The following is a 51,107-nucleotide window of genomic DNA, read 5'->3' as shown; positions in this document are numbered from 1 at the left end:
TTGTGGGTTTTTTTGGTCTTTGGGGGGGGACACACACCCCCCCCCCCCCCCCCCCCCCCCCCCCCCCCCCCCCCCCCCCCCCCCCACTGCTGTGACTGGCGTCAGCGGTCACGCATGTCGTCGTCCGGTGTGTCGGCTTCGATCTTCTCCTTGCGGACCTTGCCGGTTACGGTTTCCTCTGGCCTCGGTCTCGACCACGGGCCTCTCCTCGTGGAGGGTCACCTCGTGTTCGGCCTCGCCGGGCCCGGACATCGCGGCGTCGCGGTTCTCGTCGGTGATCGGTTCGCGTTCGACGCGGACCTCTTCACGGCGCACCGGGACGGTCTTTTGCACCTCGTCGGTCACGACGTACTTGCGCAGCCTGGCCCGGCCGACCTCCTGGCGTTCGGTCCCGACGTGCGTCTGCTCCTCGGAGCGGGTCATGGCATCGCCGGATCCCTCCATGCCTGCCGACCGCATGTCGGCTGAGGTGTCGGTGTCGCCGGTGTGGGCCCAGCCTCCGGTTCCGGGCTGGTTGGCCTGGCTCCAGGCGGCGTCCCAGTCGATGCCGTAGTGCTCGTAGAGGCGGTGTTCTTCTTCGGAGAGGTGGCCGCGCGTCTACGTCGGCGTTGGGCGCGTCCGTGATCTTGTCCTTGGCGAAGGGGACCTCGAGGTGGTCTTCGACCATGGTGGCGTCCTTGATGGGGACGAAGGGCTCGTTCATGCCGAACATGCCGGTCTTGATGCTGACCTATTCCGGCTGGCCAGTGGCGTCGTCGGGGAAGACGTGCTTGGCCTCGCCAAGCTTGTTCCCGTCCGTGTCGTAGACCGGGTGGTGGAGGACCAAGGAGATCTGATCCTGGGTGATTATGCTCGCTCCTTTTATAGGGGTATCTGCCTTTTGGTCGTGTTGGCGGCGCCTACCCCTCCGATTCCCCCGCAACCACTCAGAGCCCCGCGGTCGATGCATAAGGCGGGCGTCAGTGGACAGCCGCCGGGCATGACACGCACACCGAAACCCGAGCACGGTCACGACCGCGAGCCCACTGCCGGCGTCGGCGGGCGCGGCAGCGTGGGCCCCGATGAGGAGGTCGAGGAGCGGGCGCCGGGTCAGCTCTCCGACATGCCGAAACGGTCGTGGATGGCGGTGCTGCGCGGCACGCTGAAGGAGTTCAAGGACGACGAGCTCACCGACCGGGCCGCGGGGCTGACCCTATTACGGGGTGCTGGCTCTCTTCCCGGCCCTGCTGGTCCTGGTGTCGCTGCTCGGCATCGCAGGCGAGTCGGCCACCAAACAGGTCCTGGACAACCTGCAGAAGCTGACGCCCGGCTCCGCGCGCGACGTGATCAGCAACGCAATCCAGCAGTTGCAGGGCAATGCCGGCATCGGATCGCTCCTGGCGATCGTGGGCCTCGCCGTGGCGATCTGGTCGGCCTCCGGCTATGTCGCCGCGTTCATCCGCACCTCCAACGCCGTCTACGACATGCCCGAGGGCCGCCCGGTGTGGAAGGTCCTGCCGCTTCGCTTGGCGTTGACGATCACGCTGTTGATCCTGGCTGTTGCCAGTGCACTGATCGTGGTCTTCACCGGCGCCCTCGCCCGGCAGGCTGGCTCCGCCCTCGGCATCGGTGACACGGCGATGACAGTGTGGTCGATCGCGAAGTGGCCGGTCCTGGTCCTGCTCGTCACGACCATGATCGCGATCTTGTACTGGGCGGCGCCGAACGCCAAGGGCCGCGGCTTCAAGCGGATCACCCCCGACAGCTTCCTGGCGCTGGTGATCTGGATGATCGCCTCGGCCGGCTTCGCGTTCTACGTCGCGAACTTCGGCTCCTAAAACAAGACGTACGGCACCCTAGCCGGCGTCATCATCTTCCTCGTGTGGCTGTGGATCACCAATCTGGCCATCCTGCTGGGCCTGGAGTTCGACGCCGAGATGGCCCGCCAGCGTGCGCGCGCCGGCGGCTACCCGAAGATGAGGAGCCCTACGTCGAGCCCCGCGACACGCGTAAGTGGAGTGATGAAGACCGCCGCCGCCTGGAGTGACCACTGTGTGGAGGTGCTGCGGGCGGGCAAGGGGCGCGGCATGGGAATTGTGACGGCGCTGCGCGACGGCGATCACCGGCTGACCCGGCGGATGGCCTCTTGGGACTCCGACTGGGCCCGGAAGGTGCTGCCGCCGGTCGAGGAAGCTGCCGAGCACACGAAGCTGTGGTGGGCCGCCGCCGTTGCCATGGCGGCCGGCGGGGCGGTAAGGCCGCAGCCGCCGGCATCACGGCGATGGCGGTGGCGGAGCTGCTGTCCAATGGGGTCGCGAAACAGCTCGTGAAGCGGCGTCGGCCGCCGAAGGAGTGGATCCCGCACGACGACGTCGAGGACCGGCCCGACAGCTCCTCCTTCCCCTCCGGGGACAGCGCCGCCGCAGTCGCGCCTTCCTGGCCCTGGGTGGGTGCAGCCTGAGCGGTACCGACTTGGTGGCGATCGAGCGGGTCCACAGCGGCGCGCACTACCCCTCCGACGTCGCAGCCGGCGCCGCCATCGGCCTGACCGCAGATGCTCTCGTCCGGGCAACGCCCCGCCTGCTCATCCGCGCCTGGAGATGACCCGACTCGCAGGCGGGTGACCGGCTGCTCGCGGGGTAGGCGCGCCGTGACACCAGCGTGCACATTTCAAAAGAGGAGGGGTCTGCCATGGCGGCTCGTTTCGAGGTCCGGCACCAGACCGGTAAGGGCTATCACTTCGTTCTGATCGCAACCAACGGGCAGGTCATCGCGACCAGCGAGCACTCCGAGAGCCACCGGTCCTGCCTGGACGGCATCGACTCCGTCAAACGCAACGCCGACGCCCCATCCAGGACACCACCGGTAGCAATTCGGGCCGCTGACCGGCGCGGCACCGCACCGGCGACACGAATGGCGGCCATCGTGCAGCCATCGCGCCATAACGCACCGAGCATGCGGAGAAGGTGAACAGTAGATGAGCGCCGTTGAGCGGCACCCGAACCACGGCAGTCCCGAGGAATCGGTGGGCGACCTCGTATCGCGGGCGTCGCAGCAGATTTCGGAGCTGGTCCGTGAAGAGATGCAGCTGGCTCGGGCGGAGATGACGCAGAAGGGCAAACGCTTCGGTGTGGGCGGCGGCCTGTTCGGCGGGGCCGGCCTGGTCGGCAGCCTCGCCGCGCAGGCCTTGGTCGGCGCGGTGATCGCAGCCCTCGCCCTGCTCCTGCCGATCTGGGCCTCGGCTCTGATCATCGCCGCCCTGCTGGCGGCCGTCGCAGCCGTGATTGCCGCGGCCGGGAAGAAGCAGGTCACCAAGGCCGGCACCCCCGCACCCGAGAAGGCCATCGACAGCGTCAAGGCCGACGTGGCCGAGATCAAGGAGGCAGCACACCGATGAGCACCCCTTCCCAGGGCGACAAGGAATCCGCGCCCACTCCCGAGGAACTGCGCGAGCAGGTCGAACACACCCGCGATGAACTCGGCCAGACCGTGGAGGCGCTGGCGGCCAAGGCCGACGTCAAGGCGCAGGCCAAGGAGAAGGCGGCCGAGATCAAGGAACAGGCCGCCGAGAAGGCCACCCTGGTGACCGATCAGCTCCGGGAGAAGGCGGCGCACGCCGCTCAGTTGGTCAAGGACAAGACTCCCGCTCCGGTCCTGGACAAGGCCACCCACGCCGCGGCGCAGGTACGCGACACCGCGACCCGCGCCGGACAGCTCGCCGCCGAAAAGACCCCGGAGCCGGTCCGCGAAAGGGCCGAGTCGGCCGCGACCATGGCGAAGGCCAACCGCACCCCGCTGATCGCCGCGGCCGTCGCGTTCGCCGTCTTCCTGATCCTGCGCCGCAGCCGGCGCCGATGAAGGCATCCAAGATCGCCTACTAGCCGGTCGGCTTGGCGCTCGGTGCCGCGAGCGGCATGATCGCCGGCGCGGCGTTCAAGCAGGCGTGGAAGATGATCGGCCACGACGACGATGCCCCCGACGCCACCGACGAGCACCGCACCTGGCAGGAAGTCCTCATCGCCGCAGCCCTGCAAGGCACGATCTTCGCGGTCGTCAAGGCCGCCGTCGACCGGGCCGGTGCCGTCACCACCCGCCGTCTGACCGGCACTTGGCCCGGCTGAACCGAGTAAAGGCGGCGTCGGCCTCGCCCTGAGGGCCGGCGCCGCTAGAGCAGAAATCATGGAGGAAGTCGTGGCCGCGCACCCCGGGCTGCACACCCTCGCAGCCGCCGCCCTCACCGCCGCTGTGCTCCTGGCCCGCTGGTGGGCAACCCGCGCGGTTCGCGACGCACACGGTGCCAGCGCAGCAAAAGCCCCCTGGCGACGCGCAGCGCCCCCACCGGTCGGCCAGGAGTCTGCCCCCGACCGCGCGGCCGGGCTACATGCCTCGTTCCTGGACCCGGCCCTGAGGGAAACCGACGCCCACCTTGAGCAGTACTGGAACAAGCTCACGTCCCTGTACCCGCAGCGCGACGGCGAGCGCCAGCACAAGTAGAAACCGGGCCTCACCGTGCAGTCCGTTATCGAGTCCCGCTGGCTGGCAGTGCGTCACCCTGTCAACGGTGCGTTGAACCTCAGCTTGCGGTCATTCGCGGGGCGGGTATCTGTCGCTCCTCGGGGCACACGAAACTCATTCACGGACAACACGCGCGTCCCACGAGCACTCTGTTCGGCCCGACCCCCACGGCCCAGGACCCGCCGTCCGCACCAGCCGGTGCCAAGCACTCCCGCCGCGGCCGGATCACCGGCCACCTGCGCCGCCGGACCCTCGCATACCGGGCAATCGAGTTTCTGTCCACACATGTCCCGGACCACTCCGAGCGCCTGAGCCTGCAGGTGAAGGAGAACGAGGGGGCGCTGCTGGGATGGCGCTCGAAGGGGATCTTGCGTGCCGTCGCCCACGTTCACGGTCACCAGGACGAACTGCGTACGGCACTGCCCGGCCTGCACCAGGCCCTGGGCAGTGCCCTGTCGGCGATCCTGGAAGCGGCCGGCTTCCGGACCAGGGTCGTCGAACCCGGCTGGCTGCTGGTGGCCCGAGCCGACCAGAGCGCAGCGGAGCCCCGAGACCGGCGAGGCCAACTCCCCACCGCGCCTAAAGGTGAGACAGGGCGAACGCTGACAAGAATCCGACCACGGTGACCAGTCCCGTCAGCAGGTGCACCTTGCTGTATGCCTCGGGGATCATCGTGTCGGCGATCATCGCCAGGATCGCCCCGCCCGCCACGGCCGTGATCGTCGCCATCACCGCCTCTGACGCCCCGTCCAGCAGGGCGTATCCGGCCAATGCGGCCAGACCGGTGATCACAGCGATGCTTCCCCACAGGGCGAACACGTACCTGCGGCTGCGCCCGGCACTGCGCATCCCGGCGGCGCTGGCGAGGCCCTCGGGGAGGTTGCTGATGAACACCGCCCCCACCGTCGCCACCCCCAGCTGCCCACCTCCCAGCAGGCTGGTGCCGATGACGACGGATTCCGGAATCCCGTCCAGCAACGCCCCCAGGGCGATGGCGTTGCCCGAGCCGGGAGCCTCGGCCTCGGAGGGCTGCTGCTCCCCAGAGCGCTTACGGTGCTGAGCCCCGCGGCGCGCCAGCAGGGCGTTGGCTCCCGAGTACACGGCGGCACCCCCAACTGCCCCGGCCACCACCGGCGCCATGCCGGAGCGCTCGTACGCCTCAGCGATCAGCTCGAACGACACCGCGGCCATCAGCACGCCGCTGCCGAAGGCCATGACCAGTGCGATCAGCCGGGGCGGGACCCGCACGAGCGAGCCGACAGCCGCCCCCACCAAGAGGGCCGCGCCCGCAAACAGGCCCCACGCGCCCGCAATCAACGCTCCACCCACGACCGCCTCTTCCCACGCTGCTGACTGATGCACTCCCTCCTACCCGCCACGCAGAAGAACACAAGGGCTCGGCCGGCCGCGGCCCCGGCCACGCCGGCGAGTGATCGCCAGGCTTTACACGCCGTTGCCCAGCCGGCGTCGGATGCGCGCGAGGAGCAGTAGTCGGGGGGACGTGCGGCACCTCGCAAAGCCAGTGCTGCTCAGCGCCATCGAGGTCACGGGTCCGCATCCGGGAGGCATGGGCGAGGCGGGGCAGGGCATCCGGGGAAGAGGGCGGGATGGGCGTGCTTCGATGCCGCCCGTCGACGTCGGAGAACTGAGGAGTGAGAAGGTGAAGGGCTTTCGCAGCTTCATCCTGCGCGGCAACGTTGTCGACTTGGCCGTCGGCATCGTCATCGGAGCCGCGTTCACCGCCGTGGTGAACGGCTTCGTCGGCGCCTTCCTGACACCGCTGGTCGGACTGGCCACCGGCGTTACCGGCGACATGAGCCGCAAGGCCTTCACCGTAGGCGCCACCCCGTTCCCCTACGGCGCCTTCATCAACGCGGCGATCAGTTTCCTCCTCCTCGCCTGCGCCCTGTACTTCCTGGTCGTGCTCCCGATCAACAAGCTGCACGAGCGCCTCGCCCCACACCAGGACGTCCAGGCCCCCAAACGGGACTGCCCCGAATGCCTCAACCCCGCCCCCGCCCAGGCCCGACGCTGCGCTTCCTGCACCGTCCCCCTGCCCGCCGCACCCGCCCAGGCAGGGGAGACAACCCAGCGCGCCGGGTGACCGGCCACCACTGAGCGCTCCGCAACACCTGCGACACCCTTCGCGCTTACCCCATCGGGGCAGGTGCTCTTGAAACGGGATCGGAGAGCAGCCAGGTACATCAGACCGCCGACGTGGCTTCTGCACGCCGGTATGGGGCAGGTGCACCACACAGTTAGATCGTCTCGGGAGAGGAGGATCCATGGCCTCACCTGTACTGGATCAAAAGTTGCCGCACGTGAGCAAAGCCGCAGCGTCGGCCCGGGACGCAACCCGTACTTTCCTCGACTAGGCAGCCCGGACCCGGCCGCCTGCCGAGCCGGCCGCCGCCGACCGGTCCTCCTGGTGGTAAGCGAGCTGGTCGGTAACGCCATCCGTCACGCCAGCGGACCCTGCACTCTGCATCTGGCACTGCGTGACCACTCCATCGACATTCGCGTCACGGACACAAGCCCGCAAAGCGCGCGGTGCCGGCCGCACAGGTGAACCTATGCACGTAAGCGTCCCAAGCGGCCCAAGTCAGGGTGCCAGGAAACCGCGGAGGGGCGGAGCGGGTGGGGTGTAGCGGCGGGGGGGGGCTCGAATGGGAAGTCCGCAGCCGGTGCGGCCCGCGGGCGGGAGCGGCGGTAGAGGGCCGCGGAGAAACCGGGGGAGGCGGCTGCGGTGGTGCTGGGAGGAGGTGCGGTACAAGACGGTGCCGAGTTCCTCCGTCATTGCCATGACGTAGAAGTTGATGAAGTGAGCGGCTTCCTGGTGCCCGATGCGCAGCTGTGCGCGCCCGGCAGGGGCTGGCCGGGGATTGCCGGGCAGGTCTGGGCCTGTGCGGAGGTGCCGGTCGGTGCGTTGCCGCGGTAGGGCGGGGGGCTGGTCCCCCGTCTCACCGACGATCCGGTCCCAGGCCTTGCCCCACTCGGCGGCCTTGCGGCGCGACATCCCGAGACTACTCTTGGGCAGCCGGTCCCTGCCGTCCGCCGCCTGGCCGGCCCGCCTTTGCAACTCGGCGAGAGACGGCTGGCCATCACGGGCCCGCAGGTGGACCATCGCGCGGCGCAACTCTCCCACCGTCTCGATGACCTTGGGGTGGGAGTAGACCTGGACGACCTTTTCCGCCAGGTCTACTCCCGCCCGCCGACGCCGCGTGTGCTCGGCGGCGCGGGCGGCCTTCCACAGCCGTCGCCCCTCGGCCGGGTCGGCTTGGCAGGCCCGGGCGAAGGCCTGCCGCTACGAGGGGGCCGGGGGCTACTCGTCGCCGGGGTCAGCGTGCAGGTAGTCGTACGCGGAGCAGCCCTCCCCCAGGTCGCTCGCGTACTCGGGCTCCTTGGCGCACAGCCGGGCGTAGAGGTCGGGGAAATTGCGACCGGCGCCGTCGCCGCCGGGGTCGTTATCCATGGCTTCGGCCAGGGCGTACGGGTCGGCGGGTACCTGGGGTGCGAGGTGGTCGAGGTCGGGTCGGAAGGCTCCGGTCTCGATGACGGTGCCCTCAACGTGCGCGGTGGAGCGCATCTGCCTGCGCAGGCCGGCGGCAATCTCCTCGGCCCGGTACTCGTGCTCGTACGGGCCGATCCGTACCGGGTCCAGGCCGGGCCGGGCCGGGCCGGGCCGGTGGAGAATGACCGCGTGGCCGACCGGGCCGGTGTAGCGGACGGGCCGGCCGAGCTGGTGGGCCTAGGCGATCTCGGCGCGGGTGGAGTCGCTGTATCCGCCGGTGAAAGCGCCTAAGTTCGCGATTTCTGAGGCGCTGGCACCACGAACTTGGCCCTGTCGGCCGGGATCCTCGGCTGTGTACGGCTCGGTTCCGACTGATTCGGTGTCGAAGTGCATGACGTTTTCGGTGCCCGGTGAGCCGATCCGTGGTCAGCCGACTTCAGGTGCCGCGCCAGGCGGAGCAGGCTCCTCCGCGGTGACATGCCGGATGTGGCCTACCCACGAGTCCGGCGTCAGGGAGGACCACTCAACGTCGATCTCAACGCCGTGGAATGACGTCCGCAAGCTGTGTGAAGATCGCCGTCTGTACCTCCTCAGGGGCCGCGTCGGCGGGCATCGGGACCTTGCCGCATCCGCCACCCGAGTCGTCGGCGATGAACGTGTAGGGCCACACGTCTTGCCCAGTCAGCAGGATGATCTCCTTCGGTATGCCGAAGGGGGGCCGCTTCTTCTTCGTCTTGGGTCGTCTCGCCATGGTGCCATCCAACCTGACGGACCGCGAGGTCAGGCACCCGCCATACACATCTCAGCCACCACAACCCGGCCTGACCAGAGCCGCATGACGCCACCCACCCAGGTGAAGGTAGGTTGATCGCCAGTCGGCTGGGTCCATGGGGAGGAACTGCTGTGACAGATATCGAGGTCCCGGGACCTGAGCCCAACTGGCAGTCGGCTACACAACCGCCCTACTACACCGGCAAGAACCCCGCCCACCAGTACAGCGTCTGGGAGCACTCCGCTCCGCTGTTCCAGATGGTCGGAGCGCTGGTGCTGCCAGTACAGCCTGTGGCCCAGCGGCTACGTCTGCACGTGGAGCGGTCGTGGGACGGGTTGGACGAACTCGACGTCGTTCTGTTCCGGCTGGATGGGTTCAGCTTCGCGATCAGCAAGCACGACGGCAATCCGCTCGGCGTCTTGGCTACGTAAGTCACAACCGAGAACGTTTGTTGTCGGTTTCCAAGAACGCTTCCTGACCGCAGCCGTGTGCGATCTCGGTCAGAAGTAGTAGCGCCAGATCGAGCCGCAAGGTACGGAGAGGCGGGCCGCGGGCCGGGTGGACTATTCCTCCGAGAGCCGTGCCATGTCGGACACCGGGCCGAGGTGGCCGAGCTTGTCGGGGTTGGATACGGAGTGGATCGCCCGAATCACGCCGTCGACGATGTCGAGCTCGACCACGTTGACCACCCGGCCCTCGGGGTCGTACGTCACGACCCCCGGGCGGCTGTTGACCCAGGCCGGACGGAGATCGGCCCCGAGGCTCCGGATCCGGCGGAACCCACCGACGAGCAGCTGCCCGACGCGCTGCGGCTCAGCCACCGGATTCCTGGTCGCCCGCGCCTTACCGCCTCCGTCACCGTAGTACACGACATCGGGCGCGAGCATGCCGAGCAGCGCGTCCAGGTCGCCGCCCTCGGCCGCCTCGAAGAATTTGCGGGCGAGCTCGTCGCCCTCGGCCCGCTGGGCGGGGGGCGGCACGCTGTCCGCGTCCGGCCCAGCCGCGGCGATGCGCTTCTTGGCGCGGGCGAAGATCTGGCGGCAGTTCGCCTCGGACTTCCCGGTGGTCCGCGCCACGTCCGGGTAGTCGTACCCGAACACCTCGCGCAGCATGAACACCGCCCGCTCCACCGGGGAGAGAGCCTCCAGCAGTACGAGGAAAGCCATGGACAGCGAGTCGGCCAGCTCGGCGTGCTCGACCGGTCCCGGCCGGTCGTTGGTCACGACGACTGGTTCGGGCAGCCAGTTCCCCACGTAGCTCTCCCTCCGTACTCGTGCCGAGCTCAGGTGGTTGATCCCCAACCGCGTCACAGCCGTGGTCAGGTACGCCTTTGGTGCGGAGATCGCGGTGCCCGCCTGCTGCGCCCGGGTCAGGCCGAGGAAGGCGTCCTGGACGAGGTCCTCAGCGTCGCCCACCGACCCGGTCATCCCATAGGCGATGGAGAACATCAGCGGTCGATAGCCGGCCTCGTCCGTCAGATCCGTTGCTCCCGACATGGGACCCCTCCCCAACTCGCGGACAGCGGTGCTCAGTCCAAGCGCGCCAGCCCGCCTGCTCATTCCAAGATCCACAGGACGCCCAGAGGGTATCCGAGGGGTTTCGGTCGGCCGTCGGCGGACCGTCACCGTACGGCGGTGAGACGCACGTCACATCAGCCCCTGTCACAGGCTGCGGGGGTGCCCTGTCTTAGAGGGCGACAGCGAACAGCAGGAACAAGGAGTGCACGATGAACGCTCGACTGAACTTCATGACCAGCCCCGTCGCCGCCAAGGCCATGAAGCACATCGTCGCCGCAAGCAGGGCGCTCGCGGAGTCGACCGTCCCGGCCTCCACCCGGGAACTGGTGATGCTCCGCGCCAGCCAGATCAACGGCTGCGCCGGATGCATCGACATGCACACCAAGGACGCCGCGCACGCCGGGGAGAGCGCAGTACGTCTCAACCTGGTCGTGGCCTGGCGCGAGGCCACGGTGTTCACCGACGCCGAACGCGCCGCCCTGGAGCTGACCGAAGAGGGCACCCGCATCGCCGACGCGGCTGGCGGGGTCTCGGACGCAGTCTGGGCGAACGCGGCCAAGTACTACGACGAGGACCAGCTCGCCGACCTGGTGGCCCAGATCGCCATCATCAACGCCTTCAACCGCGGAAACGTCATGATCCAGCAGCCCGCAGGCGACTACCAGCCCGGCCAGCACGGCTGACCAACCGCACGCCACGCGACCGCCCGACCCCGGCACCCCGAGCCACCACCATGCAAGGACACATCCCATGAACCTCGCCCTGTGGATCATCGCCGGACTGCTCGCCGCCGCCTACCTGCTCGGCGGCGCTTTCAAGGTGATCACGCCGAAGGAGAAGATCGCCGCCAGCGGCCCCAGCGCCCGCTGGGCCGAGGACTTCAGCGCCGGCGCCATCAAAACCATCGGAGCCCTCGAGGTGCTGGCCGCGGTGGGCCTTGTCCTACCCGCCGTGCTCGGCACCGCGCCGGTTCTGGTTCCGCTGGCGGCCCTCGGCCTGGTGCTGATGATGACCGGCGCGGCGATCACCCGCATACGGCGTCACGAGACCACATTCATGGCGGTGGACCTGGTCTACCTCGTCCTGGCCGCCTTCGTGGTGTGGGGCCGCTTCGGCCCCGAGTCCTTCACGGGTTGACCGGGGCATGGTCCGGCTACACCCCGCTGCGTTCAGCCGGTGCGCGCAGCGGGGCCGATCGGAATCGAGGACAGCACGGCGAAATGCAGCTCAGGAAGCCTGTGTGAGCGTTTCAGGCCGAGCGCCTGCCCTCCACGGCCGTGATCAAATGCATAGCGCCCAAGGGCTTTACCGCTGATTCTCAAGGCCGGCACACGCGATGGCCACACGCAAGCACCGACGCGCTTCCGGAACTCAGCAACACGCTTCCCGCCATCAGCAGACCGTTCTCGGCGTTGACCGACAAACGTTGCTGACTCTCGGCGACAAAGCCAGCGTCTCGTATGTCTGGCTCACCCAACCGCACGAGCAAGCCGACAAGGCTCTGGACACCCTCTTGGAGGTAGTCGGGATCGGGGAGGACGTCGTCGCGTTCCGTGGGGACGCTCACGATTTCCGAGCAGAGCGGGTATTCACCGGGCAGGACGTTGGCTCCCCCGACAACGCTTCTGGCGTCACTTCGGCGACCTCTCTATGGGAGAGATTCCGGCGTGCCCTCGGCATGACCCAGGCACCCTCGACGCTTGACGACGGTCATTGAGTCTTCGCCATCTTCGAACATGCAGGTCGGAAGCTCTGGCGTGGCGCTCGCTCGGGATACTCATGCTGAGGGCGGGAGTCGGCGGTCTTGATCATCCCTCATGCCATCGGTCGAGGCTGAGCCGCTCGCGGCGGCGCGGCCCGAAGGGCACATCAGGCCCCAGCCTCATCTCCTGGTGCGGTACGTCTCGCGGCCCACGGCCGGCGACGGCGTCCGCGAGGGGCGCAGCCAGGTCTCCGTTGTAAGTAGTGTGCGGAAATGACAAGAAGCGAGCGACTCGCGGACCAGTTGGACTGGTACTGGAGCAGGAACCTGCGGCCACGGCTGGAGGGTCTTACCGACGAGGAGCGCTTCTTCCTTGGGCGCGGCATCACCTGCTCCAGGAGGCGGGCAGCCGGTCGGGGCGGTGCGGGTAGCGGGGGCCGGGGCGCTGCGGGCGAGGCCGGCCGATCCGGCGACGCGGGCGGGGGATGAGCACGAGCGGTTACTCCAGTCGTCGGTGGGCAGCGCTGCGCCCCGCCGACTTCGCGCTGGTGTCGGCGGGGCGCTGCGGGTGGCCGAGGGCCAGGCAGGGAGTCGGGTCAGCGGGTGTGGCGGGTGCGGAGCAGGCGGGTGGCCCACTGCCGCAGCCTGTCGAGGCGGGTGGGGTGGGTGTGCCGCCAGGCGGTGTCGAACACGTCGTCCTTGGTCGGGAAGGAGCGGGACGCGCCGCAGGTGGAGGTCCAGGCGTACGGCTCGGGGCGGGTGTCGTCGAGATGCGCGCAAGCCATCACAGGGGGAATCTGGTAACGGGCCGTGCAGGCTTGACGCCCCCTAGGATCGCCCAACATCCGCGAGGTTGCGTGATGAAGCTGGCAAATGTCATAGCAAGCGCAGTTCTGCTGGCACCTGTTCCGTTCGTAGGCATGACGGAACCCGCTACGGCGGCTTTCGCTCACATCGTTGTTGTTAGTGGAGAGCTTCGCGTTCTGAGCACGGCCGGTATCGGCGGAGGAGGATTTGACCGCCAGAAACAGCCATATCGAAAGCAGTTCACCCTTAAGCACGACAGTAGGACCACGCGCTTTTGGGTTAGCAAGTGTGCCGCTGCCGAGGCCAGGGGAGAGCTGGATATCCGGGTAACGCTCAACGCCGATGAGTTTGTTTCGGTAACGCCAAACTTGCTGCTGTATGAAGGGTCAAACTGTCGCTCCACCGATCTCGATGGGCAAGTACATCCTGCCAGCTTGGTCCTGCCTGGCGGTAGAGGATCAAAACAGGTGACGATAGGTGTTTTGAATAATGAATACCGGTCAGACGATGAGGCGTGGGCGGATATCACCGTCACTCATAGTCTATGGCCGTGAGCCTCATTGGGTCGCCAACTAGCGTGCCGTTGCTTAAGGAGCGAACACATTCGCGCCTTGGAATCGGGCCCCGCCAGCCGTGACGATGACCTTTCCGCAGCAGGACGGGCAGGCCAGCGCGGCGGCGTAGGCGGGTGGCGGTGACCTTGGCCAGCACCGGCGCCGTACACGACCGGATGACTTTCGGATACCACCGGTGACCTCGTTAGTGCAGAGAAGGTCGAGGCAGTACCGGCCGTTCATGGCGAAGTCGGCCAGGTTGAAGAAGGGCTTCTTGCCGGTGGCCTCGGCGAGCCGCTGGAGGAGGCCGTGGGGCACCCTGCGGTCCGCGGCAAAGTGGGTGGTTCCCGAGATCACGAGGTGGCGGCTGCCATGGCGGCCGGGTGTAGGCGGATGCCAGGGCGCGGGTGCCGGCGACGAGGACCAGGCCCTGGGTGGCGGTGTACTGGAGTACATGGTGGAGGCAGGCGCGGCGGCCGCCGTCGGTGCCGACGGTGGTGACCGTGCCGTCCTCGTGCTCGTACCTCACCGGGGCGGCGACGGTGGCGCCCTTGGCCTCGGAGTCGAAGTCGGACTGGCCCCAGTTTGTCGCTGCTTTCTTGGCGTGTCTCACATTCCTCAACTCCCGTTGGTGGGGTGTGGGGTTAGCAGTTGCTGAGGGGCGTGTCCGGGACCTACCGTCCCGGCGCATGTTGGTGCACTTCTTCTCTGCGGAGGGCTGGCAGTCCTGGGGGCTCGATGGCGAGCCGTTGATCCCCGAGCGGATGCCGGTGCTGTTCGACGACTTCCTGTTCGAGGACGAGGCTGGCCCGCGGGCGATGCGGGCGGTGAACACCTGGCTTCGTACGCTGCCGTCGAGTGGGGCGCCGTCGCCGAATTCGTGGCGGGCGTACGCGCTGGCGGCGAGGGACTGGCTGATGCATCTACGGCGGCACCGTGTCGCGGTGTTCGGCACACGGCGGGAGCTGGTGGCCGCGCTCGGTACGTACGCGGACCGCCGGCTGTCGGGGCTGTTGGACGAGAGGCTGGAGTCCTCGTCGTGGGAGTTGCAGGTCACAGCGCTGAGCCGGTTCTACGACTGGTCTGGCTTCTGCGGTGCCGTTCACGGTGGGCACCGGCAGGCGGATGGTCGAGGGCCGGCTGGTGGAGACGGGGCGGAACCGGGCCCGACTGCGGCGGCCGAAGCCGCACGTGAGGGTGCAGTACTGGAGTCGGACTTCGCCAGTCTGTTTCGCCACGGTCTGGCCGGGCTGGGGCCGGACGGCCTGGAGGACGCGAGCTTCCGCGGCCGGTTCCCGGGCCGGAACGCGGCAATGGGCGGTCTGGTGCTGAGGACCGGAATGCGGAGCCGGGAGTTCTCCTGCCTGCTGGTCCATGAGGTTCCGCCGCTGCCCGCCGAGCCGACCGACGTGCCGATCCCGTGGGCGGTGCCGGAGCTGGCGGCCAAGGGGCGGAAATACCGCACGACGTGGATCGACTACGCCTCGCTGGCGGCGGTGCACTCCTCCATCGCACTGGACAGGGAGATGTCGCAAGGATCGTGGCGGCCAAGGAGGCCACTGGTGGTGGAGGAGGCGGACTTCCACGGCGGCCGGGTCAACGGCCGGCGCACACGCTGGGCAGCACTTCGGCCGGAGGAACGGCTGCGGCTGGTCGGCCCGGAGGGCGGCTCGCTGCTGCTGGCGCTGAGCTACGACGGGCGGCCCTTCGTGGACTGGGGCACGCTGTTTCGCCGCACGGCCCGCCGGATCCGCGAACGCTTCGAGCCTCGGTTTCCCGATGTCGCGCCGCACCGGTGGCCGGCACACCTTCGCGATGGCGACCCTGGAGAAGCTGGTCGAGGGCCACTACCGGCAGGCCGCCCAGCTCGCCGCGGCGACCGCAGATGCCTCCGGTCTCGCGCTCTACCTACTGAAAGCCGATCCGCTGCTGATCCTGCGAGACCTGCTGGGGCACTCCAGCGTGGTCACCACGGAGATTTACCTCAAGCGCCTGGATGTCCACCGGATTTATCGCGCGGCCTGGGAGAACGGCCGCGACGTCACCGATGCGGCCGCGTTCGCCGAGGCCGATGCCGAGTTCGCCGAGGAGTTCTGATGCCGGCCGAAGTCCTGCGCGATCCGCTCGCACTGAAGCTGTCCCTTCCCGGCGAGGCGGCGACGGTCATCGTCATCGGTGACCTGCCCAACCCCCGGCTGGCGGCCGATCTGACCGAGGGCCTGGCGGCTGCAGTCCATCCCGACGGGCCGCTCGCCAAGCTGACCACGGTGAAGAGCTTCACCTACAACCTGCGCCGGATGGTCCGCGAACTGGCCGATGACGGCTTCACGGGCTCCGCGGCCGATCTGACTAGGGCGGTGCTCGGCGCGTTCTGGCTGCGGTCGCACTACCTGGTCGAATGCCGAACGCGCACGATCCTGCGCGCTTTCGATGCCCGGCACCGGGTGCTTCCCGAACCGGTGCGGCAGATGGTATTCGGCACGAACTACAAGCGCCCCGCCGTCAAGGGTCCGCTGCCGCCCTACGCGCCGACCGAGTGGAACCGGCTGATCGACCTCTGCAAGCAGGAGGTACGCCGCCTGGGGAACGAACAGAAGGGAATGATCGCCCTCGCTGAAAGGGGCCAGGATCCGGCGGTCGGCGGTTGGAGCAGGGCGAACGGGGCCTGGCTGATGCTTCGGATGGGGCCGGTGACGAGGACGGAGGCCGCCGCCCATCTGGGCATCACGCCGGATGTGTTCACCAAGTGCCACCGGGGCATCGAGGGCGTCCGGGCCGGGCTGTTCCCGTCCCACAGGGACGCTATTCCCTTCATGTTGCTGCTGGCGGCCTGGACCGGCATCGTCCCGGACGGGCTGGCCGGCCTGGATGTGTCCGGGATCCGCTGGGCCGGCAGGCAGGCGACGCTGCTGTCCTACGCCAAGGGCCGCACTGCGGACGAGAGCCTGGTGCTGTCGCCGCGGGCATCGCTGCTGCTGGAGCAGTGGCTCCAGCACAGCGCCCTGCTGCGCGGGCATGCCCCGGACGGGCTGGCCGGCGATGTGTGGCTGGTGACGCGGCAGGGCCGGTGCTCCCGCGCCGCCTTCGAGGAATACATGATGCGCGGGTGGGTCAAGGCCCACGACCTGCGCGGTGATGACGGCCACCCCTTGCGCATCGACCGCCGGCGGCTGAGGACGACGTTCATCGCCCAGCGCGGTCACCGGCAGTGGTCCTTGCGGGCGACGATCGACCCGAACCACTCGCCGGAGGTCGAGGGCGATCACTACCTGTCGGCCGCGACCCCGGCACAGAAGGCGGTGGTCGAGGACATCGCCCGGGACGCGCAGGGCGATCTGCTGCGGCGCGCGAGCGCTCCGCTGGTCATCGACGAGGCGGCCACCGCCGCCGGTCTGCCTGAGGAGGTGCGCCGGCTCGGCCTGGCCCAGGGAGCGCTGGGCGAGTTGATGTCGGGGCAGCGGGATGTGTTCAGCGGGGCCTGCGCCGACCAGTTCGCCGGCCTGCACGGGCCGAAGGGAAAGCCGTGTCCGGCCCGGCCCTGGGTCTGCCTCCTCTGCCCGCTTGCGCTGTTCGCCCCGCGCCACCTGCCGAATCTGCTGCGGCTGAAGGCCTTCTTCGCCCGGCAGTTCCGGCAGATGCCGCGCGAGCAGTTCGCTGCGGTGTTCGCCCCCTACGCCCGCCGTTTGTCAGCGGACATCCTGCCTCGGTTCGAGAAGGCCGCCATCGCCGCGGCACAGGGGGACGTCGGAGACGAAGACGCCGAGCTGCCGCTGCGGGCCGATGAGAGCACGGCGTGAGCCTGCTTCCTGTTCCTGATCCGGCGGGGGCCGCGGCCCGGTCGGTGTTCGCTGGCGCGGATGTCGCCGCCACCGCCCGCCTGACCTGGCTGGACGGCTGCCCGCGACCGCGCTTCGAGGATGATGTGTGGTCGTTCGTCGGCTGGGCCGATGCACCAGTGCAGATGAAGGTGACGGAGAAGAACCTGCTGTTCAACCGGATCGTCCACCCGCCATGGCGCGTGATCGTCAAGGAACTCCCCTGGCCTGGATCGCGACGCGGGACGAGCATGTCCTTGCCCTGCCGAGGGCCCGCCGGACCGCACGGCACCCCCGCACCCTCCATGCCCGCCTCTATCACCTGACGTTCTGGCTGAACTGGCTGACCGAGCACCGGATCACCACGCTCGCCGCGGTCACCCAGGACCACTGCGATGCCTTCCTGCGCGAGTACGGCGTAGTTCGGGACAAGACGACTGGTGCTGTCTTGCGGAGCAAGGCGGGCGGTTCGCTGCGGACGGTGGTCTCCGCGATGCAGGACATCACCGACTACAGCGAGGTGTTGTCCGCCGACCGGCACCGGCCGGGCTTTCGGCCCTGGGGCAGACGATCGCCCCGGCTCGTCACCGGAGCGCCGGCCCGGCCCCAGGTGGTGTTCAAGACCGAGGGCCGGGACGCACGAAAGCACCCCCTCCCACGGCCCGCAGGCCGGAGAGGGGGCGTGGTGCTGTTCAGGAGACGCCGTACCACTGGGGTGCCCAGCCGGTGTTGATGATCGTGGTGGTCTGCGAGGCCAGTTCGAGCGGACAGACCCGCGTTGACGCTGATCCGCCGGTGGCCTTGAAGGTCAGGCTATTGGTCGCCCAAGTGCCGTTGAGCAGCATCGCGATGTAGTACATCCCCGCCGGCGCCGTGAACGGGGCAGCCAGCGCCAAAGGCTTGGCGATGGCGTTGGTCATCAGGCTGGACAAGATGTCCGCCGTGGTGCCCAGCAGGGTGCCCGCCGAGCTGTAGACCCCGAGGTAGCAGTTCGAGAGCTGGCGCCCGCGTCGAGGCCGCTCAGCCCGAGCCAGATGTTCGACCAGGTGATCTGCTCCCGGATCGGTATCTGCACGAGCGTGATCCGGCTCGCGACTCCCGCGTTGGACTGCGCGGTGACGTGCCCGGCGTCGTTGGGGTCGCCGGTCCAGGCCGCAGGTTCTGGTCGCTCGGCAGGCGCCTGTACTGGCCGACGGTGGAGCTGTTCACGATCAGCCCGACACTGGCCAGGGCGGTCAGCAGGCTGGCTAGCGCGCTTCCGTCGGTGCGGTTGACGGTGACGGTCTGCCGGGCGACAGGTGTTGCCGCGTGGAAGTCAAGGACGTTTGCTGCGCCGTAGACGACGTGCCGGGTCGCCCCGTACAGCGCGTCGACGAACTCGACCCGGCCGGCAACCTGGGTGTTCTGCGCGTCTGCGGACAGTCGGAGGTAGGAGCGCTGCGTTCCGTCGTAGTTGGTGCCGGACCAGTTGGAGACGATCAGGTCGGCGCCGGTGGCGCACCATCCCCGCATATGCGGGGCCCTGGAGACGGCCTTGGAGGAACGCGGCTGGCAGGTCATGGCCCGGCGCGGGGGCCCCGTGCTGGAGGTGGCTCTGAGCAGTGGCTCCCGGCGACTGGACGTGCACAACGGCGGCCTCCTGAACCGCGCCACCCTGGTCGCCAGGCGCTCTACGAGGCCATGCGACGAGGCCTTCCGCCGCGCGGAGGAGACCAGGGGGCCGCGAGGCTGACACCGGCACGTCGGTCAGGGCGTGGGGGCCTCGATGTGGGTGCTCTCCGTCCCCCTACGACCACCGGAAGCACCTGTCTCCTCCGCCGGTGAATCACCGAGCGGCGCAGTGCCTTCTGCGCCGCGTTCGAGCGGAGACTGGCGGCGACTGCGTCTGCTGTGGACAGCACCGGACCCCCTGCTGTCCCCGCACCCCCACCGGACAGTGGGTCCGTTGACGTCACGTACCGCCGCTTCCTGTAGCGGCCCTTCCCCCGCACGACGGGAAGGGGCCTGACCCTGCACGGCCCGACTGTGCCGGCCCGCCGTCGGGATTCATGCTCCGCTCGGAGCAGGCCGCCGCGACTCCAGGACCCGCCCCGTTTACGGGCGGCGGATGTGAGCAGGAGAGCGTTCACGACCGATCCGGTACAACGACGAGGAGGTCCCCGATGTCGGGCACCGAGAAGAGCAAGGACCATGCCGAGCAGGCCCAGGGCAAGGCCAAGGAGGCCCTCGGCCGCGCCGTCGGCAACGAGCGCATGACCGCTGAAGGCCGCGCCGAGCAGGCCAAGGGCGACGCCCGCCAGGCCAAGGAGAAGACAAAGGACGCCTTCCACCACTGACCCGCGGACAGCCCCTTCACGGCGAGGCCCCCGATCCCACTTCCGGGGTCGGGGGCCTCGCCGTACTCCGAATCGGCAGAGAGGCCTCGGCCCGAACCGCGCCGGGCAGGACCGTCGATACGCGGCGGTGAGCGGGCTTTCGCTGACGGAGTGTCTCCAGCGGTGACCAACAAACGTTCCTGGCTCTCGGGGACAAAGCCACCCACGTGGCGCCCGGTCCCCCTCGCACCTCTTCCCTCGGGCTATCGCGAGGAAAGACACCTCATGCAGTCAAGCCGTCAAGCCGTGGGTGTTCGCCGGCCGATCGCACCCGCAGAACCTCGGCCCAGTCCCCCGACTCCGGACCTTCGCTGACGCGGCTCTGCCCAGCAGGCTGGGTGCTGTCAGCTCGTGACCATCCAGCGCGGGCCGAGGCCGCAGACCGCCTCCCTCAAGGCGATGGCCTGTGCGGCCAACTGTGTGCACAGGTCTCCGCGTGTCCGAGGAAGCGTGCACGCCGCCGCGTTCCGGTGTCCATCATCGTGACCGTCCGGGGCGGGAGCCCAGGTCAGCCGCGGGGCTGCGGTGGCAGGCCCGCCTCGTGGGCGGCGACGGCCGCCTCCACTCGGTTGCGGGCGCCCAGTTTCGTCAGGACGGCGCTGACGTGTGCTTTCACGGTGCCCTCTACGAGGTGCAGCCGGGTCGCGATCTCCGCGTTGGACAGCCCTGCGGCGAGGCCGGCCAGGACGTCGCGCTCCCGTTGCGTGAGCCTGTCCAGGGAGCGGTGGGGGTGCGCCGTGCGGTGGGCGCGCATTCCGGCGATGACCCGGCCGGCAACTCGGGGGGAGAGGTAGGCGCCGCCGGCGCCGACCGCCCTTACGCCGTTGAGGAGTTCTCTGGGGTCGTCCGCCTTGAGCAGGAAACCGTCGGCGCCTTCCTCGAGTGCTCGGGTGATGTACTCGTCCTGGCCGAAGGTCGTCAGCATGATCACACCGACGGTTGTCGGTTCGTGGCGAAGCCGGGCTACCGCCGTCAGCCCGTCGAGGCCTGGCATTTGGATGTCCAGCAGGACCACGTCCGGCCGGTGTCGGCGGGTGAGTGCGAGGGCCTCGTTGCCGTCGCCCGCCTCGGCGACCACGTCGATGTGCGGGTCCCGGGCCAGGATGGCGCGTACGCCGGCCCGGACCATTGCCTCGTCGTCGGCCACCAGGACGCGTACAGGTCGACTGTTCGGTGTCGTCTCTTCCACGCGAGGAGCCTACGGCCGGCCCACGGCCATACCGGTGGTGAGCCCCGCACTTCCACCCAGGGGCGGGGCACTCCCCCGACGAAAGGCAGGATGCCCCTTCCTTTCGGCCCATAGGTGTCGGCAGCTGGTGCTCGTAGCGTCCCTGCCGTACGGATATCGCGGCGGACCCCGCGTTCCGTACGCGCCGCTCCGCGTCCCGTGCGCCGAGCCTTCTGACCGACAGCGAAGGAATATTTGTGATCAGCCTCCGAGGACTGACCAAACGCTACGGCGACACGCTGGCCGTGGACGATCTGACGTTCGATATCCGAGCCGGCCGGGTGACCGGCTTCCTCGGCCCCAACGGGGCCGGGAAGTCCACCACGATGCGCATGATCCTGGGGCTCGACCACCCCACGCGCGGCCGGGCCCTGATCGCCGGCCGGCCCTATGCGGACCTGCGCCGGCCGTTGCGGGCGGTCGGGGCGATGCTGGACGCCCGGGCTGTCCACCCGGCCCGTTCCGGCCGCGCGCACCTGCTCGCCCAGGCCCGGGCCAACGCCATTCCGGCACGCCGGGTGGATGAGGTGCTGGAGGCGGTGGGCCTGACCAAGGCGGCCCGCAGACCGGCCGGAACGTACTCGCTGGGAATGAGCGGGCGGCTGGGAGTGGCGGGCGCGCTGCTTGGCGACCCGCCCGTGCTGATCCTCGACGAACCGGTGAACGGCCTCGACCCCGATGGTGTGCAGTGGATCCGCCGGCTCGTGCGGGACCAAGCGGCGCAGGGGCGCACCGTGTTCCTCTCCAGCCATCTGATGAGCGAGATGCAGGTGACGGCCGATCACCTCGTCGTGATCGGGCGGGGGCGGTTGTTGAGCGACTCCTCCCTTTCGGAGTTCCTGTCCGCAGCGTCGCCTGCCTCGGCACGGGCCTCGGTGCCCGACCCGGACGGGCGGTCCACGCTGGTCGGTTGTCTGACGGCGGCCGACGGCGTGAGCGTGGAGACGTCCGCGTCGGGGGAGCTCTCCGTGGGCGGCATGAGCGCGGCCGAGGTCGGTGACCTCGCCCACCACTGCGGCGTGCGGCTGCACGCGCTGAGCGACGTAAGAGTTTCGCTGGAGCAGGCGTACATGAACCTGACCGCGCGGAGCGTCGAGTATGCGTCGGGCGCCACTACAGAGAGGGGAGAGCAGTGATCACCGCGACGTCATCCGGGAAGCGGACGAATGCTCTGCCGCGGGAGGAGCAGGCGGCTCCCGGACGGAGCACGCCTGGTGGTTTCGCCGGGGCCGTGGCATGCGAGTGGACGAAGCTCTGGTCCGTCCGGACCGCCTACCTCTGTCTTCTGGCGGGGCTCGCGGTCACGGCCGTGTTCACCTTCTACTACGCCTCGATCGCCCGCATCAACGAACACACGGTCCAGCCCGTGGGGAACGCGGCAGCCGCCTCCGCCGTCGTCACCCAGTTCACCGTCGCCGTCCTGGCCACGGTCGCGGTGACCTCCGAGTATTCGACGGGGACCATGCGGGCCTCCCTGCTGTGGGTGCCGCGGCGGCATCGAGTCCAGGCGGCGAAGGCGCTGGTGACGGGCATGGTCGCATTCCTCGCTGGTGCCGTGTTCGCCGTGGTGGGCACGGTCGTTGCCTGGGTGGCGTTCGACGGGCGGGCCTCGTTCGACGCCGGCACGACCGTCGGTCAGATCCTCGCGATCGGGGTCTACCAGGCGCTCGTGGCCGTACTCACCGTCGGTGTGGCCCTCTCCGCGCGGCACCCGGCCGGCGCACTGTCGGTCCTCGTCGCCCTGCTGTGGGCGCTGCCGAGCGTGCTCCTCGGGCTCGGCAGCGACACACTCGCGGCCGTGAACGACGCTCTGCCGTACGGAGCGGGCGACCATTTCATGCGCGTCGGCGGCGATGCCCCGTACTCCTGGGGGACAGCCGTCCTCATCGTGGCCGCGTGGACCGCGGCGGCGCACGTGACCGGCCTGTACGTGCTGCGCCGCAGGGACGCCTGACAGCGCGTCGGCGCCATACCGGACCCCTGCCACAGCAGTCGGCGTCGGCGGGCGCCCGGTGCACGTCGCAGAGAATCGACACAAGCACGTCCCGGCACCGACTCAAAGGATTCACGCATCATGCGGCACCCTCACATCCCCTCGACCAGGCTCGTTCTCGCCGACGGGGGGCTGTGGGCCGTGCTGGCCGCCGCCACCGGATACGGGTTCCAGGACGCGGGCAAGGCCGCCTCGCCGGTGGTGGACCTACTGCTCCCCCTGGCCGTGCTGGTGGTGACCGTACCGCTGTCCCGCAGCCGGCCAGCGGTTGCGGTGCTCCTCGTCAACGGGTTGTGCGCACTGGGCCTGGCCGATTCCGCGACCCCGGCCAACGCCCATGTCCTGTCGCTGGCCGCGCTGAGCTGTCTGCTCGGCGTGCGGGTCGCCCAGGTCCGGGGGCCGCTGATGGTGCTCGCGACGTGCCTGGGGGTGGATGTCGCGGCCTGCACCCTACTGCGGGTGTCGGCCGTGTGGTGGTTCTACACCCTGACGGTGATACCCGCCGCTCTCCTGCTGCCGTGGCTGGCGGGACGCCACTGGCGGGGGCGGCGTGAACTCGTGCAGGACGGATGGAGGCTGGCTCAGAGCCTGGAGGAGCGCCAGTACCTCGTCGCGAAGCAGGCCCGGCTGACCGAACGCGCGGACATCGCGGCCGACATGCACGACTCACTGGGCCATGTCCTGAGTCTGGTCGCCCTGCGCGCCGGTGCCCTGGAACTCTCCCCCGACCTCACCGACCGTGATCGCGCCGACCTCGCCGAGCTGCGCGGCACGATCGCTGACGCCGTCGAGCAGCTGCGGCAGACCATTACCGTCCTGCACGACCCACGGGAAGCGGGAACCGAGACAGCGGCGGGCGCAGGCGGGCCGTCTGTCAAGGACACGGTCGCGGATCTCCTCGGCCGGGCGGCCGCGTCCGGGGTGCCCGTGAGCTGGGAGCAGCGCGGAGCGGCGCCGGCGCTGCCACCGCTGGTCGAACGCGGGATGTACCGGGTGGTGCAGGAAGCGCTCACCAACGCCGTGAAGCACGCCCCGGGCCGCGCCGTCAGGGTAGGAATCGACCACGCGACCGACCACACCCGCGTGAGTGTCGTGAACGCCGCCGCGCGGGAGGACGGACCGGCCAGGCACGCCGGCGAGCAGGCGCCCGCCACAGGAGGCCGGGGACTGACAGGGCTTCGGGAACGGGTGATGGTCCTCGGCGGCACCTTGCACACAGGCCCCCACCAGGGCGGCTTCCATGTCACCGCCGTCCTCCCCCACCAGGCTCCGGCCCGGCCCCTGACGCAGACAGTCGCCATCGGGAGCGGCAGGCACACCGCCCACCGCGCCGCCCCGGAATCCACCGAACGGCTCGCCGCGGTGCGGCGCACCGCACGGCGCCGCACCGTTGCCGCTTTCGCGGCGCCCGTCGCCGCAGCGGCGTTCTTCGTCCCGGCCGCCGCCTATCTGGCCTGGCAGCTGACGACGGGCGTACTGCCGCCGTCCCGGTTCGGTGCCTTGGAGCCGGGACGACCCCGCGCCGAGCTCAGCCATCTACTCCCGGCCCGCGCCTTCCCGTATCCGCCCGACCACGCCCGTTCCGCACCCCGGCCGCCGGGTACCAACTGCGAGTTCTACCGCTCCGGCCGCGACCTGCTCGAACCGGTCGACCTCTACCGGCTCTGCTGGTTCAACGGCACGCTCGTGGCCAAGGACACTCTGGAGGCGAACCGGAACTGACCAGGCCACCCACAGCGACACGACGGAACACCCCGATCGGGGGACAGAGCCACACCTGTTGCGGCCGCTACCGTGTTCCTTACCGGTGCTGAGCTGCGCCACGAAGGCGAAACTCGACTCGCGCAACACCCTCAGCCCCGGAGAAGCGACGATGTCGCCGTGGTCGGCGGAGTCTTGGCGCCGGATGGTGACGATGTCCCCGTCGCAGATGGCAGCGTCGATCATGCTGTCGCCGACGACCTGAAACCGACGGGTTCGCCGAATCCTGTGGGAACTTCCCGCCGGAACCGGCGGTGCCGGGGATGTACTCCGTGGCCGTGTTCGGCGGGGTCAGCGGTCGATGCCGGCCATGTTCGCCTCGTCGTGGCGCTCGCCCGCGGCGGGGGTGAGGTGGTTCAGCCGCTCCAGCTGGGCCGGGGTGAGCTCGATGCCGTCTGCGGCGGTGTTCTCCTCGACGCGAGCGGCCCGCCGGGTACCGGGGATGGGGGCGATGTCGTGGCCACGGGTGAGGATCCACGCCAGCGCGGTCTGCGCCGGCGTAGCGCCGATCTCGGCGCCGATCGCCTGCACCTCGTCGACGATCGCCAGGTTGCGCTGGAAGTTCTCGCCGGTGAACCGCGGGTTGGTCTTGCGCCAGTCATCGTCGGGGAAAACGTCGACGGAGCGGATCTGCCCGGTCAGCAAACCGTGCCCGAGCGGCGAGTACGGGACGAAGCCGATACCGAGTTCACGCAGCAGCGGGAGGATCTCGTCCTCGACGTCGCGGGTCCACAGCGAGTACTCGGTCTGCAAGGCCGCGACCGGGTGCACGGCGTGGGCGCGGCGGATCGTTGCGGGGCTGGCCTCGGAGAGCCCGATGTAGCGGATCTTGCCCTCAGTGACGAGCTCGGCCAGTGCGCCGACGGTCTCCTCGATGGGCGTGTTCGGGTCGACGCGGTGCTGGTAGTACAGGTCGATGTGGTCGGTGCCAAGACGCTTCAGGGAGCCCTCGACGGCGGCCTTCACGTTGGCGGCGGTGCTGTCGGTGACGCCCGGGGCCGGGCTGTCGCCGGAGTGGGAGACCAGTCCGAACTTGGTGGCCACGACGATGTGGTCGCGGCGGCCCTTGATGGCCTTGCCGACGACTTCTTCGCTGTGGAAGGGGCCATAGATCTCGGCGGTGTCGATGTGTGTGACGCCGAGGTCGAGTGCCCGGTGGATGGTGCGGATCGACTCGCTGTCGTCGAGCCCTTCGCCGGTGGTGTGGATGCCGGCCATGGTCATGGCGCCCAGGCCGATGCGCGAGACGTCCTGCCCGCCCAGCGCTACGTGCTTCGGTGGTGCGGTGTGCGGTGCAGCAGGACCGCTATCCAGGCAACCACCCGCCGACCCGCCGCGGAGGCCCGTACAAGGGCTCGTTCGTCCAGGGGTCCAGCAGTACCCCTTTCGCTGCCCGGCAGGTCCACGGGCGCGCCGTACGGTGGGTGCATGGACCGCAGCAGCGAGATCCGCGAGTTCCTGCGCACCCGCCGGGCCCGGATCACCCCCGAACAGGCCGGCCTGGCCCCCCACGCCGGGCCCCGCCGCGTTCCGGGCCTGCGCCGCGAGGAAGTCGCCCAGCTCGCCGGAGTCAGCGTCGACTACTACATCCGCCTGGAACAAGGCCGAACCCAAGGCGTCCCCGAAGCCGTCCTGGACGCCGTCGCCCGCGCCCTCCACCTGGACGACCCCGAACGCGCCCACCTCTTCGACCTCGCCCAGCCCGCCACCGCTGCCCGGACCCGCCGCAAAGGACCCCTCGCCCCGCAGCGAGTCCGCCCCGCCCTCTACCGGGCCCTGGACGCACTCGGCGTCCCCGCCGTCGTCCAGGGACGACGCCTGGACGTCCTGGCCGCCAACCCGCTCGGGTACGCCCTGTTCGCGGACTTCGCCGCCCGCCCGCACCGCGACCGAAACTTCGCCCGGTTCGTCTTCCTCGACCAGGCTGCCCTCAGCCTCTACACCGACTGGGAACGGGTGGCCCGGGACACGGGGGCCAGCCTGCGCCTGTACGCCGGGCGCCACGCCGACGACCCGCAGCTCACCGAGCTGATCGGTGAGCTGTCGCTGCACAGCGACACTTTCCGCCGGCTCTGGGCCGACCACGACGTCCGCGCACACGCCACGGGCACCAAGCGCCTGCACCACCCGCTCGTCGGCGACCTCACCCTCGATTACGTCGTCCTCGCCGCCGAAGACGACCCCGAACAGAGCCTCGCCATCTACACCCCCGAACCCGCCTCCCCCTCAGCCGAAGCACTCGGCATACTCGCCGGCTGGACCAGCACTTCCACCACCGCCGCGCCCGCGCCGGAACAGGCCCCCTAAGATCTCCAATCCGCCCAGCTGATCTCAGCAGGCGGCGACCGGATCACGCAGGTGCAGCGCCGCCTTCACCACGGCTCCGGGCCAGGACCGGAGTCCGGCTGTCACGCCAGGGCTGCGGCGCTATACGAGATCAGGCCTCTATGGGGCGGTGGCGCCCTGCGTCTTCTCCGGGTGCGCCGACAGGACGTAGCCGGTGGCGGAGAGGTCCGACAGGCCGAAGAGCTCCATCAGCCGGACGGGGTTGGCGCTGTGATGGGCTTCGTCGACGATGCGGTCCACGCGCAGACGGCCGGGGGACGGGCCGACTCGCTGGAAGAGCAGCTGGACCACACCCGTTACCCAGCCTGCAGCATCTCCCTCACCAGCAGCCGATCCGTGCCGCTCCAACCTGACGGCGGCGGGCAGCAGGTCGATCTTGGCCGCGGGCGGCTTCACGAAAACCCGCTCCCGCAGCTCCCGTGCCTCGCCGAGGGTGGTGAGCCGCACGCGCCGCCGCAGGAGGGGGCGCGGTAGGTGCGTCAGCCAGTCGTCGGCCCGTTCGAGCAGGCCCAGGCCCAGCGGGCCGGCATGACGTGCGGCCGCACGGGGACCTCCGTACCAGTGCACCCTGCGGCCTTCGCCACCCGCCGCCCGGTCGGTCACGTCGTAGCCGCGCCAGGCCGCCGCCCGCGCGATGAGTTCGGCGGTCGAGGTGCGCGCGGCGGACAGGAGGAGGACGGACGGGGTACGGGCTTCCATTCACGTGAGCCTGACGAACCCGCTGCCGGCCGAACGAGCGCCCGAATACTCCAACCCCGCAGGGCGTCGGGCCTCAAGGAAGGCCCCTCCTCTTCATCGACACCGGCCACGTTCCCGCCGAGCGGCGCCGGACCGGATTCAGTCAGGAGCTCCGCGCCTGAGACCTGGGTTGACCGCATTCATCCCATCACCCTGGAAGGTGATTCGGCGAACCGCGCACCGCCGTCACCAGGGAGGAACACGGCGCGGCGGGGCAGCACCCCACCCCGAGCCGCTCGGGAGCCTGGGATGTACCGCGCCAGCTGGAGCGAACTCCGACCGATGATCCGCCATTCACATCATCTGTCCGTAAATCGACCGCCGGTTGGCGACCCTCCTTCGGACCTGCCAGGCTCATCCCCAGTGGAGCACCAGATCGCAGGCCCTGAATCGCAGTCATCCCAGAATCGAAGGCGAAACCTGTCATGCGTCACCACATCGTCGCAGTATCCGCCCTCAGCCTCCTCTGTCTTGCAGGCACCACGGGACTCGCGGAGGCTCAACCCGCCAGTTTGCACAGCCCGTCCGCGATGGTCTTCACCGTCACCCAGGGTTCCGGCGCACCCACGGACACCGTCATGCGCGCGTCGACCCTCAGCTGCGCCTACACCGCCGAGGGCACTCACCCCGCCCCGAGGGCCGCGTGCGACGCCCTCAACGCCACCGACGGAGAACTCAACCGCCTGCTGGCGACACCGAATACATCGCGGGCATGCCCCAAGTACTTCGACCCCGTCACGATCACCGCGGACGGCGTACTGCACGGCAGGCGCGTCGCCTGGAAGCACACCTTCTCCAACGCGTGCATGATGTCCGCGACCCTGAACGGCAACCCGGTGTACACGTTCTGACTTTGTACGGCCGACCCTTCGAGCTGACGGACGGCCCGGTGGCCAACAGGCACCCGGGCCGTCCTCCACAGTGCAGCCGGAGGAACCTGTTCCTGAGCGAGCCCGAGGCTTCTGGAGTGGGCTCTGCCGCATGCCGCCCTTCCCCGACGGTCTGCGGCAGGCCCGTCCGCACGACGGGCTGCCGCCCGGATCCGTACGGCACCCGAACACCCCCGCATCCCTGCCTCCTCCCCTGGCGGGGATGCTCGCGGCCGGTGGACGGTGGCTCGTCCGCCCCACCTGGCTGAGCATGAACCGATACCGGTGGGGGGCCAGGCGACTGGTGTGGACGCAGGTTGAATCCAGGCAGGCGGTGCAGCGCTTGGCCAGAGCGGGTGCTGCGGCGCTCAGTCGAAGCTCTTGGTGGCAGGCGTGGCCACGGCGGGGTTGGTGACGCCGTGCGCGGCCCGGCACAGCTCCGTCATGTCCGCGGCCCCCGCCCCTGGGGCACGTACCGGACGGTGCGGTGCGTGCGTACGCCGTCGGTTGGACATCTATGGGTCCATGACTGAACGCGAAGGCCAGGAACGCGCGCCCGGCTCCGAGGACGAAGGGTCGCCCTCCGGTGAGCCGCCGCCCCTGCCGGCTCAGGCAAGCGCACCCGAGGAGGAGACCGCAAGCGGGGACGGCAGAGCGTCCGGGGAGGCGAGTGCGGCTGAGGAGGCGCGTCCACGAGCCCCCCGTCAGTACGTCGTCACCGCGGTGGATCTCGGAAAGTTCGCGGTTGCGGCCGTCACCGTCATCGCGTCGCTGACGGGCCTGATCCTCGGTATCCGGGCCGAACACCTCGCGAGCCGAGCGGACGAGCGCGCCGGCCGGGAGGAGCAGCGCGTCAGCAGGGAGGAGCAGCGCCTGCGGGATCAGAGGGAGAAGGTGTACACCGAGCGCGTCGACTTCTACCGGATGGGGTCGGAGGTGATCGTGGTGAACGGCAGTTCCCGGCCGATGACGATGCGGCTCTCGCTCCCGGCGAGCCAGGTGTGGTGGGATTTGGATCTTCTGCGGCCGTGCAAGCAGATCTTCATCCCGAACAAGGTCCTGCTCCAGTCCATGGCCCAAGAGCAGCCGTCCTTGAAGCTTGCGGAGGCAGACCTCGCGCAACTCCGGCTGGAGTTCATAGACCCGGATGAAAGGGCGTGGATTCGTGGCAGCGGTGGGGTCGTGGCGCGCATGGAGAAGTGGACACCGGCCGTGAGGGAAGGCCTGGTGAGTTCCGAAGCATGGAACCTGACGCCCGAGCCCTCGCCCCAATGCGACGCGCCCGTGACCTGACCTGACCATGGCCCACCGGCCCCGGCCGGTTCTCGCTCGGGCTCGGGCGCGTGGTCCTTCCGGGGGAGCAGGAGCGGGGTCGCCAGGATGAGGAGGCCGGCGAGCCGACATTTTCACCGCGCTGGCGCCTGTCGTCGCCCAGGGACCATCCCCCGCGGGCGCGGGGGCGACTTCCCAGGTACAACGGCCTGACCTCCGGACCATCCCCGTGGGCACGGGGTCGACTTGCACCGGGCCTGGTGGAGGCGGGACTCGTCGTCCGGATCGCGGAGGCGGAGCCCGCCGTCCGAGATGCACGGTCCGTGGCCCTGCCAGGTCACGGTCAGTAGAGCCAGCGGTCCAGGAGTCCCGGCCAGAGAAACCCCTCGTACCCCTTGAAGGCCGCAGGGTCGATCTCCTGCAGCTCCTTGGCCAACCGGTTCAACTCGGCGAAGGCCTGCTCCTCCTCCTCTTCGGAGAGATGCTCCTCGGGGCCGTCCGGCTCGCTGAGGTGCTTGGAGGCGGTGACGGAGCTGCCGTAATGGTGGAGGACCTCAAGCCACGTGCCGACACTGGAGTTGGCGAACCATGCTTCCCCGTCCGGCATGACGAAGTAGACCGCCCCCGTCTCCGGCTCGAGGCCGAACGACGACCGCTCGGCCGGCGTATCGGGGTCAGCGTCCTCGGTGAGACGGTAGAGCGGTCCGTGGGACGTTCGGAGGGTCGGATGAGCCTCGTGCTGAAGCACGACTCGCTCGATCAGGCGTGGAGTTACAGGGATGCCCACCTCGACCAGCATCACCCTCATGGGGTCGGGGATCCGCCAGCCGGCCACATCCTCCAGCCCGGCTCGCGTGACCTGGCCGATGCCGGCCCACCCGGTCAGCTGGTCATGCGTCACCATCTGCGGCCCCTACCCCCATGCGCCGACCTCCGCTCAAGGCACAGCCGTACGTGCGGGACAGCCTTCATCCGGCCAGGTCCGCGGCGAGGTCGTCGCGCCAGCGTACGGACAGGCGTTGGCTCAGGATGGTCGCGGCAGCGGCCGGCAGGGGCAGCAGCAGGAACTCGCGCAGAGCGCCGGCCGCCGAGTCGCGTACGGCCCACGCGGCGTGGTCGGCCGCGGTGACCGGCGCCGGGTCCGTGTGGTGCCGGGCCTCGTCCAGCAGTCCCCGTGCCGCCCGGGCCTCCGCCGAGAGGGTTCTCATGCACAGGTCAAGGGGCCCGTCGGCACGGACATCCACCGGCTCGTCCCGGCGGATCCGCTCCAGTGCCTGCGCGATCTCCGGGTAGGTGTCGATGCCGGTCTCGGACGCCAGCCGGGCGAGCTGCGCCGCCATCGCGGAGCGCAACCGCTCCGGCGGCGTCCTGTCGACGAGGCTGCCGAGGTCGAAGTCACGTACCGAGGAGACCGGATGCCGTGTCGGCGGCAGGTCGTCGAGGACCGGCAGGAGCAGCGCGCTCGCCAGCGGCTCGTCGCCGTCGCCTTCCGGGTGCCATGTGATGCCGTACTCCTGCGCCAGGCCGGCCAGCAGCCGGGTGTACGCGGCCGTCGAGCCGGGCCAGGGATCGACGCCGATCCGCTGCCACTGCTGCCCGTCGGGTCCCAGGACCGGCCGCCCGTCGGCGTCGGTCACGTAGTCCTCGCGCGGTGAGTCGACCCGGCGGGCCGCCTCGTGTCGCTCGACACCGTCGTCGAATACGGTGACGTGCACCTCTGGCCCCTGCTTCGAGAGCCTCACGACCCGAGTCCCGCGGGACAGCCGGCGCAGCACCTCCGGACGGCCGAACTGGGCGTCTCCGCTCTCCTGGGTGGCGTACGACCACCCGTCACCGCACCACCCGGCCCGGGCCGTCGGACGGTAGGCCGCCCAGGGTGCGGCGGCCGACAGCCGCGTCTGCTCCCGGCTGCGCGGCCGGACGGTCGCGGGCACGCAGCCCAGCCTGTCCAGCAGTTCCTCGGGCGGGATACCGGACACGAAGACGACGTCCGGCTGACGTGGCGGTGCCTGCGCGGCCGGGGCCCCGAACGTGAGCACGGCGTACACCCCGTCGGGCCGCGGGGCGGACTCAACCGGCTCGGGCGCAGGCGGCAGCAGTGGCTCCGTGGCCTCGTCGGCGAGGCCGAGCGGGGAGAGCGGATCAGGGATGACCGTTCCGCCGTCGTCCCAGATCAGCCTGCCCTCGAAGGCGAGCGGTGTCCGCCCGTTGAAGGGCGTGCCGTTCTCGAGAGCCGCGGCGAAATCGGCAAGGGCGTGGCGCAGCCCCGGCCACCGGGTGAAGGACGGGCCGTCCTCGTCGAAGTACCGGCCGACATGCCCGTGGTGCGGGCCGGGGCGGGAGACGAGGAAGAGTCCGTCGGAGGACTGCCAGCCGATGCCCAGGGTGATCAGCAGCCGTTCGTGGGGCCAGTACGCGTACTGGTCGCGTTCCTCCTCGTCGAGTTCGGCCTCGTCCTCGTCGAGGTCCGCGCCGATGTCCCGCAGGAACTCGGTGCTCTGGATGATGTCCTCGACCCCGGACAGCGGTCCGTAGTACCCCAGCGTCAGCGTGCCGTCCTGGAGCTGTACGCCGTCATGGCGCAGCAGCGAGTCCCTCAGGTCGGGCGGGAACCGCACTCCGAGACGGAGTTCGGCTGCCGCTATGTCCTCCGGGAGGGCCGGGGGCCGGAGCAGCCCGTGGCTGACGGCAGCGTGCTGCGCGAGCCAGGTCTCGATGCGGTCCCAGGACTGTTCGACGGTGCGCGTGGTCATGTCGACACCCTAGGTGCGGGCACTGACAGCCCCACCGCCTGCCACAACAGCTGTGCGGCAAGCGTCTTCGCCGACCGCGGCGACGACCGCGAAACGCAGAGCCGACGTCCGATCACCAGTGAACGGGCGCGGGCGAGTACGGCCACGACAACAGGGCCTCCCGGTATCGCTCGGGAGCGATTCCTCGCGTCCCGGAGCGCTCAGGAGGCCCTGCCTTCATGCGTCCACCGGCCGGTCAGCGGCAGTTGACCCAGTTGTTGGACTTGAAGTAGTAGCTCTGGCTGCCGGAGCCCTTGGCCCCCCTGGCGACGATGGTGCTGCTGCCGGAGTAGTTCGTCCCCGAATACGCCTTGAAATCACAGGAAGCACCATGGTTGTACCAGGACTTGAAGTTCTGGAAAACCGCGTACTGGGTCAGGCTGGCGTTGGTCCCGGCGACCTGCTGCCTCTGGCCGGTGTAGTTCGATCCGGACCAGACGCAGAAGTAGCCCGACGGGCAGTCCGACGCCGCCGCGCTTGCAGTTCCCGCGCCCCCGACCAGCAAACCGCCGGTCAGCGCGATGCCCCCGACAATTCCTGCAAGATTCCTCGTCATACGCATGATTCCATCCCCTTTGACGTAGAGGTGCGCCCACTGACTCGGCCGGCCGGCCCACGAGACAACAGGCCGGAGGAGAAGACGCGGTTGGCGGAACTCGGCATGAGTCTGAGGGCGTACCCCAGGGACGGTCTTGTATAAATCGGCACTCAGGAGTGGCGGCAGCATGGTGGGGACAGGGCGCCGGCCGAGCTGATCGCGGGGTGGTCAGCGGGCGAGGGAGACGGCGAAGGGCTTGAAGCCGTGGCGGCGCAGTACGTGGGGCACGGTCAGGATCATGGCCTCGGTGGCGCGGGCTGTGGTGATGTCGCCGAGGTCCTCCATCAGTTCGGGCCGCCAGCCCAGGTCGCCGAGCAGGCCGGTGACGGTCTTCTTCGCGGGTTCGTCGTCGCCCGAGAGGTAGACGGTCGGTGGGGTGGTCAGGGTTTCGGGGGCGGTCATGACCATGAACAGCATGGTGTTGAGGGTCTTGACCACATGGGTGTCGGGGAGCGCGGCCTGGAGTTTCTCGGCGAGGCTGCTGCCGGGATAGCACAGGTCGCCGGGCAGGCCGTCAGCGGCGTCGAGGGTGGCGTTGGAGACGTCGATGAGGATCTTGCCGGCGAGCTCGGCCCGCAGGTCGGTGAGCCGGTCCAGGGAGCTTTCGCCGGGCGTCGCGTTGATCACGATGTCCGTGGTGCGGGCGGTGGTGCGCTGATCGGCGAAGGCGATCCGCGGGGCGAGTCCGGCGGTGCGGGCGGCCGTGTCTTCAGGGTTCCGGCTGCCTTCGGGGTTCCGGCTGCCGAGGGTGACGTGGTGTCCGGCTGCGGAGAGTCTGCCGGCGAGGTTGGTTCCGACGCGGCCGGTGCCCAGGATGCCGATGCTGGTCATGCGGTGATGCTCCTTGCGGTATCGGGTGGGTGAGCGGTGAGCGGAGACGTCCGGTCAGGCGATCGGCGCGAGGACCTTGAGGGCGGCGGCGTGGATGCCGGGGGCCGCGGCCAGGAAGTCGCGGCTGCCGGTGTTCCAGGGTTCGCCCGCCAGGTCGGTGACGGTGCCGCCGGCCTCGGAGACCAGCAGGGCGCCGGCGACCAGGCCGGAGCGGACGTCGGAGAACTGCCAGAACGCGTCCATGCGTCCGGCGGCGACGTGGATGAGCTGCATCGTGGCGGGAACGGACACGCGCACGACCAGGCCGTTGATGAGCATGGCGGTCACGGAGTCACCGATCCGCCGGAAGGTGCGCTCGTCCTCGCCGGGCTTGGCCTGGCCGGTGCCGATGAGGGCGGCGCCCAGGTCGGTCTTGGCGGACACCTTCAGGGGCCGGTCGTTGAGGTGGGCGCCGCCGCCGGCGACGGCGGTGTAGGTGTCGCCGGTCAGCGGCAGGTGGACGACGGTGAGTACCGGCTGGTTGTCGCTGACCAGGGTGGCGGTGACGGACCAGTCGTCCATGCCGTGGACGTGGTTGATGTTGCCCTCGGCGGGGTCGACGACCCACCACTCCCCGGGCGGGAGCGCGCCGCCGGCCAGCTCGTCCTCGGCCCACTGCGACCCCGGCCGGGCCCGCAGCAGCGGCTCCCGCAGCACGTCCAGTACGGCGTCGTCGTTGGCGTGGATCTCCCCGACCACCTCGTCCAGACTCACGCCCCGGGCGTGCGAGGTGTAGCGGTCGCGCAGCGTGACGCCGGCGGCCTTCACCGCGGCGGTCACGTCGGACAGAAGCGTCGTACCGGCGCCGAAAGGCATGGCTGTGCTCATGGCGGGCTCCCTGGGGGGTCTGTCGAATCTTTCGAATCTGTCGAAGCGGGGCGGTCGTCTCGCCCCCGCACTTCGAAGGTAGGCCGCCCGATCGTTAACAACAAGTGCATGCTTGTCACTTGTAGAGTTACCGCCATGCAATTGGATTTGAACCTGCTCACCGCCCTGGACGCCCTGCTGGAAGAAGGCAGCGTCGCCGGCGCGGCAGCACGTCTCCACGTCACCGCACCTGCGATGAGCCGTTCCCTGGGCCGCATCCGCAAGGCCACCGGGGACCAGATCCTGGTCCGCACCGGCCGGAGCATGGTCCCCACCACCCGCGCGCTGGCCATGCGCGCCCAGGTTCACGCCCTCGTGCAGCAGGCCCACCAACTTCTGTCCGCGCAGCAGGAACTCGACCTGGCGGCTCTGGACCGGGAGTTCACCGTGCGCTGGCACGACGCCCTGACCGCGGCCTCGGGCACCGCCCTGATCGCTGCCGTCCGCCGCCAGGCCCCCGGCGTCCGGCTGCGCCTGTCCGCCGAACCCGGGGCGGACGACGCCGAGTTGCGCCGGGGCGAGGTCGATCTCGAATCGAGCGCCGGCGCTCCGACGCTTCCCGACATCCGCCACCGCCTCGTCGGCAGGGACCGGCTGATCGTCGCCGTCCGACCGGGCCACCCGCTCACCGAAGGCGCGCCGAGCCTCGAGCGCTACGCGGCCGCCGAACACCTCACCGTCTCGCGGCGCGGGCGCCCGCACGACCAGATCGACGACGCCCTGACCACATTCGGCCTCGAACGCCGTGTCACCGCCGCCGGGCCCACCGCCGCCTTCGCCCTGCAACTCGCCCTCGAAACCGACCTGGTCGTCACCCTCCCCGACGCGGTCACCCGCACGGCCCGGCAACAACTCGGCCTGGTCACGCTGCCGCTGCCACTCCAGTTGCCCGACGTCCCGCTGTACCTGCTGTGGCACCAGCGCTACGACGACGACCGCGCCCACACCTGGCTGCGCGAGCTGGCCACCGAAACCGTCCAGGCCCTCTTCGCACCACCAACCACCGCACAACAGCCCGGCACCAACCAGACCGAACAGTGACGGATACGCCCGGGAAAGGGCTCGCGGATGGTGGAGCCACCTGTTCCCGGTCCGCGACTGCGCGGTCGGGCTTTCTCAGGCCAGGACGTTCACGGCCCTCGCGACGACGAGTCCGAGGATCATGAGGGAAAGGAGGGACTGGACGGTCATGACGCTCTTCGCCCAGGGGGCGAGTGGCATGACGTCGGTGGGGCTCAGCGCGGTGGAATTGGTGAACGCGAGGTAGAGGTAGTCGATGTAGTGCGGGCGCCAGTGCGCAGCGTTCAGTTCGGGGCTGAGCTGTTGGGGAAAGGCGAGCGCCGGAGTGGGCGGCATGTGGTGGGCCCGGGCGGCCGGGCCGCCGCTGTCGAGTTCGAAGTACAGGAGGGAGAAGGCGAGAACGGTGGAGGACCAGACGCTGCCGCCGGCCAGCAGGAGGGCATTGGCGGAGTTGGTCTCGTGCCCGCCGTGGATGAGATCGTCGATGAGCTGGACGGTCGACCAGATGGCGCTGCCGGCGAGTACGACGACCAGGGCGATCGCCACTGAGCGCAGGACAGTGGAGCGGCGGCTGATCCGGCCGGGGTCTCCCGAGATCAGCGCCACCAGCAGGAGGGCTTCGGCGACGGGAAGCGCCCATCGGGGTCCAAGGCGCAGGTCGTCGGGCAGTAGCAGGGTGAGGACCGCAGAGGCGATGACGGCTGCGGCCATCGGCCAGCGGCTCTCGGTGTGGACAGCCGATCCCTGCCCCGGCTCGCGCGGGCTCATACGGTCCGTGTCGGACGCGTTCTGTCCGGTCACGGCCGACTGCCTCCCGGGCTCGGTGGCAGCTCAGATGGCATGTGCCGTCGAGGTCATACGGCGTCGGGCGTTGCGAGGGGTGTCCGTCGCCCTTGGTGTCGGCTTCATGTCCGGTCCTCGCAGATGAAGGCGTACGGGGGCTGCCCCGACGGCCTCGACGACCGCGCGCGGGACGGTCGCTCGGGATGACGAGGCCCTGGACCTCTGATCCACCGTAAACCGGGGTGTTCAAGGCCCGTGGCCGACACGCTCCGCGTTCACACGCGCGCCGAAGCGGCCTTCACCCACACGCCGGCCCCATCGCACGCCGACACCGGCGGAGGCGCCGCTACCTGTCCTGCGCGGTCAGGAGCATGACCAGGGCCTTCGAGCGGGTGGTCCCGAGCGCGGCGGCCACCGCTTCGGCGGACAGGCCGTCGTCGCAGAGCGCGCCGGCCGTCTCCCGGCCCACCCGGGCCGCGATCCGCTCCAGCACACCGGCGGCGCGCAGTGCCGCCAACGGCGCGTCCGCGGCCGCGGCGGCCAGCCGCTCGGCCATCTCGACCAGGAGCGCCGCCAGCGGCTCGGGCAGCGGCACGGTGGCATCGCGGACGACGGACAGGTGCGCGGTCCAGTCCGCGAGCGGTCCGGTGAGGTCGACGTCCGCTTCGTACAGCGGCTGGTCGCCGATCGTGTCCCAGTCCAGGCGGTACTGAGCCGGGCTGCGCCATCCGCACGCGCAGACCGCCCGGAGGGCCTCGGCGCGGGGGCGGCGGGCCCGGCCGTCGTAGGCCGACCAGTGCGTGGTCGACGGCACGTCCGGACCGCTCCCGACGTCGAAGTACGCCGGGCCCGGCTCGCGGCCGCCGACGAGCACGCCGGCCGTGCCCGCGTGCGCATCCCCGAACTCCACCGTCCACCAGTCCCAGTCCATCACCACACCACCCTCTCGTACGTTCCGCCGGCCAACCGGCCGGATCCCGTCTGCGACCCTGCCCCACCCACGCACCCGCCCACACCCTGGCGGCTCCAAAAACCAGTGCTGTTGGGTACAGGGTCCCGCGACGCATCCCGAACACGACACCCCCCACAGGACCAAATCCACCATCCAGGTGGGGTGGCAGCGGGACTCCGGGCTTCCGCTGCCGAGACGGAGAAGCCCGGACATGCCTGTCTTGCCCGCCGGCGGGTCCGCGTAGAACTCGGTGCCTGGCCTGACAAGTCGTCTCCGGGGCTTCCGGTCCGTCGGCGGCGATGTCCCTGCGCAGGACTTGGAGGACGTTCCTGCTGCTCCTGCTGCGACCCAGCCCTGGGATCCCGCCCATCCCGGCAGGCCCCCGGTGAGAGAACACACCGCCTATTCGGCTATGCGGACCGCGGCCAGAAGGTCTACTGCATCCGTTCCCTCAACCACTGCACGAAGACCTTCGACTACCGCTGAGGGGGCACAATGTCCTCGCCACCGGGCACGGTTGCCGCGGGAACCTAGCCCGCCGTCCTCCTGTGGGTCTGCGGTGGCGACAGCCGGTCAGGCGGGGCACTCACGTCACCAGGCGCAGCGACGTTCCCGCGATGCCCAGCCGTACGCTCTGGCCCCAGGTCAGCTCCAGTGCGTCGCTCTCCATTCCGTCGCCGAATACCACGATCCGGTCCGACTCCACGGTCAGCTGCAGCCCCTCCCCCCGCCCCAGCTCGCCGGCGACCTTCGTCGTTGCTGTCGTGGGGGAGGGCCAGGCCTCGCGCACGAACCACAGGAGCCGCCGGTCACACGGTGCGGGCAGCCCCCCGGGGCTGCCGCGCTCCAGCCACAGGGAACGCAGCCAGCCGGTGGCGCCCGTGCCCGTGCCCACCAGCACCCCGGACGATGCCTGGGCCTCGCCCGGGCCCTTCTCGCCGTCGGAGCCCAGACGGTAGCGGGCCGTCTGGTGACCGGGCGAGCCCAGGTAGATCTCGTTCAGCGCGAGAAGGCGCTGGGTGTCGTCGGCGACGGCCTCGACCATGGTCAGCTCGTCTGCCTGGCCCCCGGCGGCGGTCGCCGCACGCAGCAAGGCGGGCGCGTCGGCGCAGCGGTGGCGGACCAGGACCCCCGGGTTGCGCCCAGGGTCGGTGTCGATGCCCACCACCGGCTGTCCGCGCAGATACTTCGCGGTGTTGGCGACCAGCCCGTCCTGGCCGACCACGACCACCACGTCCTCCGGGGCGAACAGGAAGCGGTCCAGGTCCGCCCGCTCCACGCGGGAGCTGCGCCAGGTGAGCGGCACCGCCGCCGCCACCTCCCGCAGCGCCTGCCGCGTGCGCTCGTGGCGGCGGACCACCTCGTCGATCGAGCGGCCCCGGCTGGAAAGGAAGAACGCGGCCTGCCCGTGCGTCCCGTGCCGGGCGAGCAGTTCCTCGTACTCGGTCCTGCGGTGCACGATCACCGCGCGCGGGGCCAGGCTCACGCGGCCGCGCCGCCTTCCGGACGTCCGGGCCTGGTAGCGCCGTCCGGACGTCCGAGCCTGGTGAGGAGCCCGGTGAGGACGTCAGGAGAGAGCGTGATGCTCTCGATCCGCGGCAGGTTCTCGGCCAGCCGGGTCGCCGCCAGGGCGTGCAGCGTGCCCGGGGCGGCTTCGTCGTGCACGCGCAGCCAGGCTGCCTGAACCTCGGCGCGCGCCGCGCCCGTCTCGCGCGCCGCCTCGGCGTCCGCGCGGGCCAGGCGGACCTTGCGGGCCGCCTCGGTCTCGGTCCGGATGCCGTCCGCCGCCGCCTTCTCCTCGGCCTCGCGGCGGCTGTTGGTGCCGCGCTGGTCGATCAACTGCTCCTCGCGCCGCGCCAGTTCGATCTGACTGGCCAGCTCGTTCTCGGCGATGGCGCGCTCACGCTCGACGGCGACGGCCCGCCGTTCATAGGTGGCCCGGTCCGCCTCCTGCTGGATCTGCTCGCGGGCGGGCGTGCGCAGGGCGCGCTCCACCTCGGCCTCGGGGCGGATCGCGACGACCCGCACGGTCACCACTTCGATGCCGGTGGCCGGGAGCCTGGGCTCGGCGGCGAGACCGGTGGCGACGTTCCCCCGCACGGAGGCGACGCCGTCCACCAGGGCGACGGCCAGCGGAGTCCGGGCCAGCACGTCCAGCGTGTGCTGCTGCGCGGTCTCGGTGAGGAGAGTGGCGATCTGCTCCAAGGGCGCGCCGCGCCAGCTCCCGGTGTCGGGGTCGACGGAGAAGTCGAGGCGGTCCGCGGCCTGGGCCGGGTCGCTGATCCGGTAGGTGACGGTGGCCTGCACGGCGACGTCCTGGAAGTCGGACGTACGGGCGTGGAACGCCATGGCCAGCTCCCGGTCGTCGACCGGCACTTCGGAAAGCGCCGCCGACAGCGACCGGTACCAGAAACTGAGCCCCCGCCCGTCGTGAACGAGTCGGCCGCGCTTGTGGTGGCGGATGTGCGCGGTGTGCGCGGAGCGCAGATGACGCCAGCCGAAGCGCCGGGTGATGTCGGCCATGGCGAACCCCCTTGATTTCGTCAGCACGACGATAACGAGACGTGCCTATATCGTCAAGGGGACGAAAAGAGGACGGTGGGGCCCAGGACTGTGCGATCCCGGAACGTTCAGTGAGGCCGAAGTGACGGCCCTGGGGGACCGACCGGGCCATCCGGTGCGACAGATCCGAGCCCGCATCTGAACTTCCCCGCCATTCGCCGGCGCCCCGCGCTCTTGGCAGGCGCGGCCCGTTGCCGGTGGGCGGGTACGGCGGCCCGGCCGGGGCCGTGGGGGTGATGGAGCGGAAGCACGGCGGGGCCGGGCGGGGAATGGGCGCGCAGCGGGGCAGGGTCTTGGGGGAAGGGATCCCTTCAGAGCGATTCGACTGTCCAAGGAGTGTGCCGTGGCCCTGTCCCGTACCGAACGTGAGCAGTTCCTCGCCGAGCCCCACGTCGCCGCGCTCGCGGTGAACGCGGGAGGGGAAGGTGACCGTGCGCCGCTCGCGGTCCCCGTCTGGTACCAGTACGCACCCGGTGGCGACATCTGGATCATGACCGGACGGGACTCGCGCAAAGCCGGCCTGATCAGGGCCGCAGGCCGGTTCACCCTGCTGGTGGACCGTCTGGAGCCCACGATCCGGTACGTGTCGGTCGAGGGACCGGTCACCTCCACCGTTCCCGCCACGCGCGAGCAGCTGGTGGAGCTCTCCGCCCGCTACCTGCCCGCGGAGAAGGTCGAGGGCTACGTCGACTTCGCCTGGAAGGAACACGGGGAGCAGGTCGTGATCCACATGCGCCCGCAGCGGTGGGTGAGCTCGGACCTCGGCAACATCTGAGAACGCCCGCCCTACGGGCTGCCGGCCGTCGCGGCTCCCCCGGGCCGCGGGGACACCGTGTGGTGCGGGAGGAGAGGAAAGGGCCCCGACCGGGCCGGGGGGAGGCCTGGCCGGGGCTGCACCCCGACCGGCGGGGGGGATGCCGGGCGGGGTGGTCAAGGGCGTGGGAGGCGGGAAGGGCGGTCGCCTCTCGGCGGAGAGCTCTGAGGGGCTTCAGCCGAACGATCTTCCCCACAGGCATAGGTCGGGCCCGGGGACACAGTCCCTTCCCGCACCCCACATATGGATGAACGGTCAACCAAGCCGGATTGTTCCCCGCCCTCGCGCACCCGGCGCTCCGATCAAGATCAGAAGGCACCGGGACCGCGCAGGCAGCCCTGTCGCTCAGGGAGCGTTCAACGTCTCGACGAGGACGACATCGCGTGTGGCGCGGGACCGGAGGGCTTGATCATCCCTTCGCCGCGGGATGGGCGCACGACCACTTGCCTGCCCTCGTTCGGCCGCGCCAGTGGTCCGGAACCGGCTGTGCCGGCCCCGTCGGTACCGCTCAGAGGTCCAGCACGATGGCGTAGGCAAGGAAGAAGAGGGCGCAGACAAGGGCCAGCAGACAGATCAGCACGAGAGGGCCCATGGCCCAGCCGCGGGTAAGGGGGCGGTAGGGACCCGCGCCGGAGCCGGTGCTCGACTCGCAGGGCGGAGTCTCGCCCGGCGGTACGCCGCGACCGTACGGTCGGGCCGTGATCCGCGGGCCTGGGCTTGGGCTTGGGCTTGGGCCTGGAACATGTGCGGACATTGTCTGCCTCCTCACCGCGAAGGCCGGGCCCGCCCATCCGGCAGGTCGGCGGGGGCTGTCCGTCGCCTTCCCGCCGCGTCCCACTCCTCGGGACCGCCCGGTCAGACCAGGATCCCACCACCGCGACCGGTGCGCCGGGCAGGCTCAGCGGGCGTCCGCCGTGGCTCCCGTCCCGCGGCGAGCCCAGCGCCTGCACAGCTGGTGCGCCCTACGCGGTCAGGGCCCCGGCCAGGCCCTCGTCGACCACGGGCAGTTCACCCTCACCGGCCCGCGGTGTCCGGTTGCTCACCGGTGCACCCGGGAGCCCCCGGGCCGGGGCCCTGGCTGGAACCGGACAACCCGGCCATCGCGCGGGACGGACCCGGTGCGCGGCGTGGCACCGCTCCAGGACGGCACGACGGCGGCGGCCCCTACCCTTCGGTCGCCGCGACCCCGAACACCGGACGCGGCTACCGCCCGGCGAAGAGCCGGGAGGCCGCCACGGCAGCCGCGCGGGCGACGCACGAGCGACGCCTCCGGATCAGCCGCCGGCCGTCGGCCGACCGTCCGGCGCTGCGCGAGCGCACCGCGCCCGGCTCCAGGTGTTGGACGGGCGGGGGCTGGTACACGCCGGGCCCGGCCGGCCCTCGCGGGCTCCGGGAGACAGCGGAGTTGGCAGGCAGGGGGAACACCGCGGGCGGGGCGGACCGAAGGGCCGTGTGGCGGCGGGCGCGTTGCGGATGGAGTCGCACGAGCCGGCCCGACGCCGGCGCGGCATGCCCCGGTCAGCCCCCGAACCTGCTCAACCCTGCGACCTCGGTACCTACCCCGGCGGCCGGGCTGGTCCCGCTGCCACGAGTCAGCAGCGTACGGGCGGCCGGCTCAGGGGCGTCGGTCGAACGTGGGCAGCCAGGCCGAGGTGGCCCGCTCGCTGCGGCCGCGCCGTGCGGCCCGCCCCTCGCCCGACGTAGGCGAACGCCCGTTACCCCGGCGAGCCAAGGATGTTGCCACTCCCCCGCGACACCCACTGACGCGTCGAAGGGTCCCACCGCGTACGTTCTGGAAGGCCGAGCGGCCGCGTCGGGAACAGCCGGTCCGGTCGGCGCGGTTGCACCGACCGAGGGATCGGAGCCACAGGCGGGGAGCACGGAGACCACAAGGTCGCCCGCCCCACCAGGATCCGGGCCCCAGGATCGCGGTACGCCCGCCGCGACGCATTCGGACCAAGAAGATTTCCCACTGGAGGACTGTTTCATGACTGACCGGCCCTTGACGCTCATGGCAGTGCACGCCCACCCCGACGACGAGGCCACCGGAACGGGAGGGGTCCTCGCGCGGTACGCGGCGGAGGGCATCCGCACGGTTCTCGTGACGTGTACCGACGGCCGTTGCGGTGACGGACCGGGAGGCGTCAAGCCGGGTGATCCCGGGCACGATCCGGCGGCCGTCGCCTTGATGCGCCGTCAAGAACTCGAAGCAAGCTGCGAGGTCCTGAAGATCAGCGATCTGGAGACGCTGGACTATGCCGACTCCGGCATGATGGGCTGGCCGAGCAACGACGCGCCCGGATCCTTCTGGCAGACCCCCGTGGAGGAAGGCGCGGCGCGACTCGCGGAACTCATGCGACACTACCGGCCCGACGTTGTCGTCACGTACGACGAGAACGGCTTCTACGGCCACCCCGACCACATCCAGGCCCACCGCATCACGATGGCAGCGCTGGAGATGACCTCGCTGACACCGAAGGTGTACTGGACGACGATGCCCCGCTCGGGGATGCAGCGGTTCGGGGAGATCATGCGCGAGTTTCATGAGGACATGCCGGAGCCGGATCCCGCCGAGGCCGCCGCGATGGCCGAGATCGGCCTCCCCGACGACGAGATCACCACGTGGGTGGACACCACGGCATTCAGCGGTCAGAAGTTCGATGCGCTCGCCGCGCACGCCAGTCAGGGCGAAAACATCTTCTTCCTCAAGATGGGCAAGGAGAGGTTCGGCGAGTTGATGGGTATGGAGACGTTCGTGCGCGTCAAGGACGCCACCGGCGCGGCCGTACCCGAGAACGACCTCTTCGCCGGACTGCGCTGACCTGACCCGCCCGTCCGCGTACCCGCCCGCCCGGGCCGGGGCCCAGGAGAGCGAGCCCATCGGCCGCACGGCTCGGTCGAGCGGGCCCGGGACCTCCCGGCCGCCGCCGGGGGCCCGTGCCGAAGCCGCGGCCGCGCAGCCGGTCTTCGACGTCCCGGCCGTGCGGGCGCGGGCCCCGCCGGTACTCGAAAAGCGGTGCTGCCCGGCGCCGGTATCCGGGGAATCGGCCGGTGCCGGTGGCTGTGTACTCTGGGCGAGCTTTCGAACCTGTTCAAGCAGTGACAGAAAATGGGGGGCCGGTGCGCAACCGCCGACTCGTAGTTTCCGCCGCCGTCATCGCGGCTGGTGTAGGTCTCGTACCCGGCATAGCCCAGGCCGACGACCCGGCCACGTCCGACGCGCACGGGGTGAGCGCTCCGGACGTGGACCTCGGCAAGGCCGCGGCGTCGAACTTCGGCACCTTCACGAGCGCCGCCGAGCGTACGGTCCGGCCCGCGGGCAAGGGCAAGGCGCAGGCGCAGGGGACCGTCGCCACGGAACCGACGGTCGGCCTGACCGCCAAGGGCACCAGCGCCCGCGGGATCAGCCTGGACCTCGCCGTCAGCATCGACCCGGACGCCCAGATCTCGGCCTACATCGAGTGGGGCGAGGGCAGCTCCGACGTGTTCGACACCTACGGCCCCACCAACCAGACCGTGGCCCACTCCTACTCGGAGATCGGCTCCTACACCGTCAAAGTCACCCTGAAGGACGCTTCGGGCGTGCGGGGCACCAACACGCTCGCCGTCGTCACTCCGGGTTCCGACTTCACGCCGTACGCACCCACCCGCCTCCTGGACACCCGCAACGGCACGGGCGGGCCGAAGGCCAAGGTCCCCGCGTACGGCACCACCCGGGTGAAGATCTCCGGCAACGGCGACATCCCCGCGGGGGTCACGGCCGTGGTGCTCAACGTCACCGCCACCAACACCACCAGCGGCGGCCACGTGACGGTCTGGCCCGAGGGCAGCGAGCGTCCGATCACGTCGAACGTCAACTTCGCCAAGGGACAGACCGTTCCGAACCTGGTGATCGTGCCGGTCGCCAAGAACGGCTACGTCGACCTGTACAACGGCGGCTGGGAGTCGGTCGACCTGATCGCCGACATCACCGGGTACTTCACCCGGACCACGTCCAGCGGTTACACCCCGCTGAACCCGACACGCTTCGTCGACACCCGCAACGGCACCGGCACCGTCCAGGGCCAGGTCCGCGGGCAGAGCACCTTCGGCACCAAGTTCACCGGAAGGGACGGCATCCCGGACGACGCCACGGCGGTGGCACTGAACGTGACCGTCACGAACCCCCGCGAGGACGGTCACCTGACCGTGTTCCCCAGCGGCGGCACGGTTCCGATCACGTCCAACGTGAACTTCCGCGCCGGCCAGACGGTCGCCAACTCGGTGATCGTGCCGGTCGGCTCCGACGGCTCGGTCAACTTCCGCAACGGCGCCTGGAACGGCACCGACGTCATCGTCGACGTCGTCGGCTTCTACCGCGTCGGCAGCCGGGGCGCCTACATGCCCTTCGTCCCGGAGCGTCTGCTGGACACCCGTGACAGCTCGCACTGGTCGTGGGGCCCGCTGGAGGGCCAGGGCTACATCTACATGCCGCTGTCCCCCCAACAGCCCTCCAACACGGCGTACGTGCTGAACACCACGGTCACCAACACCCGGGGCGACGGGCACCTCACGGTCTCCCCGGACCCGAACACGCTGAACGCCTACAAGGCCGGCCTGGACACCTGGCCCACCCCGCCCAACTCCTCCAACCTGAACTGGAAGCGGACCGAGACCGTCCCGAACCTGGTCCAGGCCGGCATGGGCGACAACGGCATCGTCGACTTCTGGAACCGCGGCTGGGACGACATCGACCTCGTGGTGGACATCTTCGGCGGCTACCAGATGAACTGACCCACCAGCAGAACCCGTACGACACGGCCTCCCGGGAACCGGGCCCCAGCGGTCCGGTTCCCGGGAGGCCGCCCGTTTCCCGCCGGACAGGGGGCACCCGGGTACGCGGGCGGCGCGCGCCGGCGTCACCTCTCGCAGCCCGCTCCCTTGCCGGGCGCGGGCTGCTGCCGGTGGGCGGAGACCGCAGCCATGGGCACTCCCGCGCCTCGGGGCGGGCGGGGCCATCCGGGGGCGTCCGGTTGCGTTCGGTGGCCGTCCAGGCCCTCCGGAGCCGTTCGGCCCGCATTCCGCGTGCATGGAACGGCATGCCGGGGAAGGCGTGCCAGGGACCCGTACACCCGAGAAGGGACGGACACCATGGCACGACCGAGGATCGTGGTCGTCGGCGCGGGCTTCGCCGGCGTCTCCTGCGTACGCCGCCTGGAGCGGACGCTGTCACCCGGGGAGGCGGAGATCCTGCTGGTCACTCCGTTCTCCTACCAGCTCTACCTGCCCCTGCTGCCGCAGGTGGCCTCCGGGGTGCTCACACCCCAGTCCGTGGCGGTGTCGCTGCGCCGCAGCCGCCGCCACCGGACCCGGATCTTGCCCGGCGGGGCCGTGGGCGTCGACACCAGGGCCAAGGTCTGTGTCATCCGGAAGATCACCGGGGAGCTGGTGGACCAGCCGTACGACCACCTGGTGCTCGCGCCGGGGAGCGTGACCCGCACCTTCGACATCCCAGGCCTGGCGGAGCACGGCCGCGGCATGAAGACGCTGGCCGAGGCGGCGCACCTGCGCGACCACGTGATCGCGCAGCTCGACCTGGCCGACGCCGCCGCACCGGGCTCGGCGGAACGGGCCTCACGGCTCGGCTTCGTCGTGGTGGGTGGCGGCTACGCGGGCACCGAGACGGCCGCTTCCCTGGAGCGGCTCACCACGAACGCCGTTGGCCGCTACCCCCGGCTGGACCGGCGCGAGATCAGCTGGCACCTCGTGGACGTGGCCCCGAAGCTGATGCCGGAGCTCGGCGACCGGCTGGGCCGGGCCGCCCTCGACGTACTGCGCCGCCGCGGCATCGAGGTCGCGCTCGGAGCCTCCGTCGCCAAGGCGGGCCCCGAGGACGTCACCCTCACCGACGGGCGCGTGCTGCCCTGCCGCACTCTCATCTGGACGGCCGGCGTCGCCGCGAGCCCGCTCATCGCCACGCTGGGCGCCGAGACCGCGAAGAGCGGCCGGCTCGTCGTCGCCGCGGACTTGCGCGTGCCGGGGGCGGACGGTGCGTTCGCGCTCGGTGACGCGGCCGCCGTGCCCGACCTCGCCGGTGGCGGGGACGGTGCGGTGTGCCCGCCGACCGCGCAGCACGCAGCGCGCCAGGGCAGGGTCGCCGCGGACAACGTCGTCGCCACGCTGCGGGGCACGCCACTGCGTCCGTACGTCCACAAGGATCTCGGACTGGTCGTGGACCTCGGCGGCCGCGACGGCGTCTCCCGGCCGCTCGGCATCGATCTGCGCGGGATGCCCGCCCAGGCCGTGGCCCGCGGCTACCACTGGGCAGCGCTGCGCACCGGGGCCGCGAAGACCAGGGTGATGACGAACTGGCTCCTGCACGCCGTGGCCGGCGACGACTTCGTCCGGACCGGCTTCCAGACGTACAAGCGGGGGACGCTGCGCGACTTCGAGTACACGGACCAGTACCTCACCCCGGAGGAGGTACGGGCCCGCACGGCGGCCGGCGGAGGCTGACGGTTCCGGCGAGCGAGTTCCGACCACCACAGACACTGTCACCGTCGCCTCGATCCGGCTCTGGCTCTCGCTCCGCCCGTGTTCTCCGCCGGATCTAGTCGCCGGTCGTGCCGTCGAGCAACTCGCGCAGGATGTCCAGGTGACCGTTGTGGCGGGCTGTCTCCTCGGTGAGGTGGAGGAGGATCCAGCGCAGGTCGACGTGCAGGCCTTCGCGGACGGCTCGCTTGGCCTGGTCGTCCAGGCCGCTCCCGGCGACCAGTTCGCGGTAGCGGGCGCTCTGTTCGGCGTATTCGTCGAGCAACTGCGGGAGCGGGAAGTCGACGGCGATGCGCATCTCGCGGTCGGGGTCCTCCTCGGTCCAGGGACCCCGGTCTTCCTCGCCGAGGAAGACCACCTGGAACCAGTAGTACTCGACCCAGCGGAGGTGGCTGACCACTCCGCTCATGGTCATCAGCGGTGAGCCCGGCAGGAGCGCCTTGCGGGCGTTCTCCGCAGACACGCCATCGCACTTGGCGCGGGCGGTGTCACGTGTGTAGTCGAGAAACGTGGTGAGCTGGGTACGCTCGTCCCACGCGGGCGGCGTGTCGTCGATTCTGGTCATCGCGCCAAGCGTTCCCGATCACCGCGCCCCATGTCGAGGCATTTGCCGACGGCCCCAACCTGCAGATCATCGCTTGCTTTCCCGCCCTCCGGACTCAGGACTCAGCACTCAGCCAGCCGGATCATCGGCTATCGGCTATCGGCTGCGTGCGCCGGGGGGAACCGTCCGACCTGCGTAATCGTCGGTTACGGATGTGATTGAAGAGACGCCCACGATGCCTGACGACCACCGCGAACTGATCTCCGACCTGTCCGGGATCGTCAGCGACTACCCCTATACAGATCCCGAATCGGCCCTCGCCGTCCTTGCCGACGACGCGGCGGAGGCGCTCGGCCTCGTCGCCACCTCGGAGGGCCGGCGGGAGCGGACCGGGTACACGATCCTCCTGCACGGCACCTGCTGGTACGTCTGCGCACGTATCTTCAGCAAGTCCTTGTTCGCGTCGTACACACGGGCCCTGAACGGGTTCCGTGCGCAGTTGGACCGGGCCTCCTGCACCTGCCCGGCCGGCGCCCACCCCGCGGACCTGGACTCGGAGTACCAGGTCGAGGCCGGGGTGAGCATGCTGACCGAGGCCGGCCGGGCCGCGTTCGCCGAGGACTACGGTCTCGAGGAGGAGGAGCTGGCGGCGTTCGACTGCGAGGGGTTTCTCGCGGGCCTCGCCGATGAGGCCCTGGACCGCTTGCACGAGGCACACCAGCAGCTCTTCGGCGGCATTGACGTCTCCCATCTGGACCCGCAGTTCGTCCGGGACGACGGCCGCCTCGACGTCGTCGCGATGCAGGAGGCGATCGGCCGTAGCTGGGAGGACAACACCGGCCCGGTCGCCCTGTGGTCCGCCCGCCGTTGGCTCGCCGGGCAGATGCGGGACGAGGAGCGGATCGGCCTGTTCCTGTGCCTGTGGATGGGCATAACTCAGACGTATGGGGGTCTGCCGCCCTCGTACGCGCGCGATCTGGCCGCCGCGCTCGCCACCATCGACCTGGACGTCTCCTGCGGGCATCCGCAGCACCCCTGGCCCACCGCCGATTCCACCGTGCGGTCCCGGTACCGCGCGGTGGTCCACCTGTACGCGCCGGACGACCACCCCGACACGCCCGTGCCCGCCGAGCTCTCGGCCCGCGAGCTGTGGGAGTGCCCGGTGCAGTACGCCCAATTGGCGCGGCAGGCGCTGGAAAACCTCCGGGCGTGGCGCACCATGCGCGGCGGCGACGACGAGGACTGGGAGGCCTGAGCGGTACGGGGCTTGAAACGGGCCCGCGAACCCTCCCGGTTCCGGGTCGCGGCCCCAACCGGCCCTCAACCGGCCCGCACCGGCGCCGCCGCACGGCCACCGTCCCCGCTTCAGCAGCCGGCGCCGCAGCTCCTGGCAGATTCACTCGGACCGCCGCGACGCCATCAGGAGAGATCTTCAGGGAACTGCATTCCGGGCCCGCCCCGCCCGCCATTTGCCTGTCGTGTGCGCGCAGCGGCGGGCGGCAGCGCGGCGCTGGATGTGCGCCGCTTGCGCACCACGCGCATGCCACACGGGAAGCTCTCGTCACGTCGGTGACCATCTTCAATCGAAGGCCGGGGCACCACTATGGACAGCGTGTGAGAGCCCCACGGGGCGTGCGAGTGGTGGCCACGATCCACACGTCGTCAGTCCACAGGGCGATGTCGGTGGCCAGCTCGCGCAGAACCGTCCTGACCAGGTCGGATGCCCGTCGCAGACGCTTGTTCCATCCTGGCTGCTGGGGCAGGTACGGGAACAGAGGCCGCAGGTGGGCGCGGGCATGACGCAGCCAGCGGGCCTCTGAGACGAAACCCAGGAGGGCCTGCATCACCGCAAGGGCGACCACTTCCGCGTCGCTGAGCTTGGGCGCCAAGCCCACCCGCGGCCGCCACGGAGCGAGATGCGGCGAAGCCTTCTAAAGGTCATCGACCCGCACGTACAGTGCAGTTGCGAGGGTGTCTATCTCGGTCGTCACAAACTGAGAGTGAGCACCCTCGCGTCCGTGCAGCCACCCCTTGGAATCAATCATCTAGCCCCCAGCCTCCTCCTCGTACACGTGCGGCTTGCCGCCTTGCCAGGCGATGGCCTCGGAGTTGCCCGGAACCAGCTCATCCGGATCGGGGTCGTCGAGCCGCCGCAGGAACTCGATCAGGTCCCCGTCCGAGTGCGCGATGCCGAGGACGGTGTCGACGCCGCGGATCCGGATCACGACCCGCCGTCCGCCCGACGCGGAGATCCGGTGCACGAGGATCGGCGCATGCTCCATGGCTCCAGCCTGCCGCCGACGCCCCGGCAGGGCATCCGGAACATTCACTCGCTCCACTCCTCCGGTCCCCCACCGAGCCAGCGGATCGGGGGCCATCCCTCCGCCGTCTCCAAGCCGGCCGCGCGGAGCAGCTCCTCCACACCGGGGAAGCTGTGTGCGACGCCCAGCGCCCGGTCTTCCGCGTGAACGTGCGCCACGACGGCCCGGCCGTCTCCAGCGAGCGGGTGGACGACGATGTACACACTGTCGGCCATACCTCCAGGGTGCGGCCATCCGGTCAATCCAGCACGCCAAGCACGACGCCCGGCCGGCAGCGCGTACACGCCTCGGCGCCCTCGGCGAGCACCCGGCGGAGGGTGTCCCGGTCCGCGGGCAGGCAGCTGGAGGGGGTGTCCCAGCAGTCCCCGTACGCCCGCACCGCACCCTCCGGTACGCGCCCCGGGGCCGGGGGCCACGGACCTGGCGTGGCTCGACCGCGCTGGCAGAGTTGCACATGGCGGCCGGCAGGGCGTGCGCGGCCGCCGCCGACACCACGCACTGGAGACTCAATGAACCGTCGCGTCTTGAGCGCCGCGCTGAACGTCCCACTTCCGCCCGAAGCGGCCTTCCGGCTCTTCACCGCCCGGGGTGAGCGCGACTGGGTGCCGGGCTGGGAACCCGTTTTCCCCGTCGAGACGCCGGACGACACCGCGCCGGGAACCGTCTGGCTCACCGCGTCGCACGACGAGGAGACGACAT

The 51,107-nt window shown here is 70.3% G+C and carries 53 protein-coding genes and 5 pseudogenes (1 of these 58 running past the window's edge); 30 read left to right on the top strand and 28 right to left on the bottom strand.

From position 1 onward, the window contains the following. Window positions 1-101: 101 nt before the first annotated feature. Window positions 102-850 (bottom strand): annotated as a pseudogene (locus ACZ4VT_RS27655) (PRC and DUF2382 domain-containing protein). Between the two features lie 129 nt (window positions 851-979). On the opposite strand from ACZ4VT_RS27655, the pseudogene ACZ4VT_RS27650 reads away from it, so the two are divergent. From ACZ4VT_RS27650 to ACZ4VT_RS27620, 7 genes and pseudogenes are all read left to right on the top strand, one after another. Beyond that, window positions 980-2,026, top strand: a pseudogene (locus ACZ4VT_RS27650) (YihY/virulence factor BrkB family protein). A 305-nt stretch (window positions 2,027-2,331) separates the two neighbouring features. Further along, the gene (locus tag ACZ4VT_RS27645) at window positions 2,332-2,583 is read left to right on the top strand and encodes a phosphatase PAP2 family protein (protein WP_467953596.1); all 252 of its coding nucleotides are present in this window, start codon (window positions 2,332-2,334) and stop codon (window positions 2,581-2,583) included. An 87-nt stretch (window positions 2,584-2,670) separates the two neighbouring features. After that, entirely contained in the window at window positions 2,671-2,949 is a 279-nt protein-coding gene (locus ACZ4VT_RS27640) for a YegP family protein (protein WP_467953594.1), read from the top strand. Between the two features lie 7 nt (window positions 2,950-2,956). Continuing rightward, window positions 2,957-3,376, top strand: coding sequence for a phage holin family protein (locus ACZ4VT_RS27635; RefSeq protein WP_467953592.1), 420 nt, complete (start codon window positions 2,957-2,959; stop codon window positions 3,374-3,376). Then, window positions 3,373-3,837, top strand: a complete 465-nt coding sequence (locus tag ACZ4VT_RS27630; protein ID WP_467953590.1) for a DUF3618 domain-containing protein — start codon at window positions 3,373-3,375, stop codon at window positions 3,835-3,837. Before ACZ4VT_RS27635 ends, ACZ4VT_RS27630 begins: the two co-directional genes overlap by 4 nt. Window positions 3,838-3,869: 32 nt before the next feature. Further along, window positions 3,870-4,100 carry a DUF4235 domain-containing protein gene (locus ACZ4VT_RS27625; RefSeq protein WP_467953588.1) on the top strand — a complete coding sequence of 77 codons (231 nt, stop codon included), beginning with the start codon at window positions 3,870-3,872 and terminating at the stop codon, window positions 4,098-4,100. Between the two features lie 58 nt (window positions 4,101-4,158). Then, the gene (locus ACZ4VT_RS27620) at window positions 4,159-4,473 is read left to right on the top strand and encodes a hypothetical protein (RefSeq protein ID WP_467953586.1); all 315 of its coding nucleotides are present in this window, start codon (window positions 4,159-4,161) and stop codon (window positions 4,471-4,473) included. A 600-nt stretch (window positions 4,474-5,073) separates the two neighbouring features. On the opposite strand, the gene ACZ4VT_RS27615 is transcribed toward ACZ4VT_RS27620, so the two are convergent. Further along, entirely contained in the window at window positions 5,074-5,823 is a 750-nt protein-coding gene (locus tag ACZ4VT_RS27615; RefSeq protein WP_467953584.1) for a ZIP family metal transporter, read from the bottom strand. Between the two features lie 331 nt (window positions 5,824-6,154). Here ACZ4VT_RS27615 and mscL point away from each other — a divergent pair, with 331 nt between their 5' ends. Continuing rightward, window positions 6,155-6,598, top strand: a complete 444-nt coding sequence (gene mscL, locus ACZ4VT_RS27610; protein ID WP_467953582.1) for a large conductance mechanosensitive channel protein MscL — start codon at window positions 6,155-6,157, stop codon at window positions 6,596-6,598. 1,218 nt (window positions 6,599-7,816) lie between these two features. Here the strand turns inward: mscL and ACZ4VT_RS27605 are convergent. After that, on the bottom strand, window positions 7,817-8,080 hold the full coding sequence (locus ACZ4VT_RS27605) for a hypothetical protein (protein ID WP_467953580.1): 264 nt from the start codon (window positions 8,078-8,080) through the stop codon (window positions 7,817-7,819). Window positions 8,081-8,540: 460 nt separating this feature from the next. Next, a complete protein-coding gene (locus tag ACZ4VT_RS27600; RefSeq protein ID WP_467953578.1) occupies window positions 8,541-8,756 on the bottom strand; it encodes a hypothetical protein in 216 nt (71 codons plus the stop codon). 152 nt (window positions 8,757-8,908) lie between these two features. Between ACZ4VT_RS27600 and ACZ4VT_RS27595 the strand changes: the two genes are divergently transcribed. Next, window positions 8,909-9,208, top strand: a complete 300-nt coding sequence (locus ACZ4VT_RS27595) for a hypothetical protein (protein ID WP_467953576.1) — start codon at window positions 8,909-8,911, stop codon at window positions 9,206-9,208. Between the two features lie 132 nt (window positions 9,209-9,340). Here the strand turns inward: ACZ4VT_RS27595 and sigJ are convergent, their stop codons facing one another. Then, complete coding sequence (gene sigJ, locus ACZ4VT_RS27590) at window positions 9,341-10,273, bottom strand: RNA polymerase sigma factor SigJ (protein ID WP_467953574.1); 933 nt, start codon at window positions 10,271-10,273, stop codon at window positions 9,341-9,343. Window positions 10,274-10,503: 230 nt separating this feature from the next. Between sigJ and ACZ4VT_RS27585 the strand changes: the two genes are divergently transcribed. The 3 genes and pseudogenes from ACZ4VT_RS27585 to ACZ4VT_RS27575 form a co-directional block, all read left to right on the top strand. After that, entirely contained in the window at window positions 10,504-10,977 is a 474-nt protein-coding gene (locus ACZ4VT_RS27585) for a carboxymuconolactone decarboxylase family protein (RefSeq protein WP_467953572.1), read from the top strand. A 67-nt stretch (window positions 10,978-11,044) separates the two neighbouring features. Next, window positions 11,045-11,431 (top strand): DoxX family protein, encoded by a 387-nt coding sequence (locus ACZ4VT_RS27580; protein WP_467953570.1) that lies wholly within the window; start codon window positions 11,045-11,047, stop codon window positions 11,429-11,431. Between the two features lie 838 nt (window positions 11,432-12,269). Then, a pseudogene (locus ACZ4VT_RS27575) lies at window positions 12,270-12,368 on the top strand (DinB family protein); the annotation flags it as partial. 224 nt (window positions 12,369-12,592) lie between these two features. On the opposite strand, the gene ACZ4VT_RS27570 reads toward ACZ4VT_RS27575, so the two are convergent. Continuing rightward, the gene (locus ACZ4VT_RS27570; RefSeq protein WP_467953568.1) at window positions 12,593-12,781 is read right to left on the bottom strand and encodes a hypothetical protein; all 189 of its coding nucleotides are present in this window, start codon (window positions 12,779-12,781) and stop codon (window positions 12,593-12,595) included. A gap of 75 nt (window positions 12,782-12,856) precedes the next feature. Between ACZ4VT_RS27570 and ACZ4VT_RS27565 the strand changes: the two genes are divergently transcribed. The 4 genes from ACZ4VT_RS27565 (at window position 12,857) to ACZ4VT_RS27550 (ending at window position 17,498) form a co-directional block, all read left to right on the top strand. Next, window positions 12,857-13,357 carry a hypothetical protein gene (locus ACZ4VT_RS27565; RefSeq protein WP_467953567.1) on the top strand — a complete coding sequence of 167 codons (501 nt, stop codon included), beginning with the start codon at window positions 12,857-12,859 and terminating at the stop codon, window positions 13,355-13,357. A gap of 1,779 nt (window positions 13,358-15,136) precedes the next feature. Continuing rightward, on the top strand, window positions 15,137-15,454 hold the full coding sequence (locus ACZ4VT_RS27560) for a hypothetical protein (protein WP_467953565.1): 318 nt from the start codon (window positions 15,137-15,139) through the stop codon (window positions 15,452-15,454). After that, window positions 15,454-17,154 carry a hypothetical protein gene (locus tag ACZ4VT_RS27555; RefSeq protein WP_467953563.1) on the top strand — a complete coding sequence of 567 codons (1,701 nt, stop codon included), beginning with the start codon at window positions 15,454-15,456 and terminating at the stop codon, window positions 17,152-17,154. The genes ACZ4VT_RS27560 and ACZ4VT_RS27555 overlap by 1 nt, the downstream gene beginning before the upstream one ends. After that, window positions 17,151-17,498 carry a hypothetical protein gene (locus tag ACZ4VT_RS27550; RefSeq protein WP_467953561.1) on the top strand — a complete coding sequence of 116 codons (348 nt, stop codon included), beginning with the start codon at window positions 17,151-17,153 and terminating at the stop codon, window positions 17,496-17,498. The genes ACZ4VT_RS27555 and ACZ4VT_RS27550 overlap by 4 nt, the downstream gene beginning before the upstream one ends. Before the next feature lie 366 nt (window positions 17,499-17,864). Here the strand turns inward: ACZ4VT_RS27550 and ACZ4VT_RS27545 are convergent, their stop codons facing one another. Beyond that, complete coding sequence (locus ACZ4VT_RS27545) at window positions 17,865-18,092, bottom strand: hypothetical protein (RefSeq protein ID WP_467953559.1); 228 nt, start codon at window positions 18,090-18,092, stop codon at window positions 17,865-17,867. Window positions 18,093-18,192: 100 nt separating this feature from the next. Further along, complete coding sequence (locus ACZ4VT_RS27540; protein WP_467953558.1) at window positions 18,193-18,684, bottom strand: hypothetical protein; 492 nt, start codon at window positions 18,682-18,684, stop codon at window positions 18,193-18,195. A gap of 650 nt (window positions 18,685-19,334) precedes the next feature. Here ACZ4VT_RS27540 and ACZ4VT_RS27535 point away from each other — a divergent pair. Then, the gene (locus ACZ4VT_RS27535; protein WP_467953557.1) at window positions 19,335-19,508 is read left to right on the top strand and encodes a CsbD family protein; all 174 of its coding nucleotides are present in this window, start codon (window positions 19,335-19,337) and stop codon (window positions 19,506-19,508) included. Between the two features lie 547 nt (window positions 19,509-20,055). Here ACZ4VT_RS27535 and ACZ4VT_RS27530 read toward each other — a convergent pair. Beyond that, on the bottom strand, window positions 20,056-20,676 hold the full coding sequence (locus tag ACZ4VT_RS27530; protein ID WP_467953611.1) for a response regulator: 621 nt from the start codon (window positions 20,674-20,676) through the stop codon (window positions 20,056-20,058). Window positions 20,677-20,972: 296 nt separating this feature from the next. Between ACZ4VT_RS27530 and ACZ4VT_RS27525 the strand changes: the two genes are divergently transcribed. The 3 genes from ACZ4VT_RS27525 (at window position 20,973) to ACZ4VT_RS27515 (ending at window position 24,490) form a co-directional block, all read left to right on the top strand. Continuing rightward, window positions 20,973-21,911 carry an ABC transporter ATP-binding protein gene (locus tag ACZ4VT_RS27525; protein WP_467953555.1) on the top strand — a complete coding sequence of 313 codons (939 nt, stop codon included), beginning with the start codon at window positions 20,973-20,975 and terminating at the stop codon, window positions 21,909-21,911. Window positions 21,912-22,006: 95 nt separating this feature from the next. Beyond that, complete coding sequence (locus tag ACZ4VT_RS27520) at window positions 22,007-22,729, top strand: ABC transporter permease (protein WP_467953553.1); 723 nt, start codon at window positions 22,007-22,009, stop codon at window positions 22,727-22,729. Window positions 22,730-22,849: 120 nt separating this feature from the next. Beyond that, a complete protein-coding gene (locus tag ACZ4VT_RS27515) occupies window positions 22,850-24,490 on the top strand; it encodes a sensor histidine kinase (RefSeq protein ID WP_467953551.1) in 1,641 nt (546 codons plus the stop codon). A 141-nt stretch (window positions 24,491-24,631) separates the two neighbouring features. On the opposite strand, the pseudogene ACZ4VT_RS27510 reads toward ACZ4VT_RS27515, so the two are convergent. Next, window positions 24,632-24,733, bottom strand: a pseudogene (locus tag ACZ4VT_RS27510) (LexA family protein); the annotation flags it as partial. Window positions 24,734-24,820: 87 nt separating this feature from the next. After that, entirely contained in the window at window positions 24,821-25,843 is a 1,023-nt protein-coding gene (locus ACZ4VT_RS27505) for an aldo/keto reductase (RefSeq protein ID WP_467953609.1), read from the bottom strand. Between the two features lie 114 nt (window positions 25,844-25,957). On the opposite strand from ACZ4VT_RS27505, the gene ACZ4VT_RS27500 reads away from it, so the two are divergent. Then, entirely contained in the window at window positions 25,958-26,836 is an 879-nt protein-coding gene (locus tag ACZ4VT_RS27500; RefSeq protein ID WP_467953550.1) for a helix-turn-helix transcriptional regulator, read from the top strand. Between the two features lie 138 nt (window positions 26,837-26,974). Here the strand turns inward: ACZ4VT_RS27500 and ACZ4VT_RS27495 are convergent, their stop codons facing one another. Next, window positions 26,975-27,574: a hypothetical protein gene (locus tag ACZ4VT_RS27495; RefSeq protein ID WP_467953549.1), complete on the bottom strand. Its 600-nt coding sequence runs from the start codon at window positions 27,572-27,574 to the stop codon at window positions 26,975-26,977. Between the two features lie 569 nt (window positions 27,575-28,143). Here ACZ4VT_RS27495 and ACZ4VT_RS27490 point away from each other — a divergent pair. After that, complete coding sequence (locus ACZ4VT_RS27490) at window positions 28,144-28,464, top strand: subtilase-type protease inhibitor (RefSeq protein ID WP_467953547.1); 321 nt, start codon at window positions 28,144-28,146, stop codon at window positions 28,462-28,464. A 386-nt stretch (window positions 28,465-28,850) separates the two neighbouring features. Here ACZ4VT_RS27490 and ACZ4VT_RS27485 read toward each other — a convergent pair whose 3' ends face one another. Next, entirely contained in the window at window positions 28,851-28,997 is a 147-nt protein-coding gene (locus ACZ4VT_RS27485) for a hypothetical protein (protein ID WP_467953545.1), read from the bottom strand. 10 nt (window positions 28,998-29,007) lie between these two features. Between ACZ4VT_RS27485 and ACZ4VT_RS27480 the strand changes: the two genes are divergently transcribed. Continuing rightward, on the top strand, window positions 29,008-29,775 hold the full coding sequence (locus tag ACZ4VT_RS27480; RefSeq protein ID WP_467953543.1) for a hypothetical protein: 768 nt from the start codon (window positions 29,008-29,010) through the stop codon (window positions 29,773-29,775). 322 nt (window positions 29,776-30,097) lie between these two features. Here ACZ4VT_RS27480 and ACZ4VT_RS27475 read toward each other — a convergent pair whose 3' ends face one another. The 5 genes from ACZ4VT_RS27475 to ACZ4VT_RS27455 all read right to left on the bottom strand — a co-directional run bounded on the left by ACZ4VT_RS27475 (window position 30,098) and on the right by ACZ4VT_RS27455 (window position 34,842). Further along, window positions 30,098-30,658 (bottom strand): SUKH-4 family immunity protein, encoded by a 561-nt coding sequence (locus ACZ4VT_RS27475; protein WP_467953541.1) that lies wholly within the window; start codon window positions 30,656-30,658, stop codon window positions 30,098-30,100. Between the two features lie 64 nt (window positions 30,659-30,722). Next, window positions 30,723-32,507: an SMI1/KNR4 family protein gene (locus tag ACZ4VT_RS27470; RefSeq protein WP_467953539.1), complete on the bottom strand. Its 1,785-nt coding sequence runs from the start codon at window positions 32,505-32,507 to the stop codon at window positions 30,723-30,725. A 235-nt stretch (window positions 32,508-32,742) separates the two neighbouring features. Continuing rightward, window positions 32,743-33,102, bottom strand: a complete 360-nt coding sequence (locus ACZ4VT_RS27465) for a peptidase inhibitor family I36 protein (protein WP_467953537.1) — start codon at window positions 33,100-33,102, stop codon at window positions 32,743-32,745. Window positions 33,103-33,312: 210 nt separating this feature from the next. Continuing rightward, on the bottom strand, window positions 33,313-33,975 hold the full coding sequence (locus ACZ4VT_RS27460; RefSeq protein ID WP_467953535.1) for an NADPH-dependent F420 reductase: 663 nt from the start codon (window positions 33,973-33,975) through the stop codon (window positions 33,313-33,315). Between the two features lie 54 nt (window positions 33,976-34,029). Beyond that, window positions 34,030-34,842 carry an inositol monophosphatase family protein gene (locus ACZ4VT_RS27455; protein ID WP_467953533.1) on the bottom strand — a complete coding sequence of 271 codons (813 nt, stop codon included), beginning with the start codon at window positions 34,840-34,842 and terminating at the stop codon, window positions 34,030-34,032. A 135-nt stretch (window positions 34,843-34,977) separates the two neighbouring features. On the opposite strand from ACZ4VT_RS27455, the gene ACZ4VT_RS27450 reads away from it, so the two are divergent. Then, a complete protein-coding gene (locus ACZ4VT_RS27450) occupies window positions 34,978-35,922 on the top strand; it encodes a LysR family transcriptional regulator (RefSeq protein WP_467953531.1) in 945 nt (314 codons plus the stop codon). Window positions 35,923-35,997: 75 nt separating this feature from the next. Here the strand turns inward: ACZ4VT_RS27450 and ACZ4VT_RS27445 are convergent, their stop codons facing one another. The 4 genes from ACZ4VT_RS27445 to ACZ4VT_RS27430 form a co-directional block, all read right to left on the bottom strand. Continuing rightward, window positions 35,998-36,702, bottom strand: a complete 705-nt coding sequence (locus tag ACZ4VT_RS27445) for a hypothetical protein (RefSeq protein ID WP_467953529.1) — start codon at window positions 36,700-36,702, stop codon at window positions 35,998-36,000. Window positions 36,703-37,030: 328 nt separating this feature from the next. Further along, a complete protein-coding gene (locus ACZ4VT_RS27440; protein ID WP_467953527.1) occupies window positions 37,031-37,615 on the bottom strand; it encodes a hypothetical protein in 585 nt (194 codons plus the stop codon). Window positions 37,616-38,222: 607 nt separating this feature from the next. Then, window positions 38,223-39,122: a hypothetical protein gene (locus ACZ4VT_RS27435; RefSeq protein WP_467953525.1), complete on the bottom strand. Its 900-nt coding sequence runs from the start codon at window positions 39,120-39,122 to the stop codon at window positions 38,223-38,225. After that, complete coding sequence (locus tag ACZ4VT_RS27430) at window positions 39,119-40,159, bottom strand: SPFH domain-containing protein (RefSeq protein WP_467953523.1); 1,041 nt, start codon at window positions 40,157-40,159, stop codon at window positions 39,119-39,121. Before ACZ4VT_RS27430 ends, ACZ4VT_RS27435 begins: the two co-directional genes overlap by 4 nt. A 382-nt stretch (window positions 40,160-40,541) precedes the next feature. Here ACZ4VT_RS27430 and ACZ4VT_RS27425 point away from each other — a divergent pair, with 382 nt between their 5' ends. Beyond that, window positions 40,542-40,973: a pyridoxamine 5'-phosphate oxidase family protein gene (locus tag ACZ4VT_RS27425; protein ID WP_467953521.1), complete on the top strand. Its 432-nt coding sequence runs from the start codon at window positions 40,542-40,544 to the stop codon at window positions 40,971-40,973. Between the two features lie 547 nt (window positions 40,974-41,520). Here ACZ4VT_RS27425 and ACZ4VT_RS27420 read toward each other — a convergent pair. Then, complete coding sequence (locus ACZ4VT_RS27420) at window positions 41,521-41,766, bottom strand: DUF6480 family protein (protein WP_467953519.1); 246 nt, start codon at window positions 41,764-41,766, stop codon at window positions 41,521-41,523. Window positions 41,767-42,999: 1,233 nt separating this feature from the next. Between ACZ4VT_RS27420 and ACZ4VT_RS27415 the strand changes: the two genes are divergently transcribed. The 3 genes from ACZ4VT_RS27415 (at window position 43,000) to ACZ4VT_RS27405 (ending at window position 47,507) form a co-directional block, all read left to right on the top strand. Continuing rightward, a complete protein-coding gene (locus ACZ4VT_RS27415) occupies window positions 43,000-43,833 on the top strand; it encodes a PIG-L family deacetylase (RefSeq protein WP_467953517.1) in 834 nt (277 codons plus the stop codon). 299 nt (window positions 43,834-44,132) lie between these two features. Then, complete coding sequence (locus ACZ4VT_RS27410; RefSeq protein ID WP_467953515.1) at window positions 44,133-45,785, top strand: PKD domain-containing protein; 1,653 nt, start codon at window positions 44,133-44,135, stop codon at window positions 45,783-45,785. A 357-nt stretch (window positions 45,786-46,142) separates the two neighbouring features. Next, a complete protein-coding gene (locus ACZ4VT_RS27405) occupies window positions 46,143-47,507 on the top strand; it encodes an NAD(P)/FAD-dependent oxidoreductase (RefSeq protein ID WP_467953513.1) in 1,365 nt (454 codons plus the stop codon). A 94-nt stretch (window positions 47,508-47,601) separates the two neighbouring features. Here ACZ4VT_RS27405 and ACZ4VT_RS27400 read toward each other — a convergent pair whose 3' ends face one another. Next, window positions 47,602-48,108 carry a DinB family protein gene (locus ACZ4VT_RS27400; RefSeq protein ID WP_467953511.1) on the bottom strand — a complete coding sequence of 169 codons (507 nt, stop codon included), beginning with the start codon at window positions 48,106-48,108 and terminating at the stop codon, window positions 47,602-47,604. A 214-nt stretch (window positions 48,109-48,322) separates the two neighbouring features. Between ACZ4VT_RS27400 and ACZ4VT_RS27395 the strand changes: the two genes are divergently transcribed. Next, window positions 48,323-49,342, top strand: coding sequence for a hypothetical protein (locus ACZ4VT_RS27395; RefSeq protein ID WP_467953509.1), 1,020 nt, complete (start codon window positions 48,323-48,325; stop codon window positions 49,340-49,342). Window positions 49,343-49,724: 382 nt separating this feature from the next. Here ACZ4VT_RS27395 and ACZ4VT_RS27390 read toward each other — a convergent pair. The 4 genes and pseudogenes from ACZ4VT_RS27390 to ACZ4VT_RS27375 form a co-directional block, all read right to left on the bottom strand. Next, window positions 49,725-50,078 (bottom strand): annotated as a pseudogene (locus tag ACZ4VT_RS27390) (IS982 family transposase); the annotation flags it as partial. A 54-nt stretch (window positions 50,079-50,132) separates the two neighbouring features. Further along, on the bottom strand, window positions 50,133-50,369 hold the full coding sequence (locus ACZ4VT_RS27385) for a hypothetical protein (RefSeq protein ID WP_467953507.1): 237 nt from the start codon (window positions 50,367-50,369) through the stop codon (window positions 50,133-50,135). A gap of 44 nt (window positions 50,370-50,413) precedes the next feature. Beyond that, window positions 50,414-50,623, bottom strand: a complete 210-nt coding sequence (locus tag ACZ4VT_RS27380; RefSeq protein WP_362812813.1) for a hypothetical protein — start codon at window positions 50,621-50,623, stop codon at window positions 50,414-50,416. Between the two features lie 23 nt (window positions 50,624-50,646). After that, the gene (locus ACZ4VT_RS27375; RefSeq protein WP_467953506.1) at window positions 50,647-50,787 is read right to left on the bottom strand and encodes a DUF6233 domain-containing protein; all 141 of its coding nucleotides are present in this window, start codon (window positions 50,785-50,787) and stop codon (window positions 50,647-50,649) included. 145 nt (window positions 50,788-50,932) lie between these two features. Between ACZ4VT_RS27375 and ACZ4VT_RS27370 the strand changes: the two genes are divergently transcribed. Further along, window positions 50,933-51,107, top strand: partial view of a hypothetical protein gene (locus ACZ4VT_RS27370; protein WP_467953504.1) — the beginning only. The gene runs 239 nt beyond the window's last position; 175 of the gene's 414 nt are visible here — the first part of the coding sequence; it begins with the start codon at window positions 50,933-50,935; its stop codon lies beyond the right edge, outside the window.

The sequence above is a fragment of the Streptomyces sp. NPDC029164 genome (assembly GCF_055563995.1).
The sequence above is the reverse complement of the archived record's forward strand: the minus strand, read 5'-3'. Positions and strand labels throughout refer to the sequence as shown.

Excerpts from the sequence above, each read along its gene's own strand:
- ACZ4VT_RS27640 (WP_467953594.1), top strand. The coding sequence starts at position 2,671 with ATGGCGGCTCGTTTCGAGGTCCGGCACCAGACCGGTAAGGGCTATCAC.
- ACZ4VT_RS27635 (WP_467953592.1), top strand. The coding sequence starts at position 2,957 with ATGAGCGCCGTTGAGCGGCACCCGAACCACGGCAGTCCCGAGGAATCG.
- ACZ4VT_RS27630 (WP_467953590.1), top strand. The coding sequence starts at position 3,373 with ATGAGCACCCCTTCCCAGGGCGACAAGGAATCCGCGCCCACTCCCGAG.
- ACZ4VT_RS27620 (WP_467953586.1), top strand. The coding sequence starts at position 4,159 with ATGGAGGAAGTCGTGGCCGCGCACCCCGGGCTGCACACCCTCGCAGCC.
- ACZ4VT_RS27605 (WP_467953580.1), bottom strand. The coding sequence starts at position 8,080 with ATGCGCTCCACCGCGCACGTTGAGGGCACCGTCATCGAGACCGGAGCC.
- ACZ4VT_RS27600 (WP_467953578.1), bottom strand. The coding sequence starts at position 8,756 with ATGGCGAGACGACCCAAGACGAAGAAGAAGCGGCCCCCCTTCGGCATA.
- sigJ (WP_467953574.1), bottom strand. The coding sequence starts at position 10,273 with ATGTCGGGAGCAACGGATCTGACGGACGAGGCCGGCTATCGACCGCTG.
- ACZ4VT_RS27585 (WP_467953572.1), top strand. The coding sequence starts at position 10,504 with ATGAACGCTCGACTGAACTTCATGACCAGCCCCGTCGCCGCCAAGGCC.
- ACZ4VT_RS27580 (WP_467953570.1), top strand. The coding sequence starts at position 11,045 with ATGAACCTCGCCCTGTGGATCATCGCCGGACTGCTCGCCGCCGCCTAC.
- ACZ4VT_RS27570 (WP_467953568.1), bottom strand. The coding sequence starts at position 12,781 with ATGGCTTGCGCGCATCTCGACGACACCCGCCCCGAGCCGTACGCCTGG.
- ACZ4VT_RS27565 (WP_467953567.1), top strand. The coding sequence starts at position 12,857 with ATGAAGCTGGCAAATGTCATAGCAAGCGCAGTTCTGCTGGCACCTGTT.
- ACZ4VT_RS27560 (WP_467953565.1), top strand. The coding sequence starts at position 15,137 with ATGTCGCGCCGCACCGGTGGCCGGCACACCTTCGCGATGGCGACCCTG.
- ACZ4VT_RS27555 (WP_467953563.1), top strand. The coding sequence starts at position 15,454 with ATGCCGGCCGAAGTCCTGCGCGATCCGCTCGCACTGAAGCTGTCCCTT.
- ACZ4VT_RS27545 (WP_467953559.1), bottom strand. The coding sequence starts at position 18,092 with ATGACCAACGCCATCGCCAAGCCTTTGGCGCTGGCTGCCCCGTTCACG.
- ACZ4VT_RS27540 (WP_467953558.1), bottom strand. The coding sequence starts at position 18,684 with ATGCGGGGATGGTGCGCCACCGGCGCCGACCTGATCGTCTCCAACTGG.
- ACZ4VT_RS27535 (WP_467953557.1), top strand. The coding sequence starts at position 19,335 with ATGTCGGGCACCGAGAAGAGCAAGGACCATGCCGAGCAGGCCCAGGGC.
- ACZ4VT_RS27530 (WP_467953611.1), bottom strand. The coding sequence starts at position 20,676 with ATGGTCCGGGCCGGCGTACGCGCCATCCTGGCCCGGGACCCGCACATC.
- ACZ4VT_RS27515 (WP_467953551.1), top strand. The coding sequence starts at position 22,850 with ATGCGGCACCCTCACATCCCCTCGACCAGGCTCGTTCTCGCCGACGGG.
- ACZ4VT_RS27500 (WP_467953550.1), top strand. The coding sequence starts at position 25,958 with ATGGACCGCAGCAGCGAGATCCGCGAGTTCCTGCGCACCCGCCGGGCC.
- ACZ4VT_RS27495 (WP_467953549.1), bottom strand. The coding sequence starts at position 27,574 with ATGGAAGCCCGTACCCCGTCCGTCCTCCTCCTGTCCGCCGCGCGCACC.
- ACZ4VT_RS27490 (WP_467953547.1), top strand. The coding sequence starts at position 28,144 with ATGGTCTTCACCGTCACCCAGGGTTCCGGCGCACCCACGGACACCGTC.
- ACZ4VT_RS27485 (WP_467953545.1), bottom strand. The coding sequence starts at position 28,997 with ATGTCCAACCGACGGCGTACGCACGCACCGCACCGTCCGGTACGTGCC.
- ACZ4VT_RS27480 (WP_467953543.1), top strand. The coding sequence starts at position 29,008 with ATGACTGAACGCGAAGGCCAGGAACGCGCGCCCGGCTCCGAGGACGAA.
- ACZ4VT_RS27475 (WP_467953541.1), bottom strand. The coding sequence starts at position 30,658 with ATGGTGACGCATGACCAGCTGACCGGGTGGGCCGGCATCGGCCAGGTC.
- ACZ4VT_RS27470 (WP_467953539.1), bottom strand. The coding sequence starts at position 32,507 with ATGACCACGCGCACCGTCGAACAGTCCTGGGACCGCATCGAGACCTGG.
- ACZ4VT_RS27465 (WP_467953537.1), bottom strand. The coding sequence starts at position 33,102 with ATGACGAGGAATCTTGCAGGAATTGTCGGGGGCATCGCGCTGACCGGC.
- ACZ4VT_RS27460 (WP_467953535.1), bottom strand. The coding sequence starts at position 33,975 with ATGACCAGCATCGGCATCCTGGGCACCGGCCGCGTCGGAACCAACCTC.
- ACZ4VT_RS27455 (WP_467953533.1), bottom strand. The coding sequence starts at position 34,842 with ATGAGCACAGCCATGCCTTTCGGCGCCGGTACGACGCTTCTGTCCGAC.
- ACZ4VT_RS27450 (WP_467953531.1), top strand. The coding sequence starts at position 34,978 with ATGCAATTGGATTTGAACCTGCTCACCGCCCTGGACGCCCTGCTGGAA.
- ACZ4VT_RS27440 (WP_467953527.1), bottom strand. The coding sequence starts at position 37,615 with ATGGACTGGGACTGGTGGACGGTGGAGTTCGGGGATGCGCACGCGGGC.
- ACZ4VT_RS27430 (WP_467953523.1), bottom strand. The coding sequence starts at position 40,159 with ATGGCCGACATCACCCGGCGCTTCGGCTGGCGTCATCTGCGCTCCGCG.
- ACZ4VT_RS27420 (WP_467953519.1), bottom strand. The coding sequence starts at position 41,766 with ATGTCCGCACATGTTCCAGGCCCAAGCCCAAGCCCAAGCCCAGGCCCG.
- ACZ4VT_RS27415 (WP_467953517.1), top strand. The coding sequence starts at position 43,000 with ATGACTGACCGGCCCTTGACGCTCATGGCAGTGCACGCCCACCCCGAC.
- ACZ4VT_RS27405 (WP_467953513.1), top strand. The coding sequence starts at position 46,143 with ATGGCACGACCGAGGATCGTGGTCGTCGGCGCGGGCTTCGCCGGCGTC.
- ACZ4VT_RS27400 (WP_467953511.1), bottom strand. The coding sequence starts at position 48,108 with ATGACCAGAATCGACGACACGCCGCCCGCGTGGGACGAGCGTACCCAG.
- ACZ4VT_RS27395 (WP_467953509.1), top strand. The coding sequence starts at position 48,323 with ATGCCTGACGACCACCGCGAACTGATCTCCGACCTGTCCGGGATCGTC.
- ACZ4VT_RS27385 (WP_467953507.1), bottom strand. The coding sequence starts at position 50,369 with ATGGAGCATGCGCCGATCCTCGTGCACCGGATCTCCGCGTCGGGCGGA.
- ACZ4VT_RS27380 (WP_362812813.1), bottom strand. The coding sequence starts at position 50,623 with ATGGCCGACAGTGTGTACATCGTCGTCCACCCGCTCGCTGGAGACGGC.